Origin of the sequence: Aquiflexum sp. TKW24L, assembly GCF_023502205.1 — a bacterium.
Lineage (GTDB): Bacteria > Bacteroidota > Bacteroidia > Cytophagales > Cyclobacteriaceae > Cognataquiflexum.
Window position 1 is genome coordinate 115,344 of record NZ_JAMFLG010000006.1, and the last position, 57,671, is coordinate 173,014.

The following is a 57,671-nucleotide window of genomic DNA, read 5'->3' on the forward strand; positions in this document are numbered from 1 at the left end:
ACGCCTGTCAAACCATAGCAGATACCGGAATAATCAGTTATTATTTTTGATTTTTCACAAAAATTTTAGCTGGCATTCAGTTCAGAAATGGATAATCAACGAGGGTTTTGGAGCCTGAAGCGCTTCAAAAGAATTGCATTTGGTCTGAAAAAAATCAAACAGATTCCGGAGGGGGAGATTTAAGATTGGTTTGATAGTCTTTATAAGGCGAAAAAATAAATCCTATGTAGTTATTCTCAGTTTCGATATTTAATGCGAAATCAATTTCATTGGATGGCTGAGTGTAATCTTTGGTGATAAATTTTACTAATAGTGAATTGCTTCCTGAATCTGGCAATTCATCTTGGACTAAAGAACTTACCCAAAGTTTGATTGTATTGTCCAACATCCTAGTAGCGGTATCAGGGACATACACGATCTGAAGTGTGTCATTCACATATCTTTGTTTGATGGCCCGGTATGTTTGACCATCTTTTTCAAAAGTAGTATTGGTTGCCCGAAATTCCTCTTCATCGGCCATGTAAGGAACTGTGAGGGGAATTTCCAATAACTTTTCACCTAAACCCGCTTGGCCATCATTGTAGATTTTTTCCATCCAATCGTTTTCGATTTGGAACCTAAAAGAAAAATACGCCACATAGTATCCAAAATGATACAATGCGAAGCAGCATAAAAGGAATATGGAAATGGATTTTCTCAATGAGATGGTTTATTGAACATTAAATTTATAATTTTTTTCCAAAAATTATGATTCTTGTCAACATTTCTTCTGTTTTTTTCACTTGAGATTAGTAAATAAAACCAAGACCATCCAGAGCAACAGAAAAAGTAAAGCGACTGACCCATAAACTTGTACGACCTTCAATCTATTAAACCTGTCCAAAAACCAAAGTACGATCACGGGCCTGACCAATCCAATAATCAGGAGGAGAATGGAAACGCAAAATAAAATTTGTATCAATAGAAGAAGTGAAGCCAACATAGGTTTTCCAAAATAAAAAAAAGGAACAGTTTGCACCGTTCCTTTATTATGGAATATTTAGAAATTTTATTTTTTCTTTTTGATTTCCTGCATCACGTATCCTTCCATGGTATCATCGATTTCGATGTCATTGAAGTTTTTGATGGAAATACCGCACTCATAACCTGACTTCACTTCTGAAACATCATCTTTGAATCTCTTCAATTGGTCGATTTCCCCATCATGAATCACGATACCCTGACGGATAATCCTGATTTTGTTCTTCCTGGTAATGAATCCATCGGTTACATAGGACCCTGCAATCGTTCCGATTTTAGAAATTTTGAAGACTTCTCTTACAAGGACATTACCTGTGATTATCTCTTCAAACGTTGGTTCAAGCATACCTTCAATGGCATCTTTGATCTGATTAATGGCGTCATAGATAATGGAATAATGCCTGATTTCGATTTCCTCTTGTTCTGCGAGTTTCTTGGCATTAGTAGATGGTCTCACATTAAAGCCTAAGATAATAGCATCCGAAGCTGATGCCAAAAGGACATCCGATTCAGATATCTGACCTACACCTTTGTGGATGATGCTGACAGATACTTCCTCTTTGGATAGCTTCAACAAGGAATCAGAAAGTGCTTCGACTGAACCATCCACGTCACCTTTAATGATGATGTTGAGTTCTTTGAAACTTCCGATTGCAAGTCGTCTTCCGATTTCATCTAAAGTAATGTGTTTCTTGGTACGCATACTCTGCTCACGCATTATCTGCTCTCTTGAGTTGGCGATTTCTCTCGCTTCTCTCTCAGTATCGTAGACTTTGAACGTATCACCTGCTTGTGGAGCACCTGCCAATCCTAATACCTGTACAGGTGTGGATGGTCCGGCTTTGGTAAGTTTCTTTCCTTTATGGTCGGTCATCGCCTTGACTCTGCCGTAATGTGGTCCTGCAAGCATGATATCACCGATATTTAATGTGCCTGCCTGAACCATCACCGTAGTGACATAACCTCTCCCTTTATCCAAAGAAGCCTCGATAACAGTCCCAATAGCTTTTTTATTGTAATTGGCTTTCAATTCAAGAATCTCCGCTTCCAATAAAACCTTCTCAAGCAAATCTTCAACGCCCAAACCTGTTTTGGCTGAGATGTCCTGAGACTGGTATTTACCTCCCCATTCCTCCACCAATAAATTCATATTGGCCAATTCTTCTTTGATCTTGTTAGGATTGGAGTTCGGTTTATCAATTTTGTTGATTGCAAATATCATTGGGACACCTGCTACCTGGGCATGGTTGATGGCCTCTTTGGTTTGTGGCATGATGCTGTCATCAGCCGCAATCACGATGATGGCAACGTCTGTAATTTTGGCTCCTCTTGCTCTCATAGCAGTAAATGCTTCGTGACCGGGTGTATCCAAAAACGCGATTTTGTTTCCATCTGCAGTAGTTACATCATATGCACCGATATGTTGGGTAATTCCTCCGGCCTCATCTGCAGTGACTTTTGATCTTCTGATAAAATCGAGCAAAGAGGTTTTACCATGATCCACGTGGCCCATTATGGTCACAATAGGAGCTCTGTCCTGCAGATCATCTGCAGTATCTGCGATTTCCTCAACCTCAAACTCTTCATCAGGTTTGGTGAATTCAACTTCAAAACTGAATTCATCAGCAATGATGGTGATGGCTTCAGCATCTAGCCTTTGGTTGATCGAAACGAACATGCCTAGGGAAAGACAGGCTGAGATAACCTCATTTACGGACACATCCATTAAGGATGCAAGGTCGTTTGCAGATATGAATTCTGTTACTCTTAGAATTTTTGATTCCTCGATTCCTTCCTGTTCATCTCTGAAACGATCCGTTTTTTTATCTCTTCTTTTAGATTTTCCACCTCCGGACCTTCCGCCCCCCTGCAATCTTGCCAAGGTTTGTTTGATTTGATCTTGAATTTCTTTTTGGGTAGGTTCTGCTTTTTGAACTCTACTGGTATTTTGTTGGGGCTGACCTGGTCTTTGTGGACGCTGATGCTGTTGCATCGGTTTCCTATCCCTTTGACCCGGCGCAGGGGTTTGTCCGCCCGGTCCTTGACCTGCCGGTCTTGGTTTATTTGGATCCGTTTCCGGTCCTTTCGGAGCCGGCGCACCTTTTTTATCTATTCTTTTTCGGATTCTTTTCTTCTTATCCTTTCCTTTTTCGTCAGAAGAAGCTACAGGTTTCCCTTTTTTCTTTGACTTGTCGTCAGGAAGTTCAATTTTACCCAAAACGGTGAGCCCCTTCAAAGCATCAGCTTTTGCAGCGATCACTTTTTCTTCGGGTTTTAACTCGATCCTTTCTACGGGTTTTTCAACTTTTTCTACTTTCTGAGTAACTGGGGCCGGCTTAGTTTCAGGGGCTACTTTTGGTTTTTGTTCAAGAGGTGTTTTTCCAAGAGCGACATTTTCCTGAATTTTTTTAGTGTTGTCATCAGTCTGAGGCTTCACAGCCTCAGGTTTTGGTTCCACTTTTTCTTGAAGCGGTTTTTCTTCTTTTGCTACCGGAGGATCGGATGGAGTGACAGGAGGGGTTGTGGGCTGAGGTTTAACCTCTTCTTTTTTTGGCACTTGTTTTTGGGCATCCAAATCAATCTTTCCTAAAACAGTGATCCCCTGCAATTTTGGTGCTTCTACAGCTATTTTTTCTTGTTCTTTTTCTTCGGCTTTCGGAGATTCAACTACAGGCTTTACCAGTTCAGGTTTTTTGACTTCAGCAACTGGTTCTACTTTCTTTTCCTCTTTTACTTCAGATTCTGCTTCGATGGTAAAGGTCTCATGATGCCTTTTACCTATAGATAGGTGAGAGGCCTCTTCCTTTTCTTGGGCAGAGGATTTAAACTCCTTGGCCAGCATATCAAATTGCTCCTGGCTGATTTTGGAGTTGGGATTGTTTTCGACATCGAAGCCCTTTTTAGCCATTGATTCCACAATCGTAGAAATACCTACGTTGAGTTTTCTGGCTACCTGGCCTAGTCGCATCGTTTTTTCTTCTGACATACACTAAAAGCACTTTCTTAATTTGATCGCAAATATAGGCCAATTATTGGGTAAATCTGACCTAAATTACTGTTCAAATTCTTGTTTTAATATTCTGAATATTTCGTCAATTGTTTCTTCTTCGAGTTCTGTTCTTCTCAAAAGATCCTCTTTTGTAAGTGATAGAACACTCTTAGCTGTATCCAACCCGGTTTTTTTCAATTCGCCAATTACCCAATTGTCGATTTCATCACCGAATTCCTCAAGATCCACATCTTCCTCTTCATAGTCGTTGAGTTCTCTGAATACATCTATTTCAAATCCGACTAGCCTTGAAGCCAACCTGATATTAAACCCACCTTTGCCGATTGCCATGGATACTTGATCTGGCTTGAGATAGACAGAAATTCTTTTATTTTCTTTGTCAACAACCAATGAAGATACCTTGGCAGGGCTCAATGCCCGAGAGACATAAAGGTCAAGGTTATCTGTATAGTTGATTACATCAATGTTTTCATTCTGAAGTTCTCTGACAATGGCGTGGATACGGCTACCTTTCATACCCACACAGGCGCCGACAGGGTCAATCCTATCATCGTAAGATTCTACTGCCACCTTTGCTCTTTCGCCCGGTTCTCTCACGATTTTTCTAATAGTGATCAATCCGTCAAAAACTTCAGGCACCTCATTTTCAAATAATCTTTCCAAGAAAATCGGGGAAGTTCTGGAAAGGATTATTCTCGGATTTCCATTTACCATTTCCACTTTATGGACAATGGCCCTGACGCTGTCACCTTTTCTGAACCGGTCTTTTGTAATTTGTTCTCCTTTGGGTAGTATCAGTTCGTTCCCTTCGCCGTCAATCAACAATGTTTCTCTTCCAAGGATCTGATAAACTTCTGCTGAAATAATTTCCCCTACTAATTCTTCGTATTGGTTGAATAAAAGGTCTTTTTCTAGGTCCTTGATCTTTTGGATCAAAGTCTGCCTCGCCATCATCACTGCTCTTCTGCCGAATTCTTCCAATTCAATTTTCTCATATACATCTTCGCCGACCTCAAAATCCGGTTCGATTTTTCTGGCGTCGGTCAAGCTGATTTTATCAAAATCCCAAATGTCTTCGGAGTTGTCCTCGACGATTTCTCTGATTCTTAAGATTTCAAGATCACCTTTGTCTGCATTGATGGTTACATCAAAATTTTCATCAGTTTCGAATTTTTTGCGAATCATCGCTCTAAACACGTCCTCTAATATGCGGATCATGGTGGGGCGGTCCACATTTTTAGACTTTGCAAATTCTGCAAATGATTCTATGAGTACTTTAGCATCCATTTTTTTTATTTGAAAGAGACTAACACGATTGATTTTTTTATCTGTTCGAGGGGAATGGTGATTTCCTGTTCCTCTGCTTTTTTTCCTTTTTCTTTAATCTTGCAGCAAATTTTAACCTCTGCATTTCCCACCTCCAAGAGTTGTCCTTCCAACTCTTTTCCGTCATTTAATGTGACTTTCAATGTTCTTCCGACATTTTTGGTATATTGTCTTTTGGAAGAGAGCGGGAAATCCAGACCTGGGGAAGAGACCTCCAATATATAGGCATCAGACAAAAGTTCTTTTGCCTCGATTTCCTCGGCGATCTGTCTGCTTACCTTTGCACAAGCCTCAATACTTACACCTTGGTCCGCATCGATAAGAATTGTCAATTGAGATTTAGGGCCTTTTTCCACCAGCTGCACATCGACTAAGTAATAGGTATCGTCAGGCAGATGTTTGGAAACAATTTCCTCAAGTGTACTTTTTAAGCTCATTTGTTAGGGTATATGAAATAAAAGAGGGGACTTGTGTCCCCCCTCAATTCTGGTAATACGATGCAAAGGTAATAAATTTATTCACACAAAAAAAAATTGGATTCTTGTAATAAATTGGGAATTAGATAATAATTTTGCCCACCCACGTTAGAAGTTCTGCACTTCCTTGCTAAATTTAAAAGATTATCTATCATCAACTCAATCAAAACATAATGGGATTATTCGATTTTTTTTCAAGTGATATTGCAATAGACTTAGGTACAGCAAATACCTTAATTATACATAAAGACAAAATAGTGGTTGATGAACCCTCCATTATAGCGATTGACAGGACCAACAACAGGGTTCTTGCCGTGGGAAAGGATGCAATGAACATGCATGAAAAGACGCATGAAAATATCAGAACCATCAGACCTCTTAAAGATGGCGTGATTGCGGACTTCTATGCAGCAGAACAAATGATCAGAGGTTTGATCAAAATGATTCCCGGCCATAAGAAAGGAATATTCCCTAAGTCTCACAGAATGGTAATCTGTATCCCTTCAGGGATTACAGAAGTAGAAAAGAGGGCTGTCAGGGATTCCGCAGAACATGCAGGAGCCAAAGAAGTCTACATGATTTATGAACCAATTGCAGCAGCTATCGGAATAGGGATCGATATCGAAAAACCAATGGGGTCTATGATAGTGGATATCGGAGGAGGTACCACAGAGATTGCGTTGATAGCACTTTCAGGCATTGTAGCAGACCAATCGATAAGAGTTGCCGGAGATACTTTTACCAAGGATATTCTTGACTACATGAGAAGGCAGCACAATCTTTTGATTGGAGAGCGGTCTGCCGAGAAAGTTAAAATAGCAATCGGGTCAGCTTTGACAGAACTTGATGATGCTCCTGAGGATTATGAAATTAGAGGAAGAGATTTGATGACTGGCATTCCTAAGGTAATTAAAGTCTCCTATTCTGAAATCGCATTTGCCTTGGACAAATCTGTATCAAAAATAGAAGAGGCGGTTTTAAAAGCCCTTGAAATAGCACCTCCGGAACTTTCCGCTGACATTTATGACAATGGAATCCATCTGACAGGTGGTGGGGCGCTGTTGAAAGGTCTGGACAAAAGATTACACCAAAAAACCAAATTGCCAATCCACATAGCGGAAGACCCTCTGAGGGCTGTCGTAAGAGGTACCGGCACGGCGTTGAAAAACATCAATAATTTCAGATCGGTTTTGATGACTTAATGATTGGATGCAGCGGATCTTCCTATTTTTATACCGGATAAGGGCTTTTTTGTTGTTTGTTTTATTGGAGGCAATTGCGATATCGCTGATTGTTTCTAATAATTCTCAACAAGGGTCCGCGTTTTTTAATAGTTCAAACGAATGGGTGGGCTCGGTATTCAAAACTCAAAGTAACGTCATTGATTATTTTTCCCTTTCATCGGTCAATATAAGTCTGATGGAAAAAAATGCCAAACTACTGACGGAATTAGAATCGCTTAGAAGGCCGGCCGATTCTGTATATATTCCGCTTGATAGTTCATTGATTAGTTCGATTCAGTTTAAAGGAGCAAAGGTTATCAATAATTCTTTGAGACTTGCCCAAAATCACCTAACCATAAATAAGGGTTCAAACCAGGGTATCAAAACTGGTATGGGGGTTATCAACGAACAAGGCGTTGTTGGAAGGGTTAAGACCGTAAGTCGTAATTTTTCAACGATTATTTCATTGCTCCATACTGACTTATTGGTATCGTCAAAGATCCAATCCAATGATGTATTTGGTTCCACAAAATGGGATGGACTCGATCCACAACAGGCAAAACTCATGTATGTTCCAAGGCATGTTGTAGTTGCGATTGGAGATCATGTGGTCACTTCAGGCTATAATTCTATTTTTCCGGAAGGTATAGCAATTGGTACTGTAATTGAAGTGAAGCCAGGAACTGATACCAATTACCTTGATATTACGCTTAAGCTGGATACAGATTTTTCAAAGATTTCTTATGTCTATCTGGTAGAAAGTTTTCAACAACAAGAACTTGATTCACTATACCAAACAACAGGGATAAGCAATGAATAGCATTCGGGTAATCTCAATTTTGTTTACCGGATTCCTTTATCTGTTGTTTCAGGTTTTGGTGCTTAAGAATTTGGTGCTTTTTGGTACCGCATTTTGTTTTTTATATGTCAGTTATATAATTCTCCTACCACTTGACTTAAAAACAATTCCGGCCTTGCTCATCAGCTTTTTTATTGGAATGGGCGTTGACTTATTTTATGACACACTTGGAATCCATACGGCATCACTTCTAGTCATTGCATTTGTCAGACACCGGTGGCTACAGGTATTGGTTCCCACGGGTGGTTATGAGGATGACCTTCAGCCGAGTTTGATGAATATGGGCCTAGGATGGTTTCTTTCCTACAGCGTTCCTTTGATACTGATCCATCATACCATATTTTTTTATATTGAAAGTCTGGGCACAGATTTATTCTTCACATCTCTTCAAAAAGTAATTGCTAGTGTTATTTTTGTGCTAGTAATGAGTATTATTGTTCAACTGTTATTATACAGGAGAAGGAGAGGGATTTAATGAACGAGCAAAGGCCGATTACAATTATAATAGTTATCATCATCATTGGAGCAGTGCTCCTAACCAAATTATTTTTGATTCAGGTGATGGATGACAGTTTTTTAAAAAAGGCTGAGAGTAATGCAATTCAAAGAGTAGTAGACCATCCATACCGAGGTCTGGTTTATGACCGGACGGGCAAGATTTTGGTTTACAATTATCCTATCTTCGATTTGATGGTTATCCCAAGGGAATTTCAGGTTGGTGATACCACCAGGTTTTGCGAGATTTTCAAAATCAGTAAAGAGTATTTGGTCGAGACTTACACTGCGGCGAGAAAATATTCTTCCGTCAAACCCTCGCCTTTAATCAAACAGATTTCTACAACCGATTTTGCCAGGATTCAGGATTTTCTCATTGATTATCCAGGTTTGTTCGTGATGACAAGATCGGTCAGGTCCTACCCACAGGCAAGTGCTGCAAATGCCTTGGGGTATATAGGAGAAATAAGTTCTAATCAGTTAGAACGAGATTCTTCAAAATATTACAAACAGGGTGATTATGTCGGCCTTAGTGGGGTTGAAGGGTATTATGAAAATGAATTGCGGGGAGTAAAAGGGGTGAAATACAAGCTCGTAAACGTAAGAGGTGTTGACAAAGGCTCCTTCAAAGATGGGAGTTTTGATACAGCATCTGTTGCGGGCAAAAATCTCATTTCTACCATTGACCTTGAATTACAGGAGTACGGCGAGAAATTGATGGTAGGTAAAAGAGGCTCTGTGGTAGCTATTGAGCCAAAAACAGGCGAAATCCTAGCCATGATATCGGCGCCCACCTATGATCCAAATGTATTGACAGGAGCGCTTTTTGGGAAAAATTACATGGTTTTAAACAGGGATGAAACCAAGCCTCTGTTTAATAGACCCATCATGGCCATGTATCCTCCCGGATCGATTTTTAAGATTGTACAGTCCTTGGTAGGATTACAGACGGGAGTCTTGACTCCGAATACAACATATGCCTGCAATAGGTCTCTGGTAGCCTGTCATAACCACCCAAGTCCTTCCAACTTATTTGGTGCCATCAGGAATTCCTGCAACCCCTATTACCATCAGGCATACAGGGCTATGATCAATCGGGAGGTATCAACTAGCACATTTAAGGATACAGAAATAGGGCTTAATGTCTGGAGAGAGGCCGTCATCAAATTTGGACTTGGATCTCCTTTGGGCATTGACCTGAAAAATGAAAAAGGTGGATCAATCCCATCTTCAAAGTTATATGACAGAATCTATGGCGAGGGCAGATGGAAATATTCTACGATTTATTCCCTATCTATCGGTCAGGGCGAAATGCTCGTCACGCCATTACAGATGGCAAATCTCGCGGCGATATTTGCAAACAAGGGATACTATTATCCCCCACATATGATCAAAGCCATAGACGGAGATGCCACCAAAATTCCGGAGGAATTCAGAACCAAAAGAGAAGTTGGTGTGGATGCACATCACTTTGACCTTATCCAGGATGCCATGGCACAAGCCATCTATGGTACTGCAGCAAGGGCAGTGATCAAGGATATTGAAATAGCAGGAAAAACAGGTACAGCACAAAATCCCCAAGGGGAGGACCATTCCGTTTTTATTGCATTTGCTCCTAAAGATAATCCGCAGATAGCCATAGCCGTATATGTAGAAAATGCCGGTTGGGGTGGAAGAGCAGCCGCAAGTACTGCCAGTTTGATGATAGAGAAGTACATTAGAAGAGAAGTGACCCGTCTTGACCTAGAGGAATATGTCATAATCGGGAAATTTATGTAAGGTGAGACAGGACGATTTATACATTAATAAAATAGACTGGATTTCCATTTCGATTTATGCCGTTTTGGTAATTATTGGATGGATCAATATCTATGCGGCAGTCTATGACGATCAGTCCATTAAAAGCATTTTTGACTTTTCCATCAACTCGGGCAAGCAACTCGTATGGATTGGCACTGCTATCTTATTGATTACTGTAATCATGGTGGCGGATTATCGGCTATTTGAGAACCTTGCCTTACCGCTTTATATTATTTTCCTGGTTTTTTTGTTGATCACACCTTTTTTTGGAAAGGAAATCAATGGTCAAAGAGCATGGTTTGAAATTGGATCATTTAGGCTTCAGCCTGCTGAATTTGCTAAGTTTGCTACTGCCCTCGCTTTGGCAAAGTATATGGAACGCTCCACTTTTGACCTCGGGCAGTTTAAGTACCAACTTCAGGCACTGGCCATCATTGCATTGCCCGTAGCATTTATCATGTTACAGCCTGATACCGGCACAGCCATGGTGTATTCAGCATTTTTTGTCATGTTATACAGAGAAGGAATGCCGCAGGGGTATTATATATTTGGGTTGTCTTTTGTCGCGATTACCTTACTTTCTTTGGGTTTAGAAAATAACATATATCTGGCCATAGGAGTAGGAGTTATAATTTTGATAATCATTTTGCTTGGCAAAAAAAAGATAGGTAGGATTGTCAGTCTGTTGGGTATTTGGATTCTGATAGTGGGTTATTCATACAGCATAGACTATGTAGTCTCCAAATTGCCTGAACACCAACAAAACCGGATCATGGTTTTGTTCAATCCAAATATTGACCCACTTGGTGTCGGATGGAATGTGACCCAATCAAAAATCGCAATTGGTTCCGGAGGGTTTTTTGGTAAAGGGTACCTTGAAGGGACTCAGACCAAGTTTGACTTTGTGCCGGAACAACATACAGATTTTATTTTCTGCACATTGGGGGAGGAATTCGGTTGGGCTGGAAGCTTGGTGGTAATTTTGCTTTTCTGTGCATTGCTTCTCAGGTTAGTCATGCTAGCTGAGCGCCAAAAAAATAGATTTTCGAGAATATATGGGTATTGCGTGATCTCGATTTTGCTCTTCCACTTTATGATCAATATTGCTATGACCATAGGCTTGTTTCCGGTTGTAGGAATTCCCTTGCCATTTTTTAGCTATGGAGGATCTTCACTTTGGTCATTTACCATCCTGTTGTTTATTTTCATCAAATTGGACTCACATAGGATACAGCTTTTGAGCAGGATTGGTTAATAATTTTCGCTTTTGATGATGTGCTGAAGCCAAAATTGTTTTTTGGGTTCTCTGTTTTTCTTTGCAAAATCAGTATGGAAAGTATGGTTTTTCAAAAATTTGATCTGTAATTCCACCCAATCTTCCCGGGTTTTGAGGACATTGGTAGATTTCAATTCCTGGTACAGTTTATCACTGATTTCGACGTAGTTGTTTCGCCCGAGGTAATCCAGATCCGAATCACAAATAATTTTCTGAAGTTCAGTTTTTGGGCTTTGCGGAATTCTGGTAGCCATCACTAAGCCTTTGACGATTTCAATATGTTTCGGATCCATATTTAATGACTCCATGATACTTTGAGCCATTGCGGCACCTACTTCCTCGTGGTTTTGGGTGGATTGTATAAATCCCAAATCGTGTACCAAAGCCCCGATCCTAAGGAGGCAGGCATCTGTACCTTTGATTTTTTTGCGTTTGATATATTGGTTACAAACTCCCAACACATCCATCACATGATCAATATCATGGTAGGTTAAGTTTTTTGGAAGGCCCTTTTCCAATAGCTCCAGAACTATGCGTCTTAATTTAAAATAACCTGTCATTTTAATATTGAAATTGCCTCAAAAAGTCAATTTACTGACCATGCGAATTGAATATTAAGAAATATAAATATTAAAACTACATATTGAGCTAAAAATTTTCGCCGTAAGTGTTTTGAACCCTGCCAAAACACCATAATATTCAATTTCCATTCGCAAGAAATGGAAGGAAATCTAGAGATGTCCTGTTAAATATTATTTTCTAATGTCGATTATTTTTTTTAGCAAAAACAACGGTTAACCTCTTGAATCAAACTTCCTAAATACAAGTTGAAGAAATTCATCTACGACCTCCGATTCTTTATTCCAGTTTAATTCTCCCACATATCTTTCATTCAATAAGTGTATTGCCTCCACAAAGCTCCCACACTCATCAATTGACTTTAAGGCATGTTTAAGAAGGTCAGGATTACCGTCAAACAGGTCTTTGGTAAACATAAACCGTTGGTTTAATCCCACGCTTTCCGAGAGCTCCTTGATGCTTCCTTTCATAATGGAATATTGTTCTGATTCAAACCTAGTCCATATTTTGGCAGGATCAATTCCCTGATCTGGTCTGATGGTTTTAAAAAGCTTTTCGGTTGGAATATTTTCAAGTATATGCTCTTCCTCGTGCAGGTAGCTTTCTTCGCTTTCGATAGTAAGACTTGACCTTTCCTTTATCTCAAATTCCGATTCTTTGCTTTCCTCCAAAGTGTCAAAAAACGACCTGTCATTTTCTTTTACCATAGGAGTCGGTTCGGCTTGTGGTCTGACTTTTGGCTGAACCAATTCGGCCTCGGCGATTTGGTCAAAATCAAGGAAAAACACCTGTCCCATACTGTTAAGGAGTGTTTTGTAGGATTCCAATTTTTCTTTTTGATTCTGAAAGTTGGTTTTAAGTGCTCCCTGATATGCTTCATGGGTGTGGGATAATCCAGCCTTATCGATCAGATTTGTGGTTAGGCTGGAATGCCACTTGATGTATTTTTTGTTTTCCTTGAGGTATTGGTTGATTTCGTTGGCTTTTTGTTTTCCAAATTCCTCTTTGTAAAACTCCAGTGGGTTGACGGCCAAAAATATGGAATCCTTAACGGCTTTTACTAAAAGCGGCTCAAAATGCCCCCTTTCAACCTTGATGGTTCTGGAAAGCACATTCATAAATTCCCTCAATGCTTCATGGACAGCCTTGTCTCTGTAATCAAAAAATGGATTGCTTTTGAGTTTTTCCAATTCCTCCTGCCAGGCTTCAAATAAGGTTTTTATAATGAAAAAGTTAACCTGAACACTTGGGGTAAGTGTGATGATTTCCTGTCCGGTCATGTACTTTTTGGTAGGGAAATAGCCATCACAGACTTTTTTACTAAATTCCTTGGCGTAGTTTTCTACGTAATTGCTGTTTAACTTCGCAGACATATTAATTGATTGTATTTTTTATAAACTAAGCACAAACCATGCTGAAAATTATTATCCAAAACTTATTCCAGAAAGAGATTATTTCTCTCGCGGGAGTCTGTAAAGTTATTGATTTAATCCATGAAAACCACATTGATTGGATGCATGCCTGCGGAAAAAAAGGCCGGTGTACCACCTGTAAAATCATAGTTTTGGATGGTATGGATAACCTTTCACCTCTCACAGACAGAGAAGAATATTTCAAAGGAATCGACAGGTTAACAAATCACGAAAGGTTATCTTGCCAAGCAAAATTGGTAAAGGGAGAAATTCTTATCCGTGTCGCAGAAGAAAATAAGTTTTCCCATATGGTTTACAGTGAATAGGATCCCATGTTTATAGAAAGTACCATAGGCAAATCCCGAAGTCCTGAGAGAAAAGGCCACATAGAGGTCATCTGTGGATCTATGTTTTCCGGCAAAACCGAAGAATTGATCCGAAGACTCAACAGGGCTTTTATTGCCAAACAAAAGGTTGAGATATTCAAGCCCTCCGTGGACAAAAGATACCATGATACAGATGTCGTTTCGCATAATGACAATGCCATCCGCTCGACCCCGGTCAATTTTGCAGATGATATCATATTGCTTGCAGGGAATTGTGATGTGGTGGGGATAGATGAGGTCCAGTTTTTTGACGATAGGATCGTCAATGTTGCCAATGTTTTGGCCAATTCCGGTAAACGTGTAATTCTTGCCGGCCTGGATATGGATTTTGAAGGAAATCCTTTTCAACCCATGCCTCAATTATTGGCGATTGCTGAATATGTAACCAAGGTACATGCCATCTGCATGAAATGCGGGGACCTTGCATCTTATTCCTTTAGACTTGTTGAAAATAAAGAGAAAGTAGTCCTTGGTGAAAAGGAGTCCTATGAAGCGAGGTGTAGAAAATGTTTTCTCGAGAAAATCTAATGGGGAGGAATGTGGGGATTTTTAGCAAGGTCACTTCGTGTGTTTTTTCAGGTTCATGTGGCAGCAAATCTGCAAGGAGTTCTAATAGTATGAAAATTTTAGTCTCGTGAGGCTCAAAAAATCAAAAGGTATCGTTCTGTCTTATATCAAGTATAGTGAGACTTCCATCATTGTACGGATTTTTACCAGAGAATTTGGGTTGAAATCCTACATCATCAATGGTGCAAGGTCAAAGACCGCTAAAAGCAAGATGGCATTTTACCAGCCCTTGACACTTTTGGATCTCGTGATATACGATAAGGAAGGAACTAGCCTTAACAGGATTTCCGAGGCAAAATTGGCCATGCCTTTTCAATTAATCCCATTTGATTTTCTTCGGTCCGGCATAGCTATGTTTATGGCAGAAGTGATGGGTAAATCTGTTTTTGAAGGATTTCAAAATGAAGAATTCTTTGATTTTTTGGAATCAACGATCAGACTCTTAGATGAAAAGGATACGGCTTTGGTGCATTTTCCTTTGGTATTTTTATGGGAAAGTTCAAGATTTCTGGGATTTGCTCCGCAAGATTCAGAATCATTCTTCACCGAATTGAAACAATATCCGCAAGGACCTGATGTCATGGAAGAAGAAAAGGAATATTTAGATGTAATAATTGCGGATTCGTTTCACTGTGACTATAAATTTCCTTCAAAAATCAGAAGAAATATGTTAGACCATTTCCTGCTTTTTTATGGCAATCACCTTGATTTGACCTATGATTGGAAGTCTGTCAAGGTGCTGAGGCAGATGATGTCCTAAAATAAATGGTCATCCTTTTGGAAATATTTGTTATTTAATTAATGAAACCTTAATATTGTACCGTCATAGTATCGAAAGATCCTGCCCCCTTTGGATTTTACCTATTCTGAATCCCTTTTTCATTTAGTTCAGAAATAATCAAAACACATCATCACATTCACACATCTTATTTATAATACCATAAGCTTTTTATGTATAACATAGAAGAATTAAAAATCAGGCTTCTCTCTGAATTGAAGGAAATTGCTGAAGAATTAGGCGTAAAGAATTTCAAGACGCTAAAGAAAGATGACCTTGTCTACGCCATCCTGGACCAACAAGCCATTACAGATGAAAAAGCGCTTCCTAAAAAAAGAGCCTCAGTAGTAGAAGCGGAACCTGCCGAACAAAAGCCCAAATCGGAATTAAAAGACACTCCTGAATCACCCCAAGCGACTCCCCAGGAAACTAAATCCAAATTTAGAAGAGAAAATGTTACTGAAATTCCCAAAGAAGTGGTACAGGTAGCATCAGAAGATAAAGCTCCCCAAAAAACCGGGCCGAAACTTTCTCCAAGAAATGAAGACAGACCAGCCAAAAGAGTGGATGATAGACCTGCCAAAAAGCAGGAGGAAAAGCCATTTAAAAAGCCAGAGAATGTTAGGCAAGAAAAAGAGGTAGTCATTGAACCTGAAAAACCAAAGGAAAAATTACCGCTTCCGGTTTTTACACCTGATGATGAAAAGCCAAAATTCATCAGACCTAGAAGGAAAGTAATAGATGGTCCTGAGCCAGTTCCTTACAATCTACCTAGTGAGAAACCTATGCCTTCCTTCGAAGTGGAGCAGGATATGCCCAAAAGAAAAAATTTCAGGGATATTGAAGAAGTTCACATCCCTTCGGCAGAGGTATTCCAAACCAAGAAAAAGCCTTATGTCAGCGTCAAAGAATTTGAAGGGATAATTGAAAATGAAGGAGTTTTGGAAATTATGCCCGAAAGCTATGGTTTTCTAAGGTCCTTAGATTACAACTACCTTGCTTCTCCCGACGATATTTACGTTTCCCCTTCTCAAATCAAACTTTTTGGTCTAAAAACAGGAGACCATATCAAAGGATCAATCAGGCCTCCAAAAGAAGGAGAAAAATATTTTGCACTTTTGAAAGTGATTACAGTCAATGGGAAAACTTCGGAAGAAATCCGAGACAGGGTTCCTTTTGAATACCTCACTCCGCTTTTTCCTGAAGAAAGGCTGAAACTGACCACCAAGCATGACAATTACTCCACAAGGGTTTTGGATTTGTTTGCTCCTATAGGAAAAGGACAGAGGGGAATGATCGTCGCCCAACCCAAAACGGGTAAAACCATGCTTTTGCAGCAGATCGCAAATGCCATCTCCGAAAATCATCCCGAGGTTCATTTGATGATCCTTCTGATCGATGAGCGTCCTGAGGAAGTAACGGATATGGCAAGGTCAGTAAAGGCTGAAGTCATTTCCTCTACCTTTGATGAACAAGCCGATCGGCATGTGAAAGTAGCCTCCATTGTTTTGGAAAAAGCCAAGAGAATGGTGGAATGCGGTCACGATGTGGTAATTCTCTTAGATTCTATCACAAGACTTGCAAGAGCTTATAATACTGTAGTGCCTAGCTCCGGCAAAATTCTGTCAGGTGGTGTGGATGCCAATGCGCTTCACAAGCCAAAAAGATTCTTTGGTGCAGCAAGAAATGTCGAAAATGGCGGTTCTTTGACCATCATCGCGACTGCATTGGTGGAAACTGGTTCCAAAATGGACGAAGTTATCTTTGAAGAATTCAAAGGAACCGGTAATATGGAATTGGCTTTGGATAGAAAACTTTCTAACCGAAGGATATATCCTGCCATTGATGTCACCGGATCAGGCACTAGAAGAGAAGAGCTATTGATGGACAAAGAAGAAATGCAGCGGGTCTGGATTTTGAGAAAATTGATGTCCGACATGACTTCGCAGGAAGCAATGGAATTTCTACTCCAAAGAATGAAAGGAACCCGGGACAATACAGAATTTTTGATTAGTATGAACGGATAAATATCAATCTTTAGCAAATTAATTGCCCGTATTCTTAATGGATATGGGCTTTTTTTTTGCTAAAAAATAATGTTCAAAGCAGGATTTTTGTTTTGTAAACTAATAAGTTGTTTAGTTTTTTCGGTTTGATTTATTTCAGTAGGTTTTGTTGACATATCAATGTCCCAAGGCTATAATAGTCACCCAAACTATCAATAATAAATCAGCATGAAATTGCCGTTTTTTTATAACAGGACAATTCTGTTTTTGGAATCAAAGGATGTCAAAAGGGTAATCCTGTTTTTACCTTTTTTAATTATTCCCTTATTGACTTTTGGAGAAGGATCGCGCAATTGGGGAACTGAAACCAATAGACAAAGCATGTTGTGGTATCCCGGCAATTCCGGTGCTGGTGGATTTGTTAACAGAGGTTTCATGCTTTTGCCTTCGACTGTTTCAGGATATAATGGAGGACACAGGCTATATGTATATGCAAAAGCAGGTGAAACTGTTTTCTGGGGATTTAGAAGAGTTGGATCAACAGGCAACATCAGGGTAAAATGGTTTTATGATGCCAATTCATCTGACTTTTTCCACTTGGAACTTCAGGGTCTTCAAGGGCACAAATATTCTCTCAAGATTATGATGCTAGTACTATAGGTGCAGCACAGGGAAGGCCCGAAAATGCAGCTGCTACACTGAATGGACCTCCTCAGATCACAGGAACAGGCTATCAGGGATATTTAATTGTAAACAATACGGGAGCGGCTAGGGCATTTTGGGTTGAGATTTCAAATCCCCCAAGCACCAACCACATCACAGCAGGTTTTAATATCAATTTTTGGGATGTTAGTGTAGCGTCCTCTTATACCGGAGGCTTTAATGAACACACGGGATGGGTTTATTCCAGGTTTTGGAACATTGCCAATTCAAGGATTGATCCTGCAGGTACCACTTTAATACTTACCATGAGTACTCCAGATGAATATTCTTTCCACAATAATTTTGGATTTTATGTCCCTGTGGACAATACCTTTACGGTAGCAGGAGATGATTATTTCGTCAAATACATCAATTTTGGAGGGTCAAGTAGAGGATGGACTAATTTTTTTGCAAATAAAGATGGTCCTAGAAACGACTTGACATTTGAGGAAAACAGGAAATCCAGGCCGGGAACCTCATCAAATTATCAGTATCCCTTATTTATCAATGATCCGGATCCCTCTATATGGAAATCGACAAGCCCACCTACAGTTACTCTTTTAATTGATTAGCAAGCCAAAACCTCACCTGAGTCTGGAGGCGATGCAACGGTTAATATAACCATTAGTTTGCCTGCAGTTGTGGACGTATTGATAGATTTCAATGGTAATTTAGCATATGATGAGGGGATTGACTTGATCATTTCACAACAATATGATGCTCCCGGTACCTATCAGATTTACTGGAATGGAGAGGATGCAAATGGGAATGTAGTACCCAAAGGCAGTGATGTTGAAGTGATAGCCACGGTAGTATTTTTTCCTGTCCATTTCCCGATTTTTGATTTGGAGCAAAGTCTCGGAATGAGAGTAACAAACATAAGACCTGGATCCATAGCCAATACCAAGATCTTTTGGGATGATTCATTGATTCTCAGAACTGGTCTTACCCTGGATGACAGTCCTCAATCGCTCATGGTAAATACTACCGGAGTAATGGGCCCTGACCATATATGGTGGGCAACCGGAACTGTCCAAGAAAAAGACAAAGAAAAATTTATTCTCCAACGATCCAAAGACGGAAAGTCTTGGTCAGAAATCTCTGAAACAAAAGGAGAAGTATACTTGGTATATGTATATCATGAAGACAAAGTCTTGGTGAAAAAACTGATCAAAAGAGATTAAGGTTTTTATTAATGATTTAAAAAGACAACAATACACAATGTTCATCACGAAACTTCTGCCACGTACCAAACTAGCAGTCAAATTGAACCCAATCAAATATTCATTGATACCTGCCGAAAAAGGCATGGTAAAAGTGGTAACACCAGATGTAGAAGCCAATGTTAATTGTTAGTTGATTCTTTTTAAATAGTCTGAGAATTTATAGATTAGGCAGAAATGCAGCTACAGGAGATTTTTAATGACTCAGAAAAATAAGCTCAGGTAATTTTTACTGTATTTTAAGACAAAGAACTCAGTTGGATTTCGAAAGGAATTCCATCGGGTTTTTCATTTTAGGAAGCTATGGGTGGTACTGATACTTTCTCATCCATTTATTATTTTATTTAATCCTAAAATGTCTAATAATGGTGTTTTTGGCTTTGAGGTTTGCATTTAGGAGAAATTTACCTATTTTTAACCTAATTCTATTTAAACAAGTAATCACCCATCTATTTGTTTACTTTATTTCACTGAATCACCCTGAGTTCCATCTCTTTTTTAAGAATTATTTATATTAAAGTATGATTAAAAAATATGAAAATAAATATATAAGTATTCATCAAAGCATGCGTTTCACACTATACTTTATTCTATCTCCATTTCTGTGAAATCTTTTTATCCCCTTTTAATCTCCTTAATGCTTTTGGCTTCAGCACAAGTTAGCATAGGCCAAAGCTGTCCAGGATGTACTGGAACTATTAAAACATATACAAGAGCAGATTCTGTTGAGGTTAATAGTGGGAACAATAATTTTAATAGGGATAGTTGGAGTCCAATAAATGTTCCTGGAGTTAATGATATTGCACGTTTTAGCACCGCGGGAAATTTCACTTGGAGGCCAAACAATGCGACCACGATAAAAGGAGTGGTGCTAGAAGGCAATGCAAACTTGCTTTTAGATCGTTCAAATGATGGAAATAATGCTGTATTTATTATACAAGGGAGCAGTGCTGCAGACAAAGGTTGTATAACAGTAAGATCCGGGTCAACTTTGACTTTAAGATACATTTCCAACTTGAATAATGTCACCATTTGCGTAGAAGAAGGAGGTCGAATTGTTTTTGATGCCAGAGATGAGGATAGAAATGATTACCTGTTCAATGGGGTAGACATTAATCTTCAAGGTCCGGGGGCACAAATTGAATTTGGAGATGCAGATATAAATCTTGGCTTAGGAGGTGTTACTGTTACTGGATACACCGGAAGTGGATGTATCCTAAATCAAGACGGTTCCTACACCTTACCTTCTCCTGTACCGAATATTATTGCAGATCCATCTACTACAAATCTTGCTGCTTTTTGTAATTTTCTTACAGCAGGAGGTTTCTCGCCATTACCCGTAGAGTGGGTATACCTCAATGCGGATTTTAATAACAAAGAAAGGACTGGTATCATTAAATGGGCCACTGCAAAAGAATGGGAGAATTCACACTTTGAAATCGAAAGGTCTGTAAGAGGCTTGGATGAGTTTACTGTGATAGGCCGAGTTCAGGGAATGGGTTGGAAAGATTCTATCACGGAATATACTTTCTTTGATAAGAATCTTCCTTTGACAGGAGGGAATATCTTATACAGGTTGAAGCAAGTTGATTTTAATGGTATACATAGCTATAGCAAGGTAACCTCCATAAAAGTTGCCAATATACCATATACCAAGGGAGTCTGGAGAGCTTATCCAAATCCTTATGCTGGAGAAATATTCAACCTGGAATTGATAGATGAAAGGGAATATTTTGGAGAAGACCTAAGGGTTAGACTTATCTCACCTTCTTCAAACAACAAAGTTATCACGGGAACTAATCTCCGTCTGATTTCAGGATCGATTTTGGAAGAACTGCGAAAGGCAACAAAAGGAATATTTGTTCTTGAGATATCTTGGGGACAGAAGGTTGAGTTTATAAAAATCATGAAACAGTGATGCTGATTGCCTGCCTGCCGTAGGCAGAGAAGACAGAAGTTGGAAGCCGAGTGATATTTGAGGTTTTCAAAATCTCGAAGATTTGGAAAGGAGGAAGGATAATAGATGAATCAGTGTTTCGTTTTTTCAAACCGCGAAGGTCTATAACAAAAAATGTCAAGCTAAATCAAGATTTGACATGAACCATCTCTTAATTGTGTGAATAGTCAGAATTTTTTTTCAGTTTAAGTAGTTTATGTTCCTGTCAGATTTTTTATTTTTTTATTGGCTTCCAAATTATCAGAAGAAATAGAAATGTCAACAGGGGGTTTTTAAACCTATTTTTTATATAAATACCTTAAAATCAGTAGTATATGATTGAAAATTTTTAGATAGATCTAACACTATCTTGATTTAAGTCTATTTTTTACTTGTACATGTAATTTTATAAATAAATAAAAAAGCATTTCAAATATAAAAAAATGCAAAAAAATTGATTTTTAATTTGTATATTAAATACAAATAAGTATATTTGAAACACAAAATAGACTCTACAAAAATCAATCACCCAATGAGATTTTTAAAAACAGTATTTTTCGCCCTTTTCCTTATGCTTAGCTACAGTAGCTTTGCGCAAGATGCTAACAAGCCGGATTTAAGAGATGGTTCATGTACCATTTGTAAAGGAAATGCACAAAACTATTCAATATTAAATGTGTATTTCAGTGACGCGTTGGGAAATCCCAATAATATCTGTGAAGGTGATGGACCATATTTTATTTCCTTATTGTATACCTCGAATTCAAAAAGTGATATCCATAACTTTAGGATAATTGCTGATATTTTAAAGAAAGACAGAAATAATCCGAATGGCGATCCTTTAGATTCTTTTTATATCAATGAGTATGTGGGCTCAATTAACCCTTGTAACACCGGATCATGTATAATTACCATACCGATTCCAGATATTGGCATTAAGTGTCAAAATGAATTTTATGAATTGTCACAGCCTCTAGTTTCGTGGACTACTAGTGCTGCAAAAGATCTGGAGGATGAATACAGCTGTCAGAGTTATCCCGCAGCTCAATGTTTAAATAATAAGAATTCTATCCCAATTGAAGTCGGAATATTGTCCTATACTTTTAATCCTATATATGAGTGTTTTGAAGGTGATTTAGAACAAACCAACGTCTCTTTTATTATAACCTCTCTTTTTGGAGGGAGTCCTACTCAGGATTACAATGCAACCTGGAATTTCACTTTTTCAGATAGTTCCTCATTGAGTTCAACAAATTTTAATCCAACAGTTTGGAACAGGGCGGTTGGCAGTAGTTTTATTGCTACTTTGACGATAAGTCAGGGGGTATTGGTTGGAGCTCCAGTTAGCATCACTGTTTTGGTTCCAGATGCCTTGTCTACTGAGGATGTCATTTTAAGTCAAAGAGTGGTTGAATCTTCAATGGATGCAACCACAAATGAAGACCTTGCCTCTGGACTGATAGAAATAGAATTTGTAGAAGGTGATTATTTTTACTTTTGGACTTCTTTGGAAGACCCTGCCTTTTATTCAGAAGAGGCTACCATCGATTCATTGGTGGGCGGAGCAACCTATAAATTGACCACCATTGATAATGATACCGGGACATGTAGGGTTGATTTGTTTCTTTTAAATGCAAAAATATTACCTGTAGAGATATCAGGACTCAATGCTCAATTTATAAATCAGTCCAGAACGGCCAAAATTACCTGGGCTACTTTTAAGGAATGGGAAAACAGTCATTTCGAAATTGAGAGATCGGTAGATGGCGTTAATAACTTTACCCTGGTCGGTGAAGTTCATGGAATGGGGTGGAAAGATACCGTAACCGAATATAGCTTCGTGGATAAAGATCTTCCTTTGACAGGTGGTAACATCTTATACAGGTTGAAGCAAGTTGATTTTAATGGAAAACATACTTACAGCAAAGTGATTTCAGTTAAAGTAGCCAATATCCAGTATACCAAAGGAGTTTGGAGAGCCTATCCCAATCCAACAAACGGGGAACAATTGAAAATCAACTTATTGGAAAAATCCCAATACCAGCAGGAGTTGATCACCTTTAGGATTATCCATCCGAGCTTTGTCATCAACCCGATCACTGTCGAATCTGAATATGCCATGAATGAGTATTTAGCCAAGTTGCTTCCTTCCATACCTTCAGGGGTTTTTGTAGTCGAGGTGGCTTGGGGCCAAAAAGTGGAGCATATCAAAGTGATGAAATAGCAGATCGGCCAAAAAAATATTAAAATTTCTTTAAATAATAGGAATAGGTAGTCTCCAAATGGGGTTACCTATTTTTTTTTCTACCTGAAATGGGTATTTATTGCTTTTTACTAAAATAATCAAGTGTAATTTTTAGATAATAAAAGGCATAAATGTATATTTGAAAATCCAATTAAGCTGGTTCTAGTCATATTTTTATGAAAAGACTTTTTCAAATATGCATTTTAATGTTTTTGCTCATATCAGCAACCGGGAATTCCTATGGGCAGGTTATTTATACTACTAGTGGATTATGTGCGCCTAATCAGACGAATTACTTTAGTACTCCACTTTGCTGGATAAAAACTGGTGATGGATGTTCAACAGCTGAAGTTCCACCTGTTTCTGGTACTTTAGCATGTCCAATCAATGTAGTAATCAATCACCAAGTTAATTTACCAACCCTTTTTAATTTAGGCACGAGAGTCAATCTGAGAGTGAATGCTGGAGGGCAATTTAACATTCCAGGTAATTTGGTTATACCACAAGAGGCAGTCTCAGGTGTTGTTATTGATGGTGGACAAATAAATGTCAATGGTTCTGTTCTAGTTAATCTAGGAACAACGACGAATAATACGATCATTAATATTCAAACGATTAATTCTGGAATATTTAATGTTAATACTGCCTTAGATTTGCGGAACAATACCTTGGTACAGATATCTGGGGATGACACTGGAGAGATGATAGTTGGAACTATTGATCTTGGACAAAGGGCGATAATTAATGTTCTTGCTGGCGGAAGATTAATTTCAAATGGTGATACTGAATATGCCGGAAATAATTCAGAAATTAATGTTTGGGGTTATTTTAATACTGGATCACTAACTGTTAGTGGAGGCCAAGGGAAGCAATTGAATGTCTATGGGGATGGAGATGTAATGATTGAAGGAGATCTAACAATTGCTGGGACAAGTCAAATTACCTTTGGGGGCGATAGTAATGTTTACATTGAAGGAGATGTCATTATCAATGGCTCAGGTGATAAATTAATTATAGAAGAAAATGCAAAAGTTGTAGTTTGTGGAGAAAACACCGAAACAAATCCTCCCCCGGGGACTGTTAAAAAGGATGGTTTGAATGAGTGTCCCGACCCAAATAATTGTCCTTCAGGAGGATATTATGTCAGTTGTAAAATTCTCCCCGTAGATTACCTCTATATCGAATCAGTTTATTCCAAGGTATCGAATACCAATATACTTTCTTGGGCGACTGCCAAAGAATGGGAAAATAGTGGGTTTGAAATTGAAAGGTCTATAGGGACTGCTACGGACTTTGAAAAAATAGGAGAAGTGTCCGGAATGGGGTGGAAAGAAACAATTACGGAATATGAATATGTAGATGCTCAACTGCCATTGACGGGAGGAAATATTTACTATCGGTTAAAGCAAATTGATTTCGATGGTACTTATGAATTAAGTAAAGTGGTGTCCGTCCGGATTCCGGGTGTTCAATTTACCCAAGGTGTATGGAGGGCCTATCCAAACCCAACAGATAGCGAACAACTCAGGGTAAGCTTGCTTGACAGGTCACAGTATAACGATGAGAACATTACTTTCAAAATCATCCACCCCACAGCAATCACCAAAGCAGTATCAGTAAGCTCGGAAAATGAAATGAATGAAGCCATCGCCAAGATGATCGGAAGTGTTCCAAAGGGTGTATTCGTGATTGAAGTCGCTTGGGGACAAAAAGTAGAGCATATCAAGGTTCTTAAAAAGTAATTTGATTATCCGCTTTCATCGCAACAAACTAATTTCGAATTGATTTTGCTGCGGATAATCGACCACAGACGATTGTCGACTGTCCACAGCCACATCAATTGGACTCCTTACCTTTTTTCATTTGGGTAAGGGCAAGAAAAAGAATATACTTAAAAGCATAGATATAAATTTAGATTTACAAAAATACTTGGAACAAAGCCTCTAAAAGTCCTCCACTTTTAGAGGCTTTTTTCTTGGAGTAGGTTAATCTGATGTTGAAATTATTTAATTGACAATCATATTCATCTAAAACCGGCTTCCTGAATAATATCCATTAATATCCAATATCCATCAAGATCCAATATCCAGTATCAATAAATATCCAATATCAATAAATATCCAATATCCATCAATATCCAGAATATCCAGTATCAATGAATATCATTCTATTTTTATTGACTAGTCCTATATATGAAATTCACCTTTTCTCCTCATACCAGGTCTTATGAACGATTTTCCATTTTCCGTCCTTTTTGATCAGCGTTAAGAAATCAAAGTAATAGATCCCGGGCCAGAAAAGTTCGGTTTTCGCCAAGGCTGTATTTCCCTTCAGTTCAATCTCCAAGAGGGTGTTTTTATATGTTGAAGGGTCTCTTTTTTCTCCCTTTGCCGTTCCGTTTGCCCAATCCTCAAAGGAAGTTATTGTGAAATTCTCTCCCCGGTATCCAATCAACCTCGCTTCAGGGATGAATGCCTGTTCTAATTTTCCTTTATCCCTTTCCATCATGCCATCAAAATAAAGTTGGACAGTAGCAGCGATGGCCTCTTTTTCTTCTTTTTCAGATTGGCAAAAACTGGTTATAGGAAGTAGGATAAGCCATGTTGCAAAAAGGAATTTCATGGGAATGGGATTTTGAGGGATAAATCTTTTCCAAAGTTTTAAACTTTGGAAAAGATGAATTTAGTAATCAGACTCCGATGGTATCAAAACCCAGATAGGGCACCAAAACTTTTGGCATTTTGATACCGGTTTCTGTTTGATTGTTCTCCAATAGGGAAGCTACAATCCTCGGCAAAGCCAAGGCACTGCCATTGAGGGTATGCGCTAAAGTTGTCTTTTTATCCTCACTCCTAAATCGGAGTTTGAGCCTATTGGCCTGAAATGATTCGAAATTGCTGACCGAACTTACTTCAAGCCATCTTTCCTGCGCTGCAGAGAATACTTCCATGTCATAGGTAAGCGAGGATGTGAAGCCCATGTCCCCACCACAAAGTCTCAAGACCCGGTAAGGCAATTCCAGTTTTTGTAGCAATCCCTGTACATAAAGGTTCATTTCTTCCAGGGCTTGGTAGGAATGATCCGGATGGGAAAGGTGAACGATTTCCACTTTGTCAAATTGGTGCAGCCTGTTCAATCCCCTCACATGTGCTCCCCAACTTCCCGCTTCTCTTCTGAAGCATGGTGTGTAGCCGACATTTTTGATTGGAAAGTCAGCTTCATTCAAGATCACATCTCTATAGATATTGGTGATCGGCACTTCGGCAGTAGGGATCAGAAAAAGCTTGTCGACCGTGGCCTCATACATTTGACCTTCTTTGTCAGGCAATTGCCCGGTACCGTATCCGGAATCTTCATTTACCAAAATTGGGGGCTGAATCTCTGTGTAACCGGATTTTAAGGCTTCATCCAAAAAGAAATTGATCAGCGCCCGCTGCAGTCTTGCTCCTTTGCCTTTATATACAGGAAATCCTGCACCGGCGATTTTGGTCCCAAGTTCAAAATCAATGATGTCATATTTTTTGATCAGGTCCCAATGTGGTAGTTTGTTGTCAGGTAAAGCAGGAATTTCCCCATGGGACAACACAATTTCATTCTCCTCAGGAGATTTGCCTTTTGGAACTGAAAAATGGGGGATATTTGGGACGGTGTACAGAAGTTGTTTGAGCTCCTCTTCCGTTTGGCCGAAGGTATCCTCTAGTGATTTGACCTTATCCTTAATTTTAGAAGTAAGGGATTTGATTTTTTCTGCTTCTTCTTTTTTGCCTTCCCGCATCAGGACCCCTATTTCCTTCGAATAATTATTGGATTCTGCCTGAAGGGCATCTCTTTGGGACTGGGTTTCTTTCCTTTTGCTATCCAAGTCCAAAACTTGGATCAGGACGTCTTGGGCATTGGGGAAATTACGTTTTTGAAGACCAGCCAAGGTGTTCTCAAAGTTATCCCTGATAGTATTTACGAGTAGCATGTTGTTTGGTAAATTGTCTGTTGCTGATGCAAATATAGCGATGTTGCCCAAATCCTTTGGGTAAAGCAAGGCTTATCTCCGAGCTGATTTATTTGATCAAAATGGTTTTTTGGGCACTTGAAAATGGGCCCTCTAATTGCTTTCCACCCTTATATGAAAGGTTCAATTGAATAAGGTGTTCACCCTTGGGCAGATTTGATATCCTCACTGGATTAGTTTCGGTGATTTCATAATGAAAATCATCAACATTTATGGTCACTTTCAAATTATCAAGCAGCATGTCTCCTCCAATCACCAAAAAATCGATAGTGACTTCCTCACCCTCGAGGTATGTTTGTCTATTGACTGGAAGGTTTAAGGCGAGATAAGGTTCTGCTGAATATGGGAATGCCCTAGTATTGCCAACCATAAATTCCCTATCCACATAATTTCCGAATTCTTTGAGGGCCAATCCCTGACTGTCCACCAGATAGGCGACAATCCTATACGTACCTTCATTCAATTCTTGCTGGAAAATAGGCGAATTATGGCCTACCGGATCACCTGAATTCAAAATGGTATTAAGTTTAAAGCCGTCCAGATCTTCGCCAAAGGGATAGTTTTTGATGTTAAACTCAAAAGGAATCCTTCCCGGACTAAACTTCTGATTGCTCAGTGGTGCATACATTTCGATGATGGCGTCCGGATATTCTTTTTCCTCTTCGTAGAAATAAAAACTAACCTCCTTTTTCACCATTTCCAAACTATCCGAACTACTCATTTCAAAAATTCTTTCCTCTCGTTTTTCTTTTAAATTACAAGAAAAATGATTCGAAATCAGGATAAGGAAACAAAAATAGAGAGTCGTTTTTTTCATAGTGATGAAGTCTGAAAGCGAAATTATCTAAATTTGGGATATATTGCTGAATAATAAAAATCAAAATTTCGTAGATGAAAGATATTTTATACAATGAAATCCCATCTTTGGACCTTGCGGATTTCACTTCGGGCATTCCTGAGCAAAAGCAGGCCTTCGTTCAAAAGTTAGGTGAAGCCTATAATAATATTGGTTTTGTGGCCATCAAAAACCATGGACTCAATAAGGAACTTCAGGACAAACTGTATGCAGTGATCAAGAATTTTTTTTCATTGGCGGATGATGTCAAAGCCAAATATGAAAAGCCTGAAATCGGTTTTCAGAGAGGTTATACCGGCAAAGGAAAGGAACATGCAAAGGGAAGAAATACCGGCGACCTGAAAGAGTTTTACCATGTAGGTCAGGAACTGGACAGCATTCCTGACAATGATGAAACCAAAAAAGAATATCCTGACAATATATGGCCATCTGAATTGCCGGAATTTAAGGAAATAGCGAATGAAGCCTACCGGACTTTAGAAGCTGCGGGTAAAAATATGCTCAAAGCAATTGCGCTTTATCTTGAATTGGATGAAAATTATTTCGAGGACAAGGTTGCTTACGGCAATTCAATCTTAAGGCAAATCCATTATTTTCCGATCGAAAACCCTGATGCTGTGCCCGCAGATGCTGTTCGTGCGGCCGAGCATGGAGATATTAACCTCATCACTTTGCTCATGGGAGCGAGTGCAGACGGGCTACAGGTTTTGAGAAAGGATGGGAAATGGATTCCCATCACCGCTCTTCCTGACCAACTGGTTGTCAATGTGGGTGACATGTTGGAGAGATTGACCAACAAGAAATTGAAATCCACGATCCACCGTGTGGTAAATCCACCTCGGGAGATGATGCATACGAGTCGTTATTCCATTCCTTTCTTCATGCATCCACGGTCTGAAATGGACCTGACATGTCTAGAGACTTGTGTTGATTCCATTAACCCCAAGCAATTTGAAGACGCAACAGCCGGGGAGTTTTTGGATGAAAGGCTGCGTGAATTGGGCTTAAAGAAATAAGTCGTGTCAGTCAGGAAGGTCAGGTATTATCTCTATCTCAAAGATGTATTATTGCTTTCCTTGACGGCATTTGGTGGTCCTCAAGTGTTTCTTGCCATGGTCTTGGATACGATGGTGACAAAGCGGGGATATATCAAAGAGCAGGAACTTTGGGAATTGAATGCGCTCTGTCAAATCCTCCCGGGTCCAACTTCGACACAGACAATATCAGCGATTGGATATAGGGTAGGCGGTCCCAATCTCGCCTACCTTTCGCTTTTTGTTTGGATCTTGCCTGCCACGCTTTTGATGATTGTGGCGGCATTTTTAATTGATTTTTTGCAAGAAAATACGCCAGGTGCCTTGAGTTTTGCCAAATTCATCCAGCCCATGGCGATAGGTTTCATCATCTATGCTGCCCAAAAGACCATTTTCAAAATGGTAAAAACCACTGAGGCATCTATTTTGATGATGTTTTCTACCTTCATATCCTTTTTCTATAATTCTCCCTTCATTTTCCCTTTGTTACTCCTTGTCGGTGGGGTGACGACTTCTTTGAAATACCGGAACGAACCAAAGGACGAAGGGGACAAAAAACTGGTCATCGCCTGGGCCAATTTCTACCTTTGGGGAGGAATCCTGGTTTTCGCAGCGATTTTGGGTGCACTGACCAAAAATCAGGCTGTGTTGCTTTTTGAGAACTTTTACCGAAATGGTAGTTTGATTTTTGGTGGAGGGCAGGTATTGGTGCCCTATTTATTTACAGAATTTGTAGAGTTCAAAAAATTCCTGACATCACAAGAATTTTTGACAGGATATGCCATTTCTCAGGGAATCCCCGGTCCGACTTTCAGCTTCAGTGCATATGTGGGTGCACTTTCCATGAGGGATCAGGGAGTTTTAGGTCTGTTGATAGGGGGAATTATCGCATCCGCAGGGATATTTTTGCCCGGTACTTTTCTTATTTTCTTTGTTGTCAAGTTTTGGGACAAACTGAAAAAATTTCGTCCGGTCCGCGCAGCATTGGAAGGAATCAATGCAGTGAGTTGTGGGATGTTGATTGCTGCAGCTTTTTTACTTTTTGAGCCCTTAGATTCCAATACCTTTAATATAATGGCCATCATCGGCACTTATCTATTGCTACAGTTCACCAAACTGTCCTCACCATTAATCATTGCTATGGGTGTTTTGGCGGGGGTTGGATATAACTGGATATTTTGAAAGGGTTGCACCTGGCATTAAAAAGCCATCATATGTGTTTTTTTTCCAAAAATTGTCAGCCAAATTATTCTTATATCCAACCAAAATGTCCAGTTTTTTATATACCAAAGATCATGGGATGTCCTTTGTTTTTTCTGCATTGCGGTTTCTAATGGGCCTCTCCAACCATTGACCTGTGCCCAGCCTGTGATGCCGGGCTTGTAATAGTGACGGACCATATAAGTGTCTTCGCTTTCCTGCATGATATGATTCAGGTAAAGTCTATGTGGCCTTGGGCCTACAACACTCATTTCCCCGGTCAAGACATTGATAAACTGTGGCAATTCATCGAGGCTAAATTTCCTGAGGAATTTGCCTACACCTGTTATTCTGGGGTCATTCTTTACAGTGGATTGTGTTCCATTTGTAGGGCATTCACATATTTTCATTGTACGAAACTTATATATTTTAAAATGTTTTCCCCCTTTGCCTATCCTTAAAGGACAGTAGAAAATAGGCCCGGGCGAATCCAGTTTGATCAATGCTCCAATAATAAAAAGGATTGGAACAAAACAAAACAATACTATTATTGCAAATAACATATCAAATATATTCTTAAGCAATTTTGGAAACCAATTGTCAAGAGGCAATTGCCGCAGATTTACTACCAATAAATCTCCATAAAAATAAGATTTTACATTTCCACTAAAAATTCCCTTAAAATCTGGAACAAACCGAATTCTTGCACCATGGTAATCAGCTATTTTAATAATGAATTTTATATTGTCTAAATCATTGTGAGGTAGGGCTATTATGATTTCATCCACATAATTATCCTTTAAATACTCTTTAAGAGAGTCCAGATCAGTTACAATTCCATCCCTTCTTAAAAGGCCTTTGGAACCAGAGTTACAATCTATAAATCCTTGTATACCTGATTTTCCATATGAACTTGATTCCAATGTTTTGGCAACTTTCCGAGCCAGAGTACCTGATCCGGCAATCAAAGTTGTACCAATTTTCAATTTTCTATCCCTGATTTGGGTATGAAACCTGATAAATAAAGAATTGGTAATTATCCCAAGAGAAGGAATACTTACCAAAATAGCAGTTAAAAAATCTCTAACATCTTTTGGAAAAGAAAAAATTAAATATGCAATCCCTATGGTTCCCGCAAGAATAAAGTATGTTTTGAAATACCTTTTCATCCATGATTTGTAATAACTCGTCCCACTCCTATCTAAATATAGTTTATTGGAATAGCCAATGAACAGCCAAAGGGAAATCAAGAGGCCGAGGAACAAAGTCTCCATACTTTGAAAATACATGTCATTGACCCCATAAAAATTGAGGGAAATAAAAAATGCAAATGTCAAATTTAATACATCCGAGAATAGTGATACTGGGACGTTTGATTTATAAATATAAGTCATAGCCTTCTTTTTTATTATTTAAAATTGAGATCAAAAAAGGTCAGTATATTCCTTTTTCATCTTAAGCAGAAGAAACTCCTGCAATTATGCCTTACCTTCTTCAATTATGAAATCAAGAAAATTTCGTACTGCGTTAATTTTTTAGCCCATAGTTGTTTATTGATATAATTTTTTAAAGTAAAAAATCTGGATATCGGTAAAGAAAATTAAAATGAATGGAGAATTCTATGAAAAAAGCCACCGATGTGGGTGGCTTTTTTATTTGGATTATCATTTAATTTCAAGGTCAAGTAAGGTGGCTTTTCTACTTTCCACTACAACTTCTTCTGTTGGACCTAAGACAACTTCTGCGTCGCCACCTTCATTTACAGAAACAACAATCAATTCATAGGCACCGGGCGCCAAAAATGCAAGTATATACTTGTTGTTGGCGTCAACCATGGTATTACTGATTGCATTCGGAAAACTTGGACTTTGGTCTGGCTGAAGAGCGCTTTCAGTATCATTATAAGTTCCCTTTTCATAGATGTATACCACATAGTCGAGTTCAGTACCCGGATTTATTAAGGAGCCTTTAATTTCACCTGCTTCATTGTTTACAACAATTCTGATGGTAGGCTTCAAAAGATACTTGCCTGACATGCCGGCTTCTACAACTGATTTTCTAAGGTTAAAATCAGCAGTGACTTCTACTTCACCGTTTAATGGTACTGTGAAATTCCCGACAGCTTTATATCCCGTCTTTGCACCACTAGGTACAAAAAGTGGAACCTCGGAACCATCTGAGAAAGTTATATAGCAACCACTATTACCGATTGGAGAATTAGACATTTCTGCGGCATCCAACAAAAACCTTAATCCAGTGTAATTTCCCGCTCCTGCATTGAAATTGCCCAATAAAGAGGTTTTGCCATTTTGCAATTCAAGTAAATTGATTGTCACCGGACCTTCAAAATCCTCTACCAGATTCCACGAATCTCCATTGGACTGGTATTCTATTCCGGTAAATGTAATGTACACTCCTGTAACTCCTTCTTGGTCAATTGGTGCATCAGTAATGTTCAAACTAACACTTCCCTCTCCATCCATTCTATTTTCATTGTCACAGGATGAGAAAACAATGCTTGTTACAAATAGGCTGAATAGAGTAATACTTGCGAGTGATTTAATTTTGATTTTCATGGTATTTAATTTTAGTACGCTGTAAAGAAAAAACGTGAAGATGAAGAATAGATGAAGAAAAAGAAAAGGACAGGAATTGATAAAATTTTTAAAAAAAAATACCGCTCCTGAAATAGTCAGGAGCGGTTTATAGATTTGAATTGGAATAAACCTTATTGATTGAGTAACACCACTTTTTCTTTGAATTTCTTGAGTTGTCTTCGAAGGCCTTCGATGGCTTCATCTGTGGCTGCTTCAAATGATTCACTTTGTTGTTTTGAAAAAAGGGTTTTACCCGGAACATTCAATTTTATTTCAACAATCTTATTTTCTTTTTTTTCATGGTTATCAAGTCTCATAAAAACTTCACCGTCGATTATTCGATCAAAATAGGTGTCAAGTTTATCGGCTTTTTTCTGAATGAAATCGATAAGCTTTTGATCAGCATCGAAATGGATGGAATGCATTTGAAGTTTCATAACGTAATTGGTTTAAAGTTAAAATTATATTAAGCTTTTGGATGTGCCTGTTCAAACACAGCCTTGAGTTTTTCCATGGAGTTGTGGGTATAAACCTGCGTAGCAGCTAGGTTGGCATGCCCAAGAAGGTCTTTGACAGCATTGAGGTCAGCGCCTTTGTTGAGTAGATGTGTAGCAAAAGTATGTCTCAAGAGATGGGGACTTCTTTTGGTAGTCTGAGCAAAAAGGTCTAAATGTTCTCTCACTATGCGGTAGATTTTCATTGGGTAGGCCTGTTCCCTGTTGTTTATAACGATAAAATAGTCACTTTCTTGTAGATTTGAAAACGTTTCCTGAAATACTTTTCTGTACGAAACAATATTCTTTTTGAGTCCTGCTGTGATCGGGATTATTCTTTCTTTCTTCCGCTTTCCGAGAACTTTCACCGCTTCGCCTACCAAATCGATGTCTTTCCACTTGAGTTCCAATAATTCGGAGAGACGCACACCCGTCAGGTAAAGGAATTCCATCACCATCTTGTCCCGCTGCCCATCAAAATCGGGCTTGAACTGCAATTCATCCAAGACTTTGTCAATGGCATCTTCCTGCACAAATTCAGGTAAGCGTTTTGGTGTCTTCAGTGCGCGGAGTTTGTAAGTGGGATCTTTGGTGATTTCTCCCGAGCGCATCAGAAATTTATAAAAAGATCGCAGTGTTGCGATTTTTCTATTTACTGATGTTGAACTTAATCCCTGATCGACGAGATCGATGATCCAAGCACGTATTTCAGGATGATCTGCGGTGCTGATGTCTTCTTTTTCGAAGGAGAGTAAACAAAATTCACTGAATTGCTCCAAGTCCTTTCTGTAAGCCAAGACAGTATGTCGGCTTGCCCTTTTTTCGAATTCAAGGTAATTGATAAAGGAATCGGTCATTGAAGCGAGAAAGATGTTGTAATGAAGTTAGTATAAAATCCCAAAGAAATGAATCAAATTGGAATTAATGGTTGATGATTTTTGAAAATAGCAAAGGGAAAAAGATTTGCATAAAATCCTCGGGATGGGGGGACTTCATTTGGCGATCTAAAAATTCATTGGGTGGTAATAAATCAAAAAGCGCATCCACTTTCGTAGATGCGCTTTTTGATTTTGTATCAAAAGTCAGATTGAATTACTTCATTTCTGCCTCTTGCATTTTTTGCTTGTATGCTGCTTTGATAACTTGTTCTCTGTTTTTTACAGATGGCTTTACAAAGTGCTGTCTCGCTCTGAGCTCTCTTACGGCACCTGTTTTATCAAATTTCTTTTTGAAACGCTTTAGCGCCTTCTCGATTGATTCGTTCTCTTTTACGTTGACAATGATCATATGTATACACCTCCTTTCAGGGTTGCAAAAGTAGGATAATAATTTACCAATACCAAAATATTTTCACTCATCTTCTGATTCAAACTGCCATACGATTTTTCAAACGGACTTAAAAAAACAAAACCCGGCTTTTCAGTCGGGTTTGGCTTTTTCTAAACTTAGAATGTTTAATCAATTACTTTCTCAGCAAGGAGGACAATCTTATTGTCTTTGACTTCCACCACTCCGCCGTCGACGATATGGCTTGATTTACCTGCTTTGGTAGTATATGAAACCGTTCCCTTTCCCAGGGCGGAAACAATCGCCGCGTGGTTTTCCAATACCTGAAAGGATCCGTCAGCACCTGGGAAAGTAGCCTCCGAAACTTCACCTTCAAATATTTTTTGGTCCGGTGTAATGATCGTTAATTGTATCATGATGTGTTTAGCACATTAAATGTATCCGGTTTGACGGAATGAAAATTACATTACTTCGGCAAGCATTTTCTCACCCTTGGCAATCGCATCCTCGATAGAACCTACCAAGTTGAAGGATGCTTCAGGCAAGTGATCCAATTCACCGTCGATGATCATATTAAATCCTCTGATGGTATCTTTGATGTCCACAAGCACACCTTTCAAACCTGTAAATGCTTCTGCAACAAAGAATGGCTGTGAAAGGAAACGCTGAACCCTTCTAGCTCTGTGAACGACCAATTTGTCTTCGTCAGAAAGTTCTTCCATACCCAAAATCGCAATGATATCCTGAAGTTCTTTGTACCTCTGAAGGATTTCTTTCACTCTTTGTGCGCAACCATAATGCTCGTCTCCCAATACCAATGGATTCAAAATCCTGGAAGTAGAATCCAAAGGATCCACAGCAGGGTAGATACCCAATTCAGCGATTTTACGGGAAAGTACTGTGGTAGCATCCAGGTGGGCGAAAGTAGTCGCCGGTGCTGGGTCAGTCAAGTCATCAGCAGGAACGTAAACGGCCTGTACTGAAGTGATCGAACCATTTTTTGTAGAGGTGATTCTCTCCTGCATCTGACCCATTTCTGTGGCCAATGTCGGTTGGTAACCTACCGCTGATGGCATCCTACCCAAAAGAGCGGATACTTCTGAACCAGCTTGTGTAAATCTGAAGATGTTGTCAATAAAGAAAAGGATATCTCTTCCTGTGCCTTCACCATCACCATCTCTATAATATTCTGCCAATGTCAAACCTGTCAAGGCAACCCTTGCACGGGCTCCTGGAGGCTCGTTCATCTGTCCAAACACGAAGGTTGCTTTGGATTCTTCCAATTTTTTCATGTCAACCTTGGAAAGGTCCCAACCACCTTCAGTTTCTAATGAATGAAGGAAATCATCACCATAAGTTACGATGCCTGATTCGATCATTTCTCTCAAAAGGTCATTTCCTTCACGGGTTCTTTCTCCGACACCCGCAAATACAGATAGACCTGAATATGCTTTTGCAATGTTGTTGATCAATTCTTGGATCAAAACGGTTTTACCTACTCCGGCACCACCGAAAAGTCCGATTTTACCACCTTTTGCATAAGGGCAAACCAAATCCAAAACCTTGATACCTGTATATAGGATCTCAGTAGCCGTGGAAAGGTCTTCAAACCTTGGGGCAGAACGGTGGATTGACATTCTTTTGGTTGACTTCACTTCAGGAAGACCATCGATTGCCTGTCCAATTACATTGAACAATCGGCCTTTGATCTCTTCTCCGGTAGGAACAGAAATAGGACCTTCCAAATCGGTAACATCCTGACCTCTAACCATACCTTCTGTCGCGTCCATCGCAATGGTCCTGACCCTGTCTTCACCTAGGTGCTGCTGAACTTCCAATACTACTACCAAACCGTCTTCTTTGGTAATGGAAAGGGCGTTCAGAATCTTTGGTAATTTTCCTCCTGCGAAGGAGACGTCCACCACCGGGCCGATTACCTGAGTTATCTTACCAATATTTGCCATTTTTTATATATGATGTAAAAAGGATTGATACGTTAAAATTCGAACGCAAAATTAATTATAAAAGCTTAATACCAAAGGATGTTTGGAAATATAATCCATATAGTTTTCGACAAATATTGATGATATAAAAATCAAAGCCCGTTGATTCCTATAATGGTATCTTTATCAGAAGCGAGAGCCGATAGGCAAGGATCAAGACAAATGATTGAAATAAAGTGGAAATACGGTTGAAATAAATTGAAATAAAAAGGGAGACCTGGACACTGTCCCGAAAAGTGTGTAATTTTTTTTTTGGGGATGCTTAGAATATTAAACGATTTTCAAACATATAACAACGCGAAGCAGACAACAATGACAACCACTACAACTCAACAACCACTTACCAAATAACCACTAACCAATTCCCAATCAAAAAATCCTCCGCCCAAACAAAAACGCTTTAGTCCAATAAGATTGGCTGAGATTGTCTTCGGTGACTCCCAAGGAAGTGGAAGAATGGATAAAAATGATATTCCCTTTGGAGGTATCAGTGACGATGCCGGCATGCGAGACCTGGTTTTTTTTCTTGCCTGTGGCAAAGAACAGGACATCACCTTTTTCGAAATTTTTCCCAGAAACCTTTTTCCCCTCCTTGCTTTGTGCTGCCGAATTACGCGGCAAATTGATACCTACGCTGTAGAAAGAATGGTATACCAAAGCCGAACAATCCATTCCTGACCTAGTGGTCCCGCCATACCTGTAAGGAGTACCTCGGTAGCTTCTTGCAGTTTCGATTACTTTATTAACATTTTGTCGTCGGATATTTTTACTGGAAGAGCACGAACCAAAAAAAAGTAAAGAAAATACAAGGAGGAAAATATAAATTGAAAGATGTTTGTATTTTTCTTGGGAGATTTTACTCATTTTAACTCAGATTATTTTAAATTCAATAATACATACCTATTTCATGCTTTCAAAGGTTTTTAGGGCTTATAAATTTTACAGATGTGATGAGAAATTTAAGTTTTTTCGGAATAATGACAATTTTGTCAATTGGATGTGCTGTCAAAGAGCTTGAGAACAAAGTCATTCCAACGGTAGAAATACTTCCTGAATCCAAGGTGTTTCAGGCCATAAGTTTGATGGGGGATTCCTTATTTACTGAATTGGATTCTTTATCTCAAAGAGATCAGCTAAGCAATCTTACGAATGCTGAAAAATTATTCGGAGAGGATCCAAATCTGGATAACCTTATCTGGATTGGTAGGAGGGAAGCTTACCTTGGGAGGTATGACCTTGCGATCCGCACTTTTAGCAAAGCAGCCAAGCAGTTCCCGGAATCATACGAGCCATTGAGGCATCGGGGTCACAGGTATATTTCGATCAGGAAATTCGATTTGGCGATTAGCGACTTTTTGAATGCAGTAAAATTGATGGAAAATCTACCGCTTCAGGTAGAAGCCGATGGAATTCCAAACAAGCAGAATGTTCCGCTATCCAATGGACAATTCAATGTTTGGTATCATTTGGGTTTGGTTTATTATTTAAAAAATGATTGGGAAAAAGCCCTCGATGCTTACAAAAAATGCCTGGAAGTCTCTGACAATGATGACTTGATCGTGTCGACATTGGATTGGTATTACATGACTTTGGTGAAAATGGGCAAAACAAATGAAGCTCAAAGCCTCTTGCGTGCGGTGGATACCAAGATGACAATTATTGAGAATGATGCTTATTTCAAAAGAATGCTGATGTACAAAGGCGAGTTGAAGCCTGAATTCCTGATGGATGGGGATGCAGATTCGGACGACCAAAAGCTCCAATATGTGACCCAAGGTTATGGATTGGGTAATTATTACCTTTCAAAAGGCGATACTACCAAAGCTAAAACCATCTTTGAAAATGTCATTTCTACTGGATATTGGTCTGCTTTTGGCTATCTTGCTTCTGAAATGGAATTGGCCAAATTAAATAATGAGTAAGGAAGATTTTAAAATATTACCGCTTCATAAAAAAATTCAGATGCTGTACACTGAAGGTACCTTTGTTGTGGCAATCAGGTATTATGCACATAAAGTCAATCTATATTTACTTGGTGATGAGTATATTGAAGTTTTTTACAACCACAAATTGGATAAGATTGACAAAATCGATTTTTTGGATCACCAACATACCCGGATGAAATTCTATCTAGATCAGATCCAGCTTTCAGTCTAAATCCCAAAAAAATCAGTGCTGCAAAAGCTGACGATGAATCTCCAAAACCTGTGGAATCAACAGCTTATTGTCCGCATTCTTGATTACAAAATCAGCCAGTTTATTTTTCTCTTCGTCGGGTAGTTGCTTGTCAATGATATCGTTTACCTGCTTCTCATTTCGGTGCGAGTCACGCATCAACACCCTTGAAATACGGATCCGGATCGGAGCGGATACATTGATCACTTTGTCCAGGTCTTTAGATGAACCTGTTTCAAATAGTAAGGCAGCCTCTTTGAGTACATAAGGAGCCTTTTGATTGGCCGCCCATTTTTCAAAATCTGCTTTGACAGCCGGATGTACCAATTCGTTGATGGTTTTTACTTTTTCCTCATCCGAAAAAACCTGTGCGGCCAAAAATTCCCTGTTTAATTTTCCGGAATCAGAATAACTTTCCTTGCCAAAATTGCTTATGATCTCTTTTTTTAAATCTGCGTCGTTGGCCATCAGCCATTTTGCCCTGTCGTCAGCAAAGTAAATGGGAATTCCCAAAATCGAAAAAATCCTTGCGACAGTTGATTTTCCTGAACCGATTCCCCCGGTGATGCCGATTAATAAAGGTTTATGGCTTGTCATATTTGAGTTTCAAAACCTCAGGTTCAAACTTGATTTTCTCTAAAAATGAAGCCTTTGGTCTCAACTCGACAAAAATGGTACTGTCTTCCTTGTCTCTATTATTGTAATTCAAAATGGCTTCAAATTCATATTTGCTAAGTTCAGCCACTTTCCTTTCGTCGATGAAGTAAGACATGATGATATTGGAAGGTTCTTGTGCAAGACCGACATTTTTGGGGAAATTGAGCATTTTGATTTTAAGCCTTTTATTCCCTTCAAGCATCTGGAAAACCTCGAATTTGACTTGGACACTTTCATCCTCCAAAGTAAGGAAGTCCGTGTAGGCCGAAGGTAAAGCTAAAGGAATCAGCTTATTAAAGTTTTTGTTGATTTTGTCTTCTCCTAATTTAACTTTCAGAACTCCATCCAATTCTTGGAGTACAGAAGTCGGGCCTTTGATATCTACAAATGGAGGGTCTATGCTGATGTCGCTTCCTAGTCTAGCATTAGAAGCTAATGTAGCCGAGGTAGTATCTGCTTCGATTTTGACTTTCCTTGTCACCACCTTGTCAATTTTAAATTTGACGGTATCGGTGACGATAGACACAAGGGCTGAAGGGGAAAGGTTATCCGCTAATGTCCTTCTAAGTTCCGATGTAAGGATATAATCCTTGGTAGAGGGGTTGTTGATTTCAATCAAAAATGGGCTTTCATTGATTTTGAAATACTTTCTCAACAAATCCCAGCCATTCCCGTTGATTTCGATTTTCATACGGTTTGGCAACTGTTCTACAGGCATAAACTCCGTCTCATCGAAAACAATCTCGATAGGATAATCCACTATTGTATTGTAATCGCCTTTGTTGAGTGCATTTAAAACCCAAAAAGTGGCGGCTGCCAAAAAACACAGCGCCGCCACTTTCATGTTTGCAATCTTTTGTGGATTTAGATTGGTAAAGAGTTTTTTAAGCTTGGCCAAGATATTATGTTATTTAATTCCTGTGGCTTTTTTGGTAAAATCAGCAGAGATCGCAGATTTCTCCACTTTCAGTTTCATTCCTTTGTCAAGTTCTACTGTAATTGTGTCCCCTTCTATGGAATAGATTTTACCATGTATTCCTCCGATAGTCACTACGGTATCACCTTTTTTAATTGACTCAAGGAAGTTTTTGGTTTCTTTTTGTTTCTTTTGTTGAGGTCTGATCATGAAGAAATACATGATCAGAATGATGGATCCGAACAGGAAAACCTGTCCCATAATCTCAGAACTCATAAATGACTGCAATAAAATCTGGTTGTTCATAGATTATTTTTTTACAGGGCCCAATTGGTTAGGGCTTGAGCTCGCTAGCTTAGGTGTTACATTTCCTTTCAATCTCAATCTCGTTACATTAGGATTTGTATTTGCCTGAATGGTAACTGTAGGTGCTTGCGTACCGGTTTTTGCTGTGGAATTGAAAACAACTTTTACAAAACCTTCTTCACCTGGTTTTACGGGAGTCTTGGTCCAATCAGGACTGGTGCAGCCGCAAGATGCAGTGATGTTGGAAATCACCAAAGGAGCTTGACCTTCATTGATAAATTTAAATGAGTGTTCTACCACTTTTCCTTCATTGATGGTTCCAAAGTCATACTCCATTTCGGAAAATCCGAATTGTCCCATAGAACTTGGGTCTGCGTCTTCCACAGTAGTAACGTTGGCAGGAATAGGCTGGGCCGCTTCAAGTTTGGCAAGTTTTTCTTCCAATGCAGCGATTTTGTCTGATTGGTCATCTTTTTTGGTTTCACAACTTGCCGCCATCAAAGCAACTGCAATTGTCAAGGCTGATAATCTGAAATATTTCATAATAAATTAGGGGTTAATTAGCTTCTCTATTGATTTGTTCGATAAGTTTGTTCACGTCACTGAGTAAGTTCTCGGCTTTGTTTTTCGCGTCCGAAATTACTTTGTTTCCTTCTGATTTAGCTTCATTGAGTGGAAGATTTTTTCCATCCCGCAAATCTTTGATGGTTTTTTCTAATTCTTCTTTGTATTTGAAGAGCTGATAGGAAAGTTTGTCCCTTGTATTTTTGCCTGTATCGGGAGCAAACAAAACCCCTAAAGCTGCACCTAACCCGGTTCCGACGAGTAATGCGATCCATGCATTTTTTTTCTTGCTCATTGTTTTGATATTTTTATTTGTTATCCAATAGTCCTCTTCCACTTTTACGGATTTCTCCGTTTTCTGTTAATTCCTTTGACAAGACATCCAAAAGACCGTTTACAAATTGCTTGCTTTTTGGAGTGCTATAAGTTTTTGATATGTCAATATATTCGTTGATACTGACCTTGATCGGGATACTTGGGAAATTTTTCATTTCCGTCAGTGCCATCGAAATAATGATTTTATCTGTTTGAGCCACCCTTTCGATATCCCAGTTTTGCGTTCTTTTCGATATCAAATCTTTGTTGATTTCATCATTTGCCACGGTCAAGTTAAAGATATTTTGGAAAAATTCCTTGTCATCCTCCCAGTTGATGGCAATTTCCGGCAAGACTTCCTCCAAGGAATCGTAGTGGTCTTTTACGTTTTTAAGCACTTTAGATGCCAAACTGCGAACGATTGTCTTATTTTCTGTCCAGTTAAAATCTTTCTCGGAAAAGAAGTTAAGAATTGCTTCGGTTTTGAATATTACTTTTTTCAGGATTTCATCTGCAATTTCAAAATCATCCTCCAAGGTCGGATTGGCGATTTTGGTATAGGCCTGATAATTTTCCAACGGTTTTACATAATCTCTAAACCATTCCTTGATCTCCAGTTCGAGCTCTCCGATATTGACATGCTGTCTTGTAAGGGCAGATTTGTACTCGGCAGCATTCTTTATTTTTTGTAGAATCTTATTTTTGGAAAAATTCAAATCCCCTTCGTTAAAAGGAATTTTGTCGGTTGCATATTTCTTTTTCTTTTCTGCCTCTATGGAAACTTGGTCGGCAAAAGCGATCAGGATTTCTATTGAATACAGGTATAACTGTGGTAACCGCTCAGCGGAAGCAACCATGTTTTTTGCCAAAAACTCAAAATCTTTTTTGTTGGCGGAATGGTAAAAGTTGATCGCTTTCCTCGCTTCTTTCAGGATTCTTTCATTGGTATCGCTCTTTGAGGTCAGCGTATCAGTATTCAGGTTGTTGATAAAAACCTCAGTCGTTATACCTGACTCTTTTCTGAGTAGGTTTTTGTCCTGCACTTCCATGCTATTTAGATCAGGCAAAAATGCCTCTTTGATTTGATCTTTTGCGAGATTGAAGTTGGAAGCTCTGCACTGTTCGTAGGCATAAAGGTTTTGGAAAGCCTTCACCCTAAGTATTCGTCTGTTTAACATACCTGAAATAAAAGAACGTAAATATAATTCAATTTGGAGAAGGTTGGGGAATGCATTCTATTTTAACCCTCAATTGATACAAAAAACCACCTGATTGAGTTCAGATTTTGACAAATTAGGTGGTTTTTTAAAACTTATTTATCAATAAGGCAATTTTACTTTACCTATGGATTCAATTCTATTCCATGCCATTTCTATTGCTGCCTGCTGGGAAGGGATGTTTTCTTTTTCGGACTTTTCTAGAATTGCTGTGCAGATATCGTAGATTTTTTCTGCATGCTTGTAGGTGTTTTCTCTATTATATCCTCCCAAATATTCTGCATAAACATTGATCAATCCGCCTGCATTGATCAAAAAATCTGGTGCATAAATAATCCCTTTTTCCAATAGTAATTTACCATGGACTGCTTCGTCCTGAAGTTGATTGTTAGCACCTCCCGCGATGACTTTGCATTTAAGCCGGTCTATGGTTTGGTCATTGACTGTGGCGCCGAGGGCACATGGCGCATAGATATCCATATCAATGTCATAAATAGCATTCGGGTCCACCACAGTAGCTCCGGTTTCTTTGGATACCTGTTTCAACCTGTCTTCAAATATATCAGTGATGAATACCTGTGCATTTTCTTTTACAAGGTATCCGACCAAGTATTTACCGACTTGTCCGATACCCTGAACAGCTATTTTTTTTCCTGAAAGATTGTCTGAACCAAATGCTTTTTTGGCTGCAGCCTTCATCCCCAAATAAGTACCATATGCGGTAACAGGAGAAGGATCTCCTCCACCACCCCTTACTTCAGGCAAGCCAGTCACGTATTTTGTCTCCATGGCGATATATTCCATATCGCTGGTTTTCATATTGACGTCTTCGGCGGTGATATACCTTCCGCCAAGGCTGTTGATAAACCTACCAAATCTTCTGAGGTAAGCCTCATTTTTCAGTTTTGGATCTCCGATCAATACCGCCTTACCTCCACCGATATTCAGTCCTGAAATCGCTGCTTTGAAAGTCATCCCTCTTGATAACCTCAACACATCTGTGATTGCTTCTTCTTCCGATGCATAATTCCACATCCTTGTCCCGCCAAGAGCAGGCCCCAACACAGTATTGTGGATCGCAATGATTGTTTTTAAGCCTGTCGGCTCATCATAGCACATGACAAGTTGCTCGTGGCCAAGAGAAGTAATCTGTCCATATATGGAGCCTTCCCTTACTTTTTCCTCACTTTTAATCTCTAGCATTTGAACTTGGAATTTTTTAATGTGTTATATTTGGGATTGGTGTTTGAAAAGCGCTGCACAAAATTATATATTTTGAATGAGGTTTTCTAACGCAATTAAAAGAGTATTATAAAACAAATCAAGAGTTTTAAAAATTTTTCTTTCGTGAAATCACTTTGGCGCCTCAATAAATATTTTGTAAAATATAAGGGATATCTTCTGATGGGAATATTATTTACCATCATTTCCAATGTTTTTGTGATTATACCTGCGCAGCTTGTAAGAATTGCCATAGATTATGTGGTGGAGAGTTTTACCTTTTATCAGGTGTTTGGAGAGGCGGAATTGGCGGTTGAGGCGAGAAGTCAATTCATGAACTTCATCCTTATTTTTGGTGTGTTGATCTTGGTTATGGCGCTCTTGAGAGGCTTTTTCCTTTTTTTGATCCGTCAGACTATTATTATCATGTCTAGGCTCGTGGAGTACGATATGAAAAATGAGATTTTCGAGCACTACCAAACCCTTCCCCTGAGCTTCTATAGAAAAAACAGCACCGGAGATCTTATGGCAAGGATTACCGAAGATGTCAGCAGGGTAAGGATGTACCTCGGCCCGGCTATCATGTACGGTATGACGCTTTTGTTTTTATTTCCTATGGTCATCGGTTACATGCTGACGGTCAATGTGGAATTGACAATTTATTCGCTATTGCCTTTGCCGATCCTTTCGATCAGTATTTATTATGTCAACAACCTCATCAACGAACGTTCTGAAAAAATCCAGAGGAGTCTTTCCGGACTGAGTACGTTCGTTCAAGAGGCATTTTCAGGGATCAGGGTGATCAAAGCTTTTGTAAGAGAAGAAGACAGTACTGCCCAGTTTACCAAAGCAAGCGAGGATTACAAAGAAAAGTCAATCGACTTGGCCATGGTCAATTCTTTGTTTTTCCCTTTAATCATGGGATTGATTGGAATCAGCACCCTGATTACAGTCTATGTCGGTGGAATGCAGGTCATAGAGGGGACGATAGGGTATGGGGTCATTGCCGAATTTATATTATATGTCAACATTCTGACTTGGCCCGTGACTTCTCTAGGATGGGTGACGAGTATCATCCAACGTGCGGCAGCTTCCCAAACTAGGATCAATGAGTTTATGGACGAAAAGAATGATATCCTCAGCACAGAATATCTTGTAGATGATATCAAAGGAGACATTGAAGTCAAGAATTTAAGTTTTGTATATCCTGATTCAGGAATCAAAGCCTTGGATAAAGTGAGTTTTTCAATTGATTCCGGAGAGTCTTTAGCCATCATCGGCACTACCGGTTCAGGGAAATCTACCATCGCCAACCTCTTGATGAGAATGTACGATGCGACCGACGGCAAGATATTGATCGACAAAAGGGACATTAAGTCATACGATGTTGCCTCCCTAAGGAGGCAGATTGGCTATGTGCCTCAGGATGTTTTCTTATTCAGTGATAGCATTGCTAACAATATTGGGTTTGGATTAGATACCATTGCCGAAGGAAAAGTTGAAAAAGCGGCCAAAGACGCAGATGTCTATGGAAATATTATTGATTTTCCACAGAGATTTGAGACTAAACTTGGAGAAAGGGGGATTACACTTTCCGGTGGTCAAAAGCAAAGGGTATCTATCGCAAGAGCCATTGCCAAAGAACCGAGCATTTTGTTACTCGATGATTGTCTGTCAGCGGTGGATACCAAAACAGAAAATGCGATTTTAAATTCCCTGAAAAAAATAATGGAAAACAGAACCTCCATCATCATTTCTCATAGGGTGTCTTCGGCCAAGCTTGCCGACAAAATCATCGTCTTGGATGATGGAAAAATGGTCGAGCAGGGATCTCATGAATATTTGCTTGATCTCAAAGGCGTATATGCAGAATTGTATGAAAAGCAGACTCATTCGGTAGATATTGTTGAGGAATAATTATCCCTTGTCCTTGTTTTTGGCAAAGAAATCAAAGCCAATTTTTTGTGGATTTCCCAAGCCTGAAATATGTTCGATTTTTTGCTGATAGGTAATCACCATGATATCGCCGAATGCTGGTGCCAACAGGTCATTTTCTAAAGCCGAAACCACCAACTGCTCCACAAAATCCCTCATTTTATCCGGATTTACAGTGTTTTCTTTGAGTTCAGGGAAATTGAAAACGATCTTTCTATCCCCTTCGAGAAAGAATTTATTTTCTCGGTTAAGGAGAATCCTGCCTATCAGGTATCCTGGGTCATCCAATCTTCCAAATTCTATCGTGTCACTTAAGAAATTATAGATAAGAACCTGCCCAAAATACCGCAGGCTAACATCGTCCTTCAAATACTTGGATTTGCTGAGGTAATTTTCATCCGGCAGTCTGACGATGTTGCTCTGTAAGATAAATATGAGTGCATCACCACCGATTCTGAATACAAATTCAAATGCATTGGTCCTTTCGACCTTGATAGGAATCTGATTCTCTTCAGTATTGGCCTCAATAATTTCTTTTGCCAGCTGTTCACAGATATTTTCCAAATCCAAAAAAAGGCTCCCTGTCATTTCAAACAAATTATATTTGAGTTTGCTGGTAGTTTGTAGCTTAGTTAGTATATTCGAAACCATTGTATTTTTTATATTTTATCAAACAACACCATTATGGAAGCTAAAAAAACAGGATTTGAAGAAGTAGAATCTATTCTTCAGGACATAGGTACTAAAATAGAGGAATTAATTGAAAAAGGAACTCAAGCGGGAGGTGAAGCAAAGGACGAGATCGAAAAAAAGATCGAGGACCTGAAGGAAAAAAGAACTACCCTTGAAGCCGAATTCAAAAAAGGGAAAGAAAAAGTCGAACAGCTTTACCAAGAAAAAAAGGAGGAGTTCGAACCCAATCTGAGCGAATCCAAAGAACATTTCAAAGAAGGTTTCAAGCAATTGGTTGAAGGAGTAAAAACGCTTTTAGGCAAAAAGTAAGAAACAGATATAGAGTGAATTGAAGAAAACCCTATTTATTATCTGAAAAAATTAAAGGTCGGACCGGTTTTGAATTTTCAAACCGGTCCGACTTTTTCTTTGGTATCATTTTAATCCGGCAAAGCAAAAGCCACATAAGCGTCTCCTGACTTGGTTCCTTTGCCACCACCACAGGCTATTACGAGGTATTGTTTGCCATTTTTCTCGTAAACAGCAGGAGTCGCATGACCTGCAGCAGGAAGTTTAGCTTCCCAAAGGACCTTTCCGGTATCCTTGTCAAATGCCCTGATTTTCTCATCTTTGGTCGCGGCGATAAAGACCAATCCGCCTGCAGTGGTAACAGGTCCACCATAATTTTCGGTGCCCGTCGCAGGGATTCCTTTTGCTGTCAGTTCATCGAATTCTCCCAAAACAGATTGCCATTTGATCCTTCCGGTATTCATGTCAATGGCTGTGAGTGTCCCCCAAGGAGGATTGATGCCGGGATAGCCATCTTCGGTCAAAAGCCTCGAATAGCCATTCATATAGTATTGTGGATTGAGTCTCTCTTTTCCTCCTTCGAGCTCTTTTTTTTCTGCATCAGCATTTTCTTCGATCCCCATCAGGTAATCTACCAATAACTTTCGGTCTAATTCTGGAATATGCGCAAATGCGGGCATGGCTCCTTTTCCATTTTTCAAAAGGTCAGAAAGTGTCGCATTGGTAAATTTTGCTTTCAGGTTTTCAATTGCCGGCATGGTCGGAGGATTTCCCTTTCGCGACATGCCATGGCAGTTGGCACAGTAATTCACATAAATGCCCTGACCGACATTTTCAAATTTTGGGTTAGCAGTCATCCGAATCACCCATGGAATCTGATTGGCATTGACATACATGGTCTGGGTATAGGGATCAAATGATGAACCTCCCCATTCTGCCCCACCGTCCATTCCCGGGAAGAGCACGATGCCATGGTCTTGACTCGAGGGAATCCACATGTGGCCGTATTTGACATTTTCCAGCTTTTTACGGATATCCCGTTCCCATTCGGGAGTTAGATTTAGGATGTCTTTGTCCTCAAATACCATCCTCATAAAGGGTTCCGGGAAGGTGGGATGCGGCTGTGTAGGCCAACTTTGGTCGCCAGGGATTTCGGATTGGGGAACTCTCCTTTCTTCGATAGGCCAAACCGGTTCACCCGTAACCCTGTCAAAAGTATAGACATAACCTTGCTTGGATGTCTGAGCGACGGCATCCAACCATTTCCCATTTTTTTTGATTCTGATTAAATTTGGATTGGCTGGGAAATCCCTGTCCCATATGTCATGATGAACAGCCTGGAAATGCCAGATGCGCTGACCTGTGTTGGCGTCCAAAGCGATGAGAGAATTGGCAAAGAGGTTTTGGCCATGTCGGTAACCTCCCCAAAAATCATAGGTTGCCGAACCTGTGGGAACATAGACAATTCCTCTTTCCTCATCTAAACTCATTCCTGCCCAGTTGTTTGCGCCTCCAATCTTTTCTCTGTATTCTTCCTGCCAGGTATCATTTCCAAATTCTCCCGGATGCGGAATCGTATGGAAAATCCATTCCCTTTTACCCGTTTTGATATTGTAAGCTCTGATATGTCCCGGTGCTGCATCCAATCCTTCCGATAGCCGCATGCCCAAGATCAGTTTGTCTTTGTAAACTATCCCCGGCGTATTGGATGTGATCAAAAATTCCTTCAAATCCGTGTCGAGTTCTTTTTGTAAATCCACTTTTCCCCCATCTCCAAAATCCATAATCGGTCGCCCATCCACCGCATTTAGTGCCATGAGCCAATTTCCTGCCGCAAAAAGGATCCGCTTGTCTTCTCCCTCTTCCCAATAAGTTACGCCGCGGTTTGTTCCCGCCCAAGAGTTTTTTCCACCGAGCATCTGAAAGGGATTGAATCTCCAGAGCAATTTGCCAGAGGCTGCATCCAAAGCAAAGACATTCACCTGAGGACTAGTGGCGTATAGTATTCCATTGGCGACAATAGGTTGACATTGGATCTGAGAACGCGCTGTGGAATCCGAAGTATGGTAAGTCCAAGCAACTTCCAGATTTTTGACATTTTCTTTGTTGACCTGATCGAGGGAAGAATAACGTGCGGCGTCTTTGGTTCCGCCAAAAGTCTCCCAACCGGAATAGTCAAGATGCTTATTGGAATCAGATTCAGAACAGGAAATGAGAAAGGTACTAATAAGGAGGAATAAGGAAATTTTGGGTATTTTCATATTCAAAATCAGTTTCGGATTATTTGGAGCCAATCGGAGATCCAATTTAAAAATATTTTTGGGTAGAAATAATTCATTTCAGATTGGAGGTATTGAAGGTTGATTTTTTTTTAGATTTGTTTAAATGGCAAACAAATTCAAAATCATCATTTATTGGAATGGATAGGAAAGAAATTATAAACATTGCACAGGAATTTGCCCTAAAGGTTTTAGAAACCCATAGTGGAGCAAGGTTTTATTTGTTCGGTTCATTTGCAAAAGGATCTCAGACTGAGGAGAGTGATATTGATATTGCTGTCGTTTTGAACGATTTTCCAGATACAAGAGAAAAGCAAGTTGAATTGATGAAAATTAGAAGAGCAATCGACAGCAGGATTGAACCACATCCCTTTAGAGAAAAAGAGTTTGTAGAATCAAACCCGCTTGCCAACGAGGTTCTTAAATATGGCTTAGAAATCAAATTTCATTTAGTTTCCTGACGCTCCTTTTTCAAAATCTATTTTCACCTTTTGTATTTTTTTAAAGTAAAAATAGATGGAATGATAGGCTTTTTTAAAAAATTTAGCCGTCCACCTCTTTAATCTTTCTGATAATTCCCTTTCTGTTTTTAGAAAACCAGAAAAGGCAGAATCATTGGAATCAAAGAAATGAATGGCTTCTTTTTTTTATTGCAAAAACTTCAATCCTCCATGTGGCAAATTGAAGCATGATTCACTGTCAAACCATAATCAATATCTATAAATATCTAGTATCCAATAATATCCATTCCAGAAAATAGATATCTGGATACAAATTTTCTAAATACTTCTACCTATTATTCGTCCCATCCACAGGTGTTCTCTCAGCCCTATTGGCGAGATCCCAAGCGGTATGGAAAATCAACTTTGCCCTTTTGGTCATCAAAGGAAATTCGATCTTGTCAACCGTATCCGTTGGCTGATGGTAATCATCGTGGACGCCATTGAAGAAGAAAATCACCGGAATGTTATGCTTTGCAAAATTGTAATGATCTGATCTATAATAAAATCTGTTCGGGTCATCCGCTGCATCGTACCTGTAATCCAGGATCAAATCTGTGTAAGTGATGTTGTTGTATTCATTGATCACTTTAAGATGGGAAGAAAGCATCTCTGAACCGATCACGTATACATAATCCTTGTTTTCTGCATTTTGGTATTCATAATCAATCCTGCCCACCATGTCTATATTGATGTTGTTGACAGTATTTTCAAGAGGGAAGATAGGGTGGTCGGAATAATATTCAGAACCCAAAAGCCCTTTTTCTTCACCTGTTACGTTGAGAAATAAAACGCTCCTTCTTGGTTTCTTACCATCTTTTGCTGCTGTTGCAAATGCTTCCGCTATTTCCATAACGGAAACTGTACCCGAACCGTCATCATCTGCGCCGTTGTTGATTTCGCCTTTGCTGTTGATGCCGACGTGGTCATAATGGGAAGAAATCACCAATACTTCCTCTTTCTTGTCTGTTCCTTCAAGGTATGCCATGACATTTTCAGTTGGCACCACAGTTGTTTTTTTCTTGATCAGGTAACTTGCTTTCTGTGCCTTGATGGACTCAGGGTTGTTTTTGGCAGCTTCCTTCAAGGTTTCCACAGGGGTGTCAAATAAAGATGCCATTTTATCACTGCTCACCAAAAAAATTGGTTCTTGTTTGGTGGGTTGTTCAAAACCTAACCTCCCCGTTCCACTCAGGGATTGGTATCTATTTGCGATCCGGTCAAAGTTTGCCTGTCCTTCCATCGTCACGATGACGATACCGGCAGCTCCGGCTTTCATGATATCACCGACTACAGTCTGTGCCCTTGCGCCGATTGCCCAAAGACCAACAAGTTTACCTTTGACATCCACTTTCTTTAGGTTTTCTTCAGAAGCTAGACCCAAGAACACCAAGTCTGCTTTAGCTGCTTTTTTTAGATCTCCATCACCGATAAATACGAAATCTTTGTTATTGACCAATTTTTGTTTGCCAACTGTCAGTGTGATATCGGGATAATTGACAGAGACAAGATTGAACTTCTGTAAGTATGACCCATCTACAGGTCCTGCCAAACCCAATCCTTTATAAAATTTTACAAGGTATTCAGCTGCCATTTTTTGGCCTTTGTCACCCGTGTTTCTTCCTTCCAATTCATCGGAAGCCAAGTAAGTGAGGTGTTTTTCGAGATCAGCAGCGGTGATGGTGGACGCATATTTTACAGCGGTGACGTCCTGCGCCGATAGATTCAGTGAAAGCAAAAGGGATAATGCTCCCGATATCCAAATTCTTTTTTTCATAAGTTATTTTTGAGGTAATTCAAATTAAGGCTTTAAAAATAGAAATAATTTGAATTACATTAAAACCGTTTGTCAATTCAGATGTTTACAGGTTGTAATTCTTTGATTTTGAAATCCATAATCATTCAATAATTCTTACCTTTGCACAACCAAAAATCGAGGAGAATATAACCCAAGTAAATCCCCCCTTATTTATCGATATGAAGATTAATCTCAATCCCTCTACTAAGTTTGAAAATAGGCATAATGGCCCCTCAGCCAATGAAATTGCTCTGATGTTGAAAAAAATCGGAGCGGAATCTTTAACTGAATTGATTGACCAAACGATTCCGAAATCCATCCAATTGGAGAAGCCTTTGGACCTTCCAGAGGCAAAATCCGAAGCGTCGTTTTTGAAGGAATTCAAAAAAATGGCTTCCAAAAATAAGATTTTCAAATCTTACATCGGATTGGGTTATTATGACACCATTGTGCCGGGAGTGATTTTGAGAAATATCCTAGAGAATCCGGGATGGTATACCGCTTACACGCCTTACCAAGCCGAAATCGCCCAAGGACGTCTTGAAGCGCTCATCAACTACCAGACCATGGTCATGGACTTGACAGGAATGGAGATGGCAAATGCTTCGCTTCTTGACGAAGCCACAGCAGCTGCTGAAGCTATGACGATGCTATATGCTTCCAAGCCAAAGGAAAAGAAAAACGCTCACACCTACTTTGTAGATGAAAAAATATTCCCTCAGACAAGGGATTTGTTGATTACCCGCTCGGCTCCGATTGGCATCGAATTGGTGATTGCACCACTCTCCACCTTGGATTTGACTGATCCTAATCTTTTTGGGGTAATGGTCCAATATCCAAACATGGATGGTGAAGTCATCAACCATGCTGATTTGGTTGCAGCTGCAAAAGAACACAATGTTTTGACTGCTTTTGCTTCTGATTTGCTCAGTTTGACCCTACTGACTCCTCCGGGAGAAATGGGAGCTGATGTAGTCGTGGGTACAAGCCAACGGTTGGGTGTCCCAATGGGTTATGGCGGTCCGCATGCTGCCTTTTTTGCCACCAAAGAAGCTTATAAAAGACAGGTTCCTGGCCGTATCATCGGTGTTTCAGTAGACAGAGACGGAAACAAAGCCTACAGAATGGCGCTTCAGACCCGTGAACAACATATCAAAAGAGAAAAAGCTACTTCCAATATCTGTACTGCGCAGGTTCTCCTTTCTGTAATGGCAGGTATGTATTCCGTCTATCATGGTCCAAAAGGATTGAAAGAAATCGCCTTGAGAACACATGGTTTGGCACAATTGACAGCCAAAGCCCTTGCAGAAATCGGGTTTGAGCAAACCAACAAAAACTTTTTTGACACCATCAAAATCAAAACCGATTCAGTTCAGCAGTCCAAAATCAAATCTTTTGCTGTTTCTTCAGAAATGAATTTCAGGTACGAAGAAGGTGCGATTTTACTTTCTTTCGATGAGGTCAAAACTGTGAAGGATGTTAAGACCCTTGTGGAGGTTTTTGCAAAATCTACCAACCAAAAGATAAAATCAACTTGGGAAGAATTGATCGAAGGACTTGAGATCATCCTTCCTGAGGGTATCAACAGGAAGTCAGAATACTTGACGCATCCGGTTTTTAACCAATATCATTCTGAGCATGAGATGCTCAGGTACATCAAAAGACTCGAAAACAAAGACCTTTCATTGGTTCATTCGATGATTTCTTTGGGTTCATGTACCATGAAACTCAACGCCACCACCGAAATGATTCCTGTGACATGGCCGGAATTTGGTCAGCTACACCCATTCTGCCCGCAAGATCAGGCAGCGGGATATTATGAAATGTTCCAAAACCTCAGAAATTGGCTGACTGAAATCACCGGTTTTGCCGATACTTCTCTGCAGCCAAACTCCGGTGCTCAGGGCGAATACGCCGGTCTGATGGTGATCAGGGCATATCACATCAGTCGTGGCGATCACCATAGAAACATCGCTTTGATCCCAACTTCCGCTCATGGTACCAATCCCGCTTCTGCTGTCATGGCAGGGATGAAGGTGGTCCTAATAAAGTGTGACGAAAGAGGAAATATCGATGTCGCTGACCTGAAAGCCAAAGCCGAAGAGCATTCCAACGAATTATCAGCCTTGATGGTGACTTATCCTTCTACTCACGGGGTGTTTGAGGAGGCTATCCAAGAAATCTGCCAGATCATCCACGACAATGGAGGTCAGGTATATATGGACGGAGCGAATATGAATGCGCAGGTTGGTCTCACCAGCCCGGGCAGAATCGGTGCTGACGTCTGTCACCTCAATCTCCACAAAACATTCTGTATTCCTCACGGTGGGGGTGGACCAGGTATGGGGCCTATCAGCGTGGCCAAGCAATTGGTGCCATTCCTTCCTGGAAATCCGGTCGTGCAGACAGGCGGAACACAAGCGATCCACGCGATATCTGCAGCTCCTTTTGGCAGTGCAAGCATCCTTCCTATTTCCTATGCCTACATCGCAATGATGGGGGGAGAAGGATTAACGAATGCCACCAAGATCGCCATCCTGAATGCCAACTATATCAAAGTAAGATTGGAAGCGCATTATCCGATCCTTTACACAGGAATCCATGGCAGGGCTGCACACGAGATGATTTTGGATTGCAGGGCATTCAAAGATTTTGGTGTGGAGGTTGAAGACATTGCAAAGAGGCTAATGGACTATGGATTCCATGCGCCGACTGTTTCTTTCCCGGTGGCAGGAACGCTGATGATCGAGCCGACGGAGTCAGAGACCATGTCCGAACTTGACAGGTTCTGTGATGCGATGATTGCCATCAAACATGAAATACAGGAAGTAGCCGATGGCAATGCGGATAAAGAAAACAACGTCTTGAAAAATGCACCACACACAGCGGTATTGGCTTTGGCTGATAATTGGGATTTCCCTTACTCACGAGAAAAGGCAGTGTATCCATTGCCTTATGTGAAGGGAAATAAATTCTGGCCAACCGTCAGAAGGATCGATTCAGCTTACGGTGACAGAAACTTGGTTTGTAGCTGTATACCTGTTGAGGAATATGTCGAGGCAGAAGCCTAACATCTGATCAAAATACTATTTGTAAAGAAAGGAGCTGAGAGGCTCCTTTTTTTCGTTTAACCCTAACCAAAATATTCCTAGGTTGGGATAATTTAACAAAAGATTCTCCCCACCATTTCGGTATAGAAGATTCCCCTCTTTAGAAGATCCGTGACCGAAATGAAACATTCTGATTTTTCATATCCACGCTAATCTAATGTTTTCCAAAAGCCTTAAATTTGAAGAATATTATTATTTTTGAGTTTTCTAATATAAAAAATATGACAGTAGTTATAGATAAAAATAATTTAAAACAACTTTCTAAGATTCTTGCTGAAAAGTTGGGAAAAAGCAAGGTTCCGGGGAATTTGTCTAAGCATTTTGGAAAATTGAAAAGAAATCTTGATGGCTTGGAATACCAAATCGAAATGAGGACAAATGAAGATTGATTTTGTAGCTGATACCAACTTTTTGATTTATGTTCATAAAGGGCCAAAAATAGTTTAGCCTTTTTTTAGAATAGTGAATCAATTTATTATTTTAAACCACTTTTAGATAGGTAATTGAGTTTCTTCTCATCCACAATATTCCTTACCAGAAACATTCCTTTTCTTTTTTACCTGTCTTTTCACCAAATTGAAACCTGAGATATTCTTACCGTATTCCAATTCCAAAATCGATGAAACGCACCTTGTTACTATTCATAATACTTCTCTCCTCAAACTTAGCATTCTCTCAAATCCAAAAAAACTGGGCATGGGGTGGGCCGATTGATCCTTTGCAGACAAAGTTCCAAGTGATGCACTATCACCTTGAGCTGGAGATTTTTCCCGAAAAACAGGAAATCCAAGGCTTCAACAGGGTTACTTTTTCTTCCAAAGAAAAGTTGGATACGCTGAGGCTGAACCTCATAAAGGAATACACAGTCAGCAAAATCATCATGGATGGAAAGGAAATCGCTTTCCGTCATTTTGGAGATACTTTGGATGTATTTCCGATAGACTGCACCTGTCAGGACGTGGAGATCCACTATGGAGGCAAAACTCCGATCGCCGTCCGTCCGCCTTGGACTGGAGGCTTTACTTGGGAAATTGACCAATTAGGCAAGCATTGGATGGGATTGTCTTCCCAAAACGAGGGCGCCAAAATCTTCATGCCTAGCCTTGACCATCCATCTAGCGAACCGCTAAATGGCGTGGACCTGATTTTCACTGCACCTGAACCTTATTTTGTTGCCTCTAATGGCCGCCTCATAGAGACCAAAAAATCCGATGGAAAAGTAACCTACCATTGGACGACCCAATATCCCATTAACAATTACAATATCAATTTCACCTTGGGTGTGTTCCATCAAGAATCCAAGACTTTCACAAGTTCCGACGGTACTGAAATCCCCATGTTTGTCTATGTCCTGCAAGAAAACAGGGATAAAGCCAAAGCACTTTTGGATGTATTGGACAACTCTGCAAAGACTTTGGAGAAATACTTTGGACCATATCCATTTCCTGATGACAAAATCGCCGTGGTCGAAACGCCCTATCTCGGCATGGAGCATCAGACCATCAATGCGTATGGCAACAATTTCCAGTTTGTACCCATGGGGACTGTTCAATATGATTGGCTGCTGCACCACGAACTGGGTCATGAATGGTTTGGAAACAAGGTTTCTGTGAAGGATTGGGCTGATTTTTGGTTGCACGAAGGGCTGACGGCATATGGGGATTGGCTGTTTTACCTCGAACATGGTGGGGAAGATTCATATCTTGAAAAAGTCGCATCGGTCCGCAAAGGAATAGCCAATGCAAGGCCGGTAGTTTCGCCGAGAAATTCCACTTCGGATTATGCTTACCATCCTGAGATTTATACCAAAGGCGCTTTTATCATCCATTCATTGCGGTTTTATCTTGGAGATGAGGTCTTTTTTCCGATGCTCAAAGCCTTTGCTTCTGATGAAAGATTCATCTATGAAAACCTTGTAGAAACGGCCGACTTCACAGGGTTTGTTCAGCATTATACAGGACAGGATCTGGAAGGATTTTTTGACATGTACCTGAAAAGCATCCGAATTCCAAAAATCAAAGTAGCCAAAAAAGGGAAGAAAGGCTATGCTGTGAGTTTGCCGAATATCACATTTTCCATGCCCGTCGAAATCCAAACTTCCAATGGATTGGAAAGACATGTCCTTTCTGCCAAGCCGGTGATGGTCAAAAGCGAGGGAGCTATCGAGGTCGATCCACGGGGATGGTACTTGCTGGAAAAGTAATTGAAGAAAAAAATCCCACAAAGTCACGAAGACACAAAGAGAATTAATAATTTGTGCCTTTGTGTCTTAGTGGGATTTGAAATCTAAAATCGTACCTTTTTGTGAACATTATCTATGAATTCAAAACTACTCGTCCGGCTCTCCCTGATTTTCAACTACATGGTGTTCGCCGTGTTGCTCAATTCGGTCGGGGCGGTCATCCTGCAGGTACAACGGACTTTCGATGTCAGCAAGGCAGAGGCTTCGGTTTTGGAAGGTTTCAAGGATTTGCCGATTGCCATATTCTCTTTTATCGTGGCTTCTTTTCTTCCCAAACTCGGAATCAGAAAGGGCATGCTGATCGCTTTGTTAGCGGTAGCGGTAATGTGTTTCTTGATGCCAATGATTGCTGATGAGTTCTGGTATTTCAAAATTTTGTTTGCCGTCGTGGGTGTTTCCTTCGCCATTATCAAAGTCAGCGTCTTTGCCACGATCGGCTTGGTGACTGACTCGCCAAAGGAACACAGCAGCCTGATGAGTACCATTGAGGGTTTCTTTATGGTCGGGGTATTGCTCGGCAATGTATTCTTCAGCTTGTTTGTCAACGATAACGACCCCACTTCCCAATCCTGGCTGAACATTTATTGGTACCTCGGGGTCATGACTTTGGTAGCTGCATTGTTACTCTTCTTTGCCCAGATCAATGAATCGGAATCCAA

53 protein-coding genes (1 of these 53 only partly in view) are annotated in these 57,671 nt (G+C 39.7%); 26 read left to right on the forward strand and 27 right to left on the reverse strand.

The window, feature by feature from the left end:
• Positions 1-154: 154 nt before the first annotated feature.
• From M3O96_RS06035 to rimP, 4 genes are all read right to left on the reverse strand, one after another.
• Positions 155-595, reverse strand: a complete 441-nt coding sequence (locus M3O96_RS06035; RefSeq protein ID WP_249719400.1) for a hypothetical protein — start codon at positions 593-595, stop codon at positions 155-157.
• A 453-nt stretch (positions 596-1,048) separates the two neighbouring features.
• The gene (gene infB / locus M3O96_RS06040; protein WP_249719401.1) at positions 1,049-4,006 is read right to left on the reverse strand and encodes a translation initiation factor IF-2; all 2,958 of its coding nucleotides are present in this window, start codon (positions 4,004-4,006) and stop codon (positions 1,049-1,051) included.
• A gap of 66 nt (positions 4,007-4,072) precedes the next feature.
• Positions 4,073-5,317 carry a transcription termination factor NusA gene (gene nusA, locus M3O96_RS06045; protein WP_249719402.1) on the reverse strand — a complete coding sequence of 415 codons (1,245 nt, stop codon included), beginning with the start codon at positions 5,315-5,317 and terminating at the stop codon, positions 4,073-4,075.
• Positions 5,318-5,322: 5 nt separating this feature from the next.
• The gene (rimP, locus tag M3O96_RS06050) at positions 5,323-5,793 is read right to left on the reverse strand and encodes a ribosome maturation factor RimP (RefSeq protein ID WP_249719403.1); all 471 of its coding nucleotides are present in this window, start codon (positions 5,791-5,793) and stop codon (positions 5,323-5,325) included.
• 212 nt (positions 5,794-6,005) lie between these two features.
• Between rimP and M3O96_RS06055 the strand changes: the two genes are divergently transcribed.
• From M3O96_RS06055 to rodA, 5 genes are read left to right on the forward strand one after another with little or no spacing between them, the layout of a single operon-like run.
• Positions 6,006-7,034, forward strand: coding sequence for a rod shape-determining protein (locus M3O96_RS06055; protein ID WP_241139995.1), 1,029 nt, complete (start codon positions 6,006-6,008; stop codon positions 7,032-7,034).
• A gap of 7 nt (positions 7,035-7,041) precedes the next feature.
• On the forward strand, positions 7,042-7,875 hold the full coding sequence (gene mreC / locus M3O96_RS06060) for a rod shape-determining protein MreC (protein ID WP_249719404.1): 834 nt from the start codon (positions 7,042-7,044) through the stop codon (positions 7,873-7,875).
• Positions 7,868-8,389, forward strand: a complete 522-nt coding sequence (locus tag M3O96_RS06065; protein WP_249719405.1) for a rod shape-determining protein MreD — start codon at positions 7,868-7,870, stop codon at positions 8,387-8,389. Before mreC ends, M3O96_RS06065 begins: the two co-directional genes overlap by 8 nt.
• Entirely contained in the window at positions 8,389-10,188 is a 1,800-nt protein-coding gene (mrdA, locus tag M3O96_RS06070) for a penicillin-binding protein 2 (protein ID WP_249719406.1), read from the forward strand. The genes M3O96_RS06065 and mrdA overlap by 1 nt, the downstream gene beginning before the upstream one ends.
• A 1-nt stretch (position 10,189) precedes the next feature.
• A complete protein-coding gene (gene rodA, locus M3O96_RS06075; RefSeq protein ID WP_249719407.1) occupies positions 10,190-11,464 on the forward strand; it encodes a rod shape-determining protein RodA in 1,275 nt (424 codons plus the stop codon).
• Here rodA and M3O96_RS06080 read toward each other — a convergent pair.
• Positions 11,461-12,045: an HD domain-containing protein gene (locus tag M3O96_RS06080; RefSeq protein WP_249719408.1), complete on the reverse strand. Its 585-nt coding sequence runs from the start codon at positions 12,043-12,045 to the stop codon at positions 11,461-11,463. The genes rodA and M3O96_RS06080 overlap by 4 nt on opposite strands.
• Before the next feature lie 234 nt (positions 12,046-12,279).
• Positions 12,280-13,437, reverse strand: coding sequence for a DUF8457 domain-containing protein (locus M3O96_RS06085; RefSeq protein WP_249719409.1), 1,158 nt, complete (start codon positions 13,435-13,437; stop codon positions 12,280-12,282).
• A gap of 38 nt (positions 13,438-13,475) precedes the next feature.
• On the opposite strand from M3O96_RS06085, the gene M3O96_RS06090 reads away from it, so the two are divergent.
• The 10 genes from M3O96_RS06090 (at position 13,476) to M3O96_RS06135 (ending at position 25,061) form a co-directional block, all read left to right on the forward strand.
• On the forward strand, positions 13,476-13,802 hold the full coding sequence (locus M3O96_RS06090) for a 2Fe-2S iron-sulfur cluster-binding protein (protein WP_249719410.1): 327 nt from the start codon (positions 13,476-13,478) through the stop codon (positions 13,800-13,802).
• Positions 13,803-13,808: 6 nt separating this feature from the next.
• Complete coding sequence (locus M3O96_RS06095) at positions 13,809-14,390, forward strand: thymidine kinase (protein WP_249719411.1); 582 nt, start codon at positions 13,809-13,811, stop codon at positions 14,388-14,390.
• Between the two features lie 106 nt (positions 14,391-14,496).
• Complete coding sequence (recO, locus tag M3O96_RS06100; RefSeq protein WP_249719412.1) at positions 14,497-15,189, forward strand: DNA repair protein RecO; 693 nt, start codon at positions 14,497-14,499, stop codon at positions 15,187-15,189.
• Positions 15,190-15,380: 191 nt separating this feature from the next.
• Positions 15,381-17,234: a transcription termination factor Rho gene (gene rho / locus M3O96_RS06105; protein WP_249719413.1), complete on the forward strand. Its 1,854-nt coding sequence runs from the start codon at positions 15,381-15,383 to the stop codon at positions 17,232-17,234.
• Between the two features lie 207 nt (positions 17,235-17,441).
• Positions 17,442-17,873, forward strand: coding sequence for a hypothetical protein (locus tag M3O96_RS06110; protein ID WP_249719414.1), 432 nt, complete (start codon positions 17,442-17,444; stop codon positions 17,871-17,873).
• Positions 17,874-18,181: 308 nt separating this feature from the next.
• Positions 18,182-18,487: a hypothetical protein gene (locus M3O96_RS06115; protein ID WP_249719415.1), complete on the forward strand. Its 306-nt coding sequence runs from the start codon at positions 18,182-18,184 to the stop codon at positions 18,485-18,487.
• 57 nt (positions 18,488-18,544) lie between these two features.
• Positions 18,545-19,099, forward strand: a complete 555-nt coding sequence (locus tag M3O96_RS06120; RefSeq protein ID WP_249719416.1) for a hypothetical protein — start codon at positions 18,545-18,547, stop codon at positions 19,097-19,099.
• Between the two features lie 682 nt (positions 19,100-19,781).
• A complete protein-coding gene (locus M3O96_RS06125) occupies positions 19,782-21,056 on the forward strand; it encodes a T9SS C-terminal target domain-containing protein (protein WP_249719417.1) in 1,275 nt (424 codons plus the stop codon).
• A gap of 550 nt (positions 21,057-21,606) precedes the next feature.
• Entirely contained in the window at positions 21,607-23,298 is a 1,692-nt protein-coding gene (locus M3O96_RS06130) for a fibronectin type III domain-containing protein (RefSeq protein WP_249719418.1), read from the forward strand.
• A 197-nt stretch (positions 23,299-23,495) separates the two neighbouring features.
• On the forward strand, positions 23,496-25,061 hold the full coding sequence (locus M3O96_RS06135) for a hypothetical protein (RefSeq protein ID WP_249719419.1): 1,566 nt from the start codon (positions 23,496-23,498) through the stop codon (positions 25,059-25,061).
• A 457-nt stretch (positions 25,062-25,518) separates the two neighbouring features.
• Here the strand turns inward: M3O96_RS06135 and M3O96_RS06140 are convergent, their stop codons facing one another.
• The 3 genes from M3O96_RS06140 to M3O96_RS06150 form a co-directional block, all read right to left on the reverse strand.
• Positions 25,519-25,941 (reverse strand): nuclear transport factor 2 family protein, encoded by a 423-nt coding sequence (locus M3O96_RS06140; protein ID WP_249719420.1) that lies wholly within the window; start codon positions 25,939-25,941, stop codon positions 25,519-25,521.
• Between the two features lie 67 nt (positions 25,942-26,008).
• The gene (gene serS, locus M3O96_RS06145) at positions 26,009-27,286 is read right to left on the reverse strand and encodes a serine--tRNA ligase (RefSeq protein ID WP_249719421.1); all 1,278 of its coding nucleotides are present in this window, start codon (positions 27,284-27,286) and stop codon (positions 26,009-26,011) included.
• 88 nt (positions 27,287-27,374) lie between these two features.
• Positions 27,375-28,046, reverse strand: coding sequence for a hypothetical protein (locus M3O96_RS06150; protein ID WP_249719422.1), 672 nt, complete (start codon positions 28,044-28,046; stop codon positions 27,375-27,377).
• A gap of 170 nt (positions 28,047-28,216) precedes the next feature.
• Here M3O96_RS06150 and M3O96_RS06155 point away from each other — a divergent pair, with 170 nt between their 5' ends.
• Both M3O96_RS06155 and chrA read left to right on the forward strand, forming a co-directional pair.
• Positions 28,217-29,197: an isopenicillin N synthase family dioxygenase gene (locus tag M3O96_RS06155; protein WP_249719423.1), complete on the forward strand. Its 981-nt coding sequence runs from the start codon at positions 28,217-28,219 to the stop codon at positions 29,195-29,197.
• Positions 29,198-29,200: 3 nt separating this feature from the next.
• Positions 29,201-30,397: a chromate efflux transporter gene (gene chrA / locus M3O96_RS06160; RefSeq protein ID WP_249719424.1), complete on the forward strand. Its 1,197-nt coding sequence runs from the start codon at positions 29,201-29,203 to the stop codon at positions 30,395-30,397.
• Positions 30,398-30,414: 17 nt separating this feature from the next.
• On the opposite strand, the gene M3O96_RS06165 is transcribed toward chrA, so the two are convergent.
• The 8 genes from M3O96_RS06165 to M3O96_RS06200 all read right to left on the reverse strand — a co-directional run bounded on the left by M3O96_RS06165 (position 30,415) and on the right by M3O96_RS06200 (position 37,660).
• Positions 30,415-31,809: an exopolysaccharide biosynthesis polyprenyl glycosylphosphotransferase gene (locus tag M3O96_RS06165; RefSeq protein WP_249719425.1), complete on the reverse strand. Its 1,395-nt coding sequence runs from the start codon at positions 31,807-31,809 to the stop codon at positions 30,415-30,417.
• Between the two features lie 270 nt (positions 31,810-32,079).
• Positions 32,080-32,991 carry a DUF4382 domain-containing protein gene (locus tag M3O96_RS06170; RefSeq protein ID WP_249719426.1) on the reverse strand — a complete coding sequence of 304 codons (912 nt, stop codon included), beginning with the start codon at positions 32,989-32,991 and terminating at the stop codon, positions 32,080-32,082.
• Between the two features lie 152 nt (positions 32,992-33,143).
• Positions 33,144-33,449: a ribosome hibernation-promoting factor, HPF/YfiA family gene (gene hpf / locus M3O96_RS06175; RefSeq protein WP_249719427.1), complete on the reverse strand. Its 306-nt coding sequence runs from the start codon at positions 33,447-33,449 to the stop codon at positions 33,144-33,146.
• A 29-nt stretch (positions 33,450-33,478) separates the two neighbouring features.
• The gene (locus M3O96_RS06180; RefSeq protein WP_249719428.1) at positions 33,479-34,363 is read right to left on the reverse strand and encodes a tyrosine-type recombinase/integrase; all 885 of its coding nucleotides are present in this window, start codon (positions 34,361-34,363) and stop codon (positions 33,479-33,481) included.
• 235 nt (positions 34,364-34,598) lie between these two features.
• A complete protein-coding gene (gene rpsU / locus M3O96_RS06185; protein WP_241124273.1) occupies positions 34,599-34,793 on the reverse strand; it encodes a 30S ribosomal protein S21 in 195 nt (64 codons plus the stop codon).
• A 167-nt stretch (positions 34,794-34,960) separates the two neighbouring features.
• Positions 34,961-35,209: an ATP synthase F1 subunit epsilon gene (atpC, locus tag M3O96_RS06190; RefSeq protein ID WP_249719429.1), complete on the reverse strand. Its 249-nt coding sequence runs from the start codon at positions 35,207-35,209 to the stop codon at positions 34,961-34,963.
• 45 nt (positions 35,210-35,254) lie between these two features.
• On the reverse strand, positions 35,255-36,757 hold the full coding sequence (gene atpD, locus M3O96_RS06195; RefSeq protein WP_249719430.1) for a F0F1 ATP synthase subunit beta: 1,503 nt from the start codon (positions 36,755-36,757) through the stop codon (positions 35,255-35,257).
• Positions 36,758-37,165: 408 nt separating this feature from the next.
• Positions 37,166-37,660 (reverse strand): C40 family peptidase, encoded by a 495-nt coding sequence (locus tag M3O96_RS06200; RefSeq protein WP_249719431.1) that lies wholly within the window; start codon positions 37,658-37,660, stop codon positions 37,166-37,168.
• A gap of 113 nt (positions 37,661-37,773) precedes the next feature.
• Here M3O96_RS06200 and M3O96_RS06205 point away from each other — a divergent pair, with 113 nt between their 5' ends.
• Together M3O96_RS06205 and M3O96_RS06210 are read left to right on the forward strand one after the other, a co-directional pair.
• On the forward strand, positions 37,774-38,718 hold the full coding sequence (locus tag M3O96_RS06205) for a tetratricopeptide repeat protein (RefSeq protein WP_249719432.1): 945 nt from the start codon (positions 37,774-37,776) through the stop codon (positions 38,716-38,718).
• Complete coding sequence (locus tag M3O96_RS06210) at positions 38,711-38,953, forward strand: hypothetical protein (RefSeq protein ID WP_249719433.1); 243 nt, start codon at positions 38,711-38,713, stop codon at positions 38,951-38,953. Before M3O96_RS06205 ends, M3O96_RS06210 begins: the two co-directional genes overlap by 8 nt.
• A gap of 12 nt (positions 38,954-38,965) precedes the next feature.
• Here M3O96_RS06210 and coaE read toward each other — a convergent pair whose 3' ends face one another.
• The 7 genes from coaE to M3O96_RS06245 form a co-directional block, all read right to left on the reverse strand.
• Positions 38,966-39,568, reverse strand: coding sequence for a dephospho-CoA kinase (gene coaE / locus M3O96_RS06215; RefSeq protein ID WP_249719434.1), 603 nt, complete (start codon positions 39,566-39,568; stop codon positions 38,966-38,968).
• Entirely contained in the window at positions 39,555-40,526 is a 972-nt protein-coding gene (locus M3O96_RS06220; protein WP_249719435.1) for a YbbR-like domain-containing protein, read from the reverse strand. The genes coaE and M3O96_RS06220 overlap by 14 nt, the downstream gene beginning before the upstream one ends.
• Positions 40,527-40,535: 9 nt before the next feature.
• Entirely contained in the window at positions 40,536-40,850 is a 315-nt protein-coding gene (gene yajC, locus M3O96_RS06225) for a preprotein translocase subunit YajC (RefSeq protein ID WP_249719436.1), read from the reverse strand.
• Positions 40,851-40,853: 3 nt separating this feature from the next.
• Positions 40,854-41,393, reverse strand: coding sequence for a DUF1573 domain-containing protein (locus M3O96_RS06230; RefSeq protein ID WP_249719437.1), 540 nt, complete (start codon positions 41,391-41,393; stop codon positions 40,854-40,856).
• A gap of 13 nt (positions 41,394-41,406) precedes the next feature.
• Positions 41,407-41,709 (reverse strand): YtxH domain-containing protein, encoded by a 303-nt coding sequence (locus M3O96_RS06235; protein ID WP_249719438.1) that lies wholly within the window; start codon positions 41,707-41,709, stop codon positions 41,407-41,409.
• 13 nt (positions 41,710-41,722) lie between these two features.
• Positions 41,723-42,907 carry a transcription antitermination factor NusB gene (gene nusB / locus M3O96_RS06240; protein WP_249719440.1) on the reverse strand — a complete coding sequence of 395 codons (1,185 nt, stop codon included), beginning with the start codon at positions 42,905-42,907 and terminating at the stop codon, positions 41,723-41,725.
• A 141-nt stretch (positions 42,908-43,048) separates the two neighbouring features.
• A complete protein-coding gene (locus M3O96_RS06245) occupies positions 43,049-44,149 on the reverse strand; it encodes a Glu/Leu/Phe/Val family dehydrogenase (protein ID WP_283773955.1) in 1,101 nt (366 codons plus the stop codon).
• A 144-nt stretch (positions 44,150-44,293) separates the two neighbouring features.
• Between M3O96_RS06245 and M3O96_RS06250 the strand changes: the two genes are divergently transcribed.
• The gene (locus tag M3O96_RS06250) at positions 44,294-46,084 is read left to right on the forward strand and encodes an ABC transporter ATP-binding protein (RefSeq protein WP_249719444.1); all 1,791 of its coding nucleotides are present in this window, start codon (positions 44,294-44,296) and stop codon (positions 46,082-46,084) included.
• Here M3O96_RS06250 and M3O96_RS06255 read toward each other — a convergent pair whose 3' ends face one another.
• Entirely contained in the window at positions 46,085-46,690 is a 606-nt protein-coding gene (locus tag M3O96_RS06255; protein WP_249719448.1) for a hypothetical protein, read from the reverse strand.
• 96 nt (positions 46,691-46,786) lie between these two features.
• Here M3O96_RS06255 and M3O96_RS06260 point away from each other — a divergent pair, with 96 nt between their 5' ends.
• Entirely contained in the window at positions 46,787-47,104 is a 318-nt protein-coding gene (locus M3O96_RS06260) for a hypothetical protein (RefSeq protein ID WP_249719450.1), read from the forward strand.
• A gap of 110 nt (positions 47,105-47,214) precedes the next feature.
• Here the strand turns inward: M3O96_RS06260 and M3O96_RS06265 are convergent, their stop codons facing one another.
• Positions 47,215-49,344 carry an outer membrane protein assembly factor BamB family protein gene (locus M3O96_RS06265; RefSeq protein ID WP_249719452.1) on the reverse strand — a complete coding sequence of 710 codons (2,130 nt, stop codon included), beginning with the start codon at positions 49,342-49,344 and terminating at the stop codon, positions 47,215-47,217.
• Positions 49,345-49,502: 158 nt separating this feature from the next.
• Here M3O96_RS06265 and M3O96_RS06270 point away from each other — a divergent pair, with 158 nt between their 5' ends.
• Complete coding sequence (locus M3O96_RS06270) at positions 49,503-49,823, forward strand: nucleotidyltransferase domain-containing protein (protein ID WP_249719456.1); 321 nt, start codon at positions 49,503-49,505, stop codon at positions 49,821-49,823.
• 328 nt (positions 49,824-50,151) lie between these two features.
• On the opposite strand, the gene M3O96_RS06275 is transcribed toward M3O96_RS06270, so the two are convergent.
• Positions 50,152-51,639, reverse strand: coding sequence for a M28 family peptidase (locus M3O96_RS06275; RefSeq protein WP_249719459.1), 1,488 nt, complete (start codon positions 51,637-51,639; stop codon positions 50,152-50,154).
• A 200-nt stretch (positions 51,640-51,839) separates the two neighbouring features.
• On the opposite strand from M3O96_RS06275, the gene gcvP reads away from it, so the two are divergent.
• From gcvP to M3O96_RS06295, 4 genes are all read left to right on the forward strand, one after another.
• A complete protein-coding gene (gene gcvP / locus M3O96_RS06280) occupies positions 51,840-54,731 on the forward strand; it encodes an aminomethyl-transferring glycine dehydrogenase (protein WP_249719460.1) in 2,892 nt (963 codons plus the stop codon).
• Between the two features lie 218 nt (positions 54,732-54,949).
• Positions 54,950-55,159, forward strand: coding sequence for a hypothetical protein (locus M3O96_RS06285; RefSeq protein WP_249719465.1), 210 nt, complete (start codon positions 54,950-54,952; stop codon positions 55,157-55,159).
• Positions 55,160-55,389: 230 nt separating this feature from the next.
• Positions 55,390-56,973: a M1 family metallopeptidase gene (locus tag M3O96_RS06290; RefSeq protein ID WP_249719468.1), complete on the forward strand. Its 1,584-nt coding sequence runs from the start codon at positions 55,390-55,392 to the stop codon at positions 56,971-56,973.
• A gap of 114 nt (positions 56,974-57,087) precedes the next feature.
• Positions 57,088-57,671, forward strand: the beginning of a protein-coding gene (locus M3O96_RS06295) for an MFS transporter (protein ID WP_249719473.1). Its footprint extends 655 nt past the window's final position; the window shows 584 of its 1,239 coding nt (coding positions 1-584); it begins with the start codon at positions 57,088-57,090; its stop codon lies beyond the right edge, outside the window.

Bases quoted from the DNA above. Each gene is read 5' to 3' on its own strand.
- M3O96_RS06110 (WP_249719414.1), top strand. From the start codon at position 17,442: ATGAAATTGCCGTTTTTTTATAACAGGACAATTCTGTTTTTGGAATCA.
- M3O96_RS06270 (WP_249719456.1), top strand. From the start codon at position 49,503: ATGGATAGGAAAGAAATTATAAACATTGCACAGGAATTTGCCCTAAAG.
- M3O96_RS06140 (WP_249719420.1), bottom strand. From the start codon at position 25,941: ATGAAATTCCTTTTTGCAACATGGCTTATCCTACTTCCTATAACCAGT.
- M3O96_RS06065 (WP_249719405.1), top strand. From the start codon at position 7,868: ATGAATAGCATTCGGGTAATCTCAATTTTGTTTACCGGATTCCTTTAT.
- coaE (WP_249719434.1), bottom strand. From the start codon at position 39,568: ATGACAAGCCATAAACCTTTATTAATCGGCATCACCGGGGGAATCGGT.
- gcvP (WP_249719460.1), top strand. From the start codon at position 51,840: ATGAAGATTAATCTCAATCCCTCTACTAAGTTTGAAAATAGGCATAAT.
- M3O96_RS06135 (WP_249719419.1), top strand. From the start codon at position 23,496: ATGAAAAGACTTTTTCAAATATGCATTTTAATGTTTTTGCTCATATCA.
- M3O96_RS06290 (WP_249719468.1), top strand. From the start codon at position 55,390: ATGAAACGCACCTTGTTACTATTCATAATACTTCTCTCCTCAAACTTA.
- M3O96_RS06255 (WP_249719448.1), bottom strand. From the start codon at position 46,690: ATGACAGGGAGCCTTTTTTTGGATTTGGAAAATATCTGTGAACAGCTG.
- rpsU (WP_241124273.1), bottom strand. From the start codon at position 34,793: ATGATCATTGTCAACGTAAAAGAGAACGAATCAATCGAGAAGGCGCTA.
- M3O96_RS06150 (WP_249719422.1), bottom strand. From the start codon at position 28,046: ATGAGTAGTTCGGATAGTTTGGAAATGGTGAAAAAGGAGGTTAGTTTT.
- mrdA (WP_249719406.1), top strand. From the start codon at position 8,389: ATGAACGAGCAAAGGCCGATTACAATTATAATAGTTATCATCATCATT.
- M3O96_RS06055 (WP_241139995.1), top strand. From the start codon at position 6,006: ATGGGATTATTCGATTTTTTTTCAAGTGATATTGCAATAGACTTAGGT.
- M3O96_RS06265 (WP_249719452.1), bottom strand. From the start codon at position 49,344: ATGAAAATACCCAAAATTTCCTTATTCCTCCTTATTAGTACCTTTCTC.
- rimP (WP_249719403.1), bottom strand. From the start codon at position 5,793: ATGAGCTTAAAAAGTACACTTGAGGAAATTGTTTCCAAACATCTGCCT.
- nusB (WP_249719440.1), bottom strand. From the start codon at position 42,907: ATGTTAAACAGACGAATACTTAGGGTGAAGGCTTTCCAAAACCTTTAT.
- hpf (WP_249719427.1), bottom strand. From the start codon at position 33,449: ATGAAACTTCAAATGCATTCCATCCATTTCGATGCTGATCAAAAGCTT.
- M3O96_RS06035 (WP_249719400.1), bottom strand. From the start codon at position 595: ATGGAAAAAATCTACAATGATGGCCAAGCGGGTTTAGGTGAAAAGTTA.
- M3O96_RS06085 (WP_249719409.1), bottom strand. From the start codon at position 13,437: ATGTCTGCGAAGTTAAACAGCAATTACGTAGAAAACTACGCCAAGGAA.
- atpC (WP_249719429.1), bottom strand. From the start codon at position 35,209: ATGATACAATTAACGATCATTACACCGGACCAAAAAATATTTGAAGGT.
- M3O96_RS06130 (WP_249719418.1), top strand. From the start codon at position 21,607: ATGAGATTTTTAAAAACAGTATTTTTCGCCCTTTTCCTTATGCTTAGC.
- M3O96_RS06275 (WP_249719459.1), bottom strand. From the start codon at position 51,639: ATGAAAAAAAGAATTTGGATATCGGGAGCATTATCCCTTTTGCTTTCA.
- nusA (WP_249719402.1), bottom strand. From the start codon at position 5,317: ATGGATGCTAAAGTACTCATAGAATCATTTGCAGAATTTGCAAAGTCT.
- M3O96_RS06165 (WP_249719425.1), bottom strand. From the start codon at position 31,809: ATGACTTATATTTATAAATCAAACGTCCCAGTATCACTATTCTCGGAT.
- M3O96_RS06180 (WP_249719428.1), bottom strand. From the start codon at position 34,363: ATGACCGATTCCTTTATCAATTACCTTGAATTCGAAAAAAGGGCAAGC.
- rho (WP_249719413.1), top strand. From the start codon at position 15,381: ATGTATAACATAGAAGAATTAAAAATCAGGCTTCTCTCTGAATTGAAG.
- M3O96_RS06115 (WP_249719415.1), top strand. From the start codon at position 18,182: ATGAGTACTCCAGATGAATATTCTTTCCACAATAATTTTGGATTTTAT.
- M3O96_RS06155 (WP_249719423.1), top strand. From the start codon at position 28,217: ATGAAAGATATTTTATACAATGAAATCCCATCTTTGGACCTTGCGGAT.
- M3O96_RS06095 (WP_249719411.1), top strand. From the start codon at position 13,809: ATGTTTATAGAAAGTACCATAGGCAAATCCCGAAGTCCTGAGAGAAAA.
- M3O96_RS06230 (WP_249719437.1), bottom strand. From the start codon at position 41,393: ATGAAATATTTCAGATTATCAGCCTTGACAATTGCAGTTGCTTTGATG.
- M3O96_RS06200 (WP_249719431.1), bottom strand. From the start codon at position 37,660: ATGAGTAAAATCTCCCAAGAAAAATACAAACATCTTTCAATTTATATT.
- yajC (WP_249719436.1), bottom strand. From the start codon at position 40,850: ATGAACAACCAGATTTTATTGCAGTCATTTATGAGTTCTGAGATTATG.
- M3O96_RS06245 (WP_283773955.1), bottom strand. From the start codon at position 44,149: ATGCTAGAGATTAAAAGTGAGGAAAAAGTAAGGGAAGGCTCCATATAT.
- serS (WP_249719421.1), bottom strand. From the start codon at position 27,286: ATGCTACTCGTAAATACTATCAGGGATAACTTTGAGAACACCTTGGCT.
- M3O96_RS06090 (WP_249719410.1), top strand. From the start codon at position 13,476: ATGCTGAAAATTATTATCCAAAACTTATTCCAGAAAGAGATTATTTCT.
- M3O96_RS06205 (WP_249719432.1), top strand. From the start codon at position 37,774: ATGACAATTTTGTCAATTGGATGTGCTGTCAAAGAGCTTGAGAACAAA.
- M3O96_RS06170 (WP_249719426.1), bottom strand. From the start codon at position 32,991: ATGAAAATCAAAATTAAATCACTCGCAAGTATTACTCTATTCAGCCTA.
- mreC (WP_249719404.1), top strand. From the start codon at position 7,042: ATGCAGCGGATCTTCCTATTTTTATACCGGATAAGGGCTTTTTTGTTG.
- M3O96_RS06210 (WP_249719433.1), top strand. From the start codon at position 38,711: ATGAGTAAGGAAGATTTTAAAATATTACCGCTTCATAAAAAAATTCAG.
- atpD (WP_249719430.1), bottom strand. From the start codon at position 36,757: ATGGCAAATATTGGTAAGATAACTCAGGTAATCGGCCCGGTGGTGGAC.
- infB (WP_249719401.1), bottom strand. From the start codon at position 4,006: ATGTCAGAAGAAAAAACGATGCGACTAGGCCAGGTAGCCAGAAAACTC.
- M3O96_RS06080 (WP_249719408.1), bottom strand. From the start codon at position 12,045: ATGACAGGTTATTTTAAATTAAGACGCATAGTTCTGGAGCTATTGGAA.
- M3O96_RS06235 (WP_249719438.1), bottom strand. From the start codon at position 41,709: ATGAGCAAGAAAAAAAATGCATGGATCGCATTACTCGTCGGAACCGGG.
- M3O96_RS06260 (WP_249719450.1), top strand. From the start codon at position 46,787: ATGGAAGCTAAAAAAACAGGATTTGAAGAAGTAGAATCTATTCTTCAG.